Source organism: Arthrobacter sp. Soil736, from assembly GCF_001428005.1.
In the GTDB taxonomy this organism is placed as follows: Bacteria; Actinomycetota; Actinomycetes; order Actinomycetales; family Micrococcaceae; genus Arthrobacter.
Genome location: NZ_LMSB01000008.1, coordinates 139,252 through 193,568, shown reverse-complemented (window position 1 = coordinate 193,568; position 54,317 = coordinate 139,252). Strand labels below are relative to the sequence as shown.

At 67.1% G+C, this 54,317-nt stretch carries 41 protein-coding genes; 19 read left to right on the top strand and 22 right to left on the bottom strand.

Going from position 1 to position 54,317, the window contains the following annotated elements; translation table 11 throughout:
- Nucleotides 1–147: 147 nt before the first annotated feature.
- The 8 genes from ASG92_RS07165 to ASG92_RS07130 all read right to left on the bottom strand — a co-directional run bounded on the left by ASG92_RS07165 (nucleotide 148) and on the right by ASG92_RS07130 (nucleotide 10,484).
- Nucleotides 148–1,200 carry a hypothetical protein gene (locus tag ASG92_RS07165; protein WP_056626362.1) on the bottom strand — a complete coding sequence of 351 codons (1,053 nt, stop codon included), beginning with the start codon at nucleotides 1,198–1,200 and terminating at the stop codon, nucleotides 148–150.
- Nucleotides 1,197–1,433, bottom strand: a complete 237-nt coding sequence (locus tag ASG92_RS07160; protein WP_157372135.1) for a hypothetical protein — start codon at nucleotides 1,431–1,433, stop codon at nucleotides 1,197–1,199. The genes ASG92_RS07165 and ASG92_RS07160 overlap by 4 nt, the downstream gene beginning before the upstream one ends.
- A complete protein-coding gene (locus ASG92_RS07155; protein WP_056626359.1) occupies nucleotides 1,397–1,738 on the bottom strand; it encodes a hypothetical protein in 342 nt (113 codons plus the stop codon). Before ASG92_RS07155 ends, ASG92_RS07160 begins: the two co-directional genes overlap by 37 nt.
- On the bottom strand, nucleotides 1,735–3,513 hold the full coding sequence (locus ASG92_RS07150; RefSeq protein ID WP_056626356.1) for a hypothetical protein: 1,779 nt from the start codon (nucleotides 3,511–3,513) through the stop codon (nucleotides 1,735–1,737). Before ASG92_RS07150 ends, ASG92_RS07155 begins: the two co-directional genes overlap by 4 nt.
- 86 nt (nucleotides 3,514–3,599) lie before the next feature.
- Entirely contained in the window at nucleotides 3,600–4,883 is a 1,284-nt protein-coding gene (locus ASG92_RS07145) for a polysaccharide biosynthesis protein (RefSeq protein WP_056626355.1), read from the bottom strand.
- Entirely contained in the window at nucleotides 4,880–5,692 is an 813-nt protein-coding gene (locus tag ASG92_RS07140) for a glycosyltransferase (protein ID WP_056626353.1), read from the bottom strand. Before ASG92_RS07140 ends, ASG92_RS07145 begins: the two co-directional genes overlap by 4 nt.
- An 11-nt stretch (nucleotides 5,693–5,703) precedes the next feature.
- A complete protein-coding gene (locus ASG92_RS07135; RefSeq protein WP_240987033.1) occupies nucleotides 5,704–7,044 on the bottom strand; it encodes a hypothetical protein in 1,341 nt (446 codons plus the stop codon).
- Nucleotides 7,045–7,295: 251 nt separating this feature from the next.
- The gene (locus ASG92_RS07130; protein WP_200951903.1) at nucleotides 7,296–10,484 is read right to left on the bottom strand and encodes a cytochrome P450; all 3,189 of its coding nucleotides are present in this window, start codon (nucleotides 10,482–10,484) and stop codon (nucleotides 7,296–7,298) included.
- Between the two features lie 294 nt (nucleotides 10,485–10,778).
- On the opposite strand from ASG92_RS07130, the gene ASG92_RS07125 reads away from it, so the two are divergent.
- The 3 genes from ASG92_RS07125 to ASG92_RS28165 are packed head-to-tail and all read left to right on the top strand — an operon-like array spanning nucleotide 10,779 to nucleotide 12,631.
- A complete protein-coding gene (locus ASG92_RS07125) occupies nucleotides 10,779–11,168 on the top strand; it encodes a hypothetical protein (protein ID WP_056626351.1) in 390 nt (129 codons plus the stop codon).
- Nucleotides 11,165–12,451, top strand: coding sequence for a M14 family metallopeptidase (locus tag ASG92_RS07120; RefSeq protein ID WP_056626349.1), 1,287 nt, complete (start codon nucleotides 11,165–11,167; stop codon nucleotides 12,449–12,451). Before ASG92_RS07125 ends, ASG92_RS07120 begins: the two co-directional genes overlap by 4 nt.
- A gap of 27 nt (nucleotides 12,452–12,478) precedes the next feature.
- Complete coding sequence (locus tag ASG92_RS28165) at nucleotides 12,479–12,631, top strand: hypothetical protein (protein ID WP_157372134.1); 153 nt, start codon at nucleotides 12,479–12,481, stop codon at nucleotides 12,629–12,631.
- Here the strand turns inward: ASG92_RS28165 and ASG92_RS07115 are convergent.
- Nucleotides 12,628–17,349, bottom strand: coding sequence for a carboxypeptidase regulatory-like domain-containing protein (locus ASG92_RS07115; RefSeq protein WP_162256304.1), 4,722 nt, complete (start codon nucleotides 17,347–17,349; stop codon nucleotides 12,628–12,630). The two genes, ASG92_RS28165 and ASG92_RS07115, sit on opposite strands and share 4 nt — an antisense overlap.
- Nucleotides 17,350–17,583: 234 nt before the next feature.
- Between ASG92_RS07115 and ASG92_RS07110 the strand changes: the two genes are divergently transcribed.
- Complete coding sequence (locus tag ASG92_RS07110; protein ID WP_056626344.1) at nucleotides 17,584–19,482, top strand: O-antigen ligase family protein; 1,899 nt, start codon at nucleotides 17,584–17,586, stop codon at nucleotides 19,480–19,482.
- Between the two features lie 358 nt (nucleotides 19,483–19,840).
- Entirely contained in the window at nucleotides 19,841–20,224 is a 384-nt protein-coding gene (locus ASG92_RS29175; protein ID WP_200951902.1) for a hypothetical protein, read from the top strand.
- Between the two features lie 6 nt (nucleotides 20,225–20,230).
- Here the strand turns inward: ASG92_RS29175 and ASG92_RS07100 are convergent, their stop codons facing one another.
- Entirely contained in the window at nucleotides 20,231–20,923 is a 693-nt protein-coding gene (locus ASG92_RS07100; protein WP_082579359.1) for a TrkA family potassium uptake protein, read from the bottom strand.
- Complete coding sequence (locus ASG92_RS07095) at nucleotides 20,916–22,346, bottom strand: potassium transporter TrkG (RefSeq protein WP_082579358.1); 1,431 nt, start codon at nucleotides 22,344–22,346, stop codon at nucleotides 20,916–20,918. Before ASG92_RS07095 ends, ASG92_RS07100 begins: the two co-directional genes overlap by 8 nt.
- 343 nt (nucleotides 22,347–22,689) lie before the next feature.
- Between ASG92_RS07095 and ASG92_RS07090 the strand changes: the two genes are divergently transcribed.
- From ASG92_RS07090 to ASG92_RS07075, 4 genes are all read left to right on the top strand, one after another.
- Nucleotides 22,690–24,669: a hypothetical protein gene (locus ASG92_RS07090; protein WP_056626343.1), complete on the top strand. Its 1,980-nt coding sequence runs from the start codon at nucleotides 22,690–22,692 to the stop codon at nucleotides 24,667–24,669.
- Nucleotides 24,670–25,216: 547 nt separating this feature from the next.
- The gene (locus ASG92_RS07085) at nucleotides 25,217–25,492 is read left to right on the top strand and encodes a hypothetical protein (protein ID WP_056626341.1); all 276 of its coding nucleotides are present in this window, start codon (nucleotides 25,217–25,219) and stop codon (nucleotides 25,490–25,492) included.
- A 200-nt stretch (nucleotides 25,493–25,692) separates the two neighbouring features.
- Nucleotides 25,693–26,541 (top strand): phosphatidylinositol-specific phospholipase C/glycerophosphodiester phosphodiesterase family protein, encoded by an 849-nt coding sequence (locus ASG92_RS07080; RefSeq protein ID WP_056626339.1) that lies wholly within the window; start codon nucleotides 25,693–25,695, stop codon nucleotides 26,539–26,541.
- A 328-nt stretch (nucleotides 26,542–26,869) separates the two neighbouring features.
- Entirely contained in the window at nucleotides 26,870–29,344 is a 2,475-nt protein-coding gene (locus ASG92_RS07075; RefSeq protein ID WP_056626337.1) for an EAL domain-containing protein, read from the top strand.
- Between the two features lie 42 nt (nucleotides 29,345–29,386).
- Here ASG92_RS07075 and ASG92_RS07070 read toward each other — a convergent pair whose 3' ends face one another.
- The gene (locus ASG92_RS07070; protein WP_056626336.1) at nucleotides 29,387–29,764 is read right to left on the bottom strand and encodes a response regulator; all 378 of its coding nucleotides are present in this window, start codon (nucleotides 29,762–29,764) and stop codon (nucleotides 29,387–29,389) included.
- A gap of 255 nt (nucleotides 29,765–30,019) precedes the next feature.
- Here ASG92_RS07070 and ASG92_RS07065 point away from each other — a divergent pair, with 255 nt between their 5' ends.
- On the top strand, nucleotides 30,020–30,466 hold the full coding sequence (locus tag ASG92_RS07065; protein ID WP_056626335.1) for an Hpt domain-containing protein: 447 nt from the start codon (nucleotides 30,020–30,022) through the stop codon (nucleotides 30,464–30,466).
- A 151-nt stretch (nucleotides 30,467–30,617) separates the two neighbouring features.
- On the top strand, nucleotides 30,618–31,763 hold the full coding sequence (locus tag ASG92_RS07060; protein ID WP_056626333.1) for an EAL domain-containing protein: 1,146 nt from the start codon (nucleotides 30,618–30,620) through the stop codon (nucleotides 31,761–31,763).
- A gap of 48 nt (nucleotides 31,764–31,811) precedes the next feature.
- Here ASG92_RS07060 and ASG92_RS07055 read toward each other — a convergent pair whose 3' ends face one another.
- Nucleotides 31,812–32,039, bottom strand: coding sequence for a hypothetical protein (locus tag ASG92_RS07055; protein ID WP_056626331.1), 228 nt, complete (start codon nucleotides 32,037–32,039; stop codon nucleotides 31,812–31,814).
- A 228-nt stretch (nucleotides 32,040–32,267) separates the two neighbouring features.
- Entirely contained in the window at nucleotides 32,268–34,589 is a 2,322-nt protein-coding gene (gene glgX, locus ASG92_RS07050; protein ID WP_082579362.1) for a glycogen debranching protein GlgX, read from the bottom strand.
- A 203-nt stretch (nucleotides 34,590–34,792) separates the two neighbouring features.
- Between glgX and ASG92_RS07045 the strand changes: the two genes are divergently transcribed.
- Nucleotides 34,793–36,004: an MFS transporter gene (locus tag ASG92_RS07045; protein ID WP_056626329.1), complete on the top strand. Its 1,212-nt coding sequence runs from the start codon at nucleotides 34,793–34,795 to the stop codon at nucleotides 36,002–36,004.
- Between the two features lie 67 nt (nucleotides 36,005–36,071).
- On the opposite strand, the gene ASG92_RS07040 is transcribed toward ASG92_RS07045, so the two are convergent.
- The 3 genes from ASG92_RS07040 to ASG92_RS07030 form a co-directional block, all read right to left on the bottom strand.
- Complete coding sequence (locus ASG92_RS07040; protein ID WP_056626327.1) at nucleotides 36,072–37,265, bottom strand: aminotransferase class I/II-fold pyridoxal phosphate-dependent enzyme; 1,194 nt, start codon at nucleotides 37,263–37,265, stop codon at nucleotides 36,072–36,074.
- Nucleotides 37,262–38,119, bottom strand: coding sequence for a class I SAM-dependent methyltransferase (locus ASG92_RS07035; RefSeq protein WP_056626388.1), 858 nt, complete (start codon nucleotides 38,117–38,119; stop codon nucleotides 37,262–37,264). The genes ASG92_RS07040 and ASG92_RS07035 overlap by 4 nt, the downstream gene beginning before the upstream one ends.
- Before the next feature lie 210 nt (nucleotides 38,120–38,329).
- The gene (locus ASG92_RS07030; RefSeq protein ID WP_056626325.1) at nucleotides 38,330–39,253 is read right to left on the bottom strand and encodes a phosphatase PAP2 family protein; all 924 of its coding nucleotides are present in this window, start codon (nucleotides 39,251–39,253) and stop codon (nucleotides 38,330–38,332) included.
- Between the two features lie 174 nt (nucleotides 39,254–39,427).
- On the opposite strand from ASG92_RS07030, the gene ASG92_RS07025 reads away from it, so the two are divergent.
- Complete coding sequence (locus ASG92_RS07025; RefSeq protein WP_056626324.1) at nucleotides 39,428–39,823, top strand: hypothetical protein; 396 nt, start codon at nucleotides 39,428–39,430, stop codon at nucleotides 39,821–39,823.
- 25 nt (nucleotides 39,824–39,848) lie between these two features.
- On the opposite strand, the gene ASG92_RS07020 is transcribed toward ASG92_RS07025, so the two are convergent.
- The 4 genes from ASG92_RS07020 to ASG92_RS07005 all read right to left on the bottom strand — a co-directional run bounded on the left by ASG92_RS07020 (nucleotide 39,849) and on the right by ASG92_RS07005 (nucleotide 43,213).
- Nucleotides 39,849–40,169, bottom strand: a complete 321-nt coding sequence (locus ASG92_RS07020; protein WP_056626321.1) for a hypothetical protein — start codon at nucleotides 40,167–40,169, stop codon at nucleotides 39,849–39,851.
- A gap of 52 nt (nucleotides 40,170–40,221) precedes the next feature.
- Entirely contained in the window at nucleotides 40,222–40,707 is a 486-nt protein-coding gene (locus ASG92_RS07015) for a hypothetical protein (protein ID WP_056626319.1), read from the bottom strand.
- 71 nt (nucleotides 40,708–40,778) lie between these two features.
- Complete coding sequence (locus ASG92_RS07010; RefSeq protein ID WP_082579357.1) at nucleotides 40,779–41,621, bottom strand: response regulator transcription factor; 843 nt, start codon at nucleotides 41,619–41,621, stop codon at nucleotides 40,779–40,781.
- Complete coding sequence (locus tag ASG92_RS07005) at nucleotides 41,618–43,213, bottom strand: HAMP domain-containing sensor histidine kinase (protein ID WP_082579356.1); 1,596 nt, start codon at nucleotides 43,211–43,213, stop codon at nucleotides 41,618–41,620. Before ASG92_RS07005 ends, ASG92_RS07010 begins: the two co-directional genes overlap by 4 nt.
- 532 nt (nucleotides 43,214–43,745) lie before the next feature.
- Between ASG92_RS07005 and ASG92_RS07000 the strand changes: the two genes are divergently transcribed.
- The 6 genes from ASG92_RS07000 (at nucleotide 43,746) to argS (ending at nucleotide 52,868) form a co-directional block, all read left to right on the top strand.
- Nucleotides 43,746–45,323 carry a response regulator gene (locus ASG92_RS07000; protein WP_056626386.1) on the top strand — a complete coding sequence of 526 codons (1,578 nt, stop codon included), beginning with the start codon at nucleotides 43,746–43,748 and terminating at the stop codon, nucleotides 45,321–45,323.
- Nucleotides 45,316–46,692 carry a sensor histidine kinase gene (locus ASG92_RS06995; protein WP_056626318.1) on the top strand — a complete coding sequence of 459 codons (1,377 nt, stop codon included), beginning with the start codon at nucleotides 45,316–45,318 and terminating at the stop codon, nucleotides 46,690–46,692. The genes ASG92_RS07000 and ASG92_RS06995 overlap by 8 nt, the downstream gene beginning before the upstream one ends.
- A gap of 74 nt (nucleotides 46,693–46,766) precedes the next feature.
- The gene (locus tag ASG92_RS06990) at nucleotides 46,767–47,426 is read left to right on the top strand and encodes a class I SAM-dependent methyltransferase (protein WP_056626316.1); all 660 of its coding nucleotides are present in this window, start codon (nucleotides 46,767–46,769) and stop codon (nucleotides 47,424–47,426) included.
- Between the two features lie 215 nt (nucleotides 47,427–47,641).
- Nucleotides 47,642–48,619 carry an o-succinylbenzoate synthase gene (locus ASG92_RS06985; protein ID WP_056626384.1) on the top strand — a complete coding sequence of 326 codons (978 nt, stop codon included), beginning with the start codon at nucleotides 47,642–47,644 and terminating at the stop codon, nucleotides 48,617–48,619.
- Between the two features lie 161 nt (nucleotides 48,620–48,780).
- Nucleotides 48,781–50,871: a PhoX family phosphatase gene (locus tag ASG92_RS06980; RefSeq protein ID WP_056626314.1), complete on the top strand. Its 2,091-nt coding sequence runs from the start codon at nucleotides 48,781–48,783 to the stop codon at nucleotides 50,869–50,871.
- A 239-nt stretch (nucleotides 50,872–51,110) separates the two neighbouring features.
- On the top strand, nucleotides 51,111–52,868 hold the full coding sequence (gene argS / locus ASG92_RS06975) for an arginine--tRNA ligase (protein ID WP_056626313.1): 1,758 nt from the start codon (nucleotides 51,111–51,113) through the stop codon (nucleotides 52,866–52,868).
- A gap of 208 nt (nucleotides 52,869–53,076) precedes the next feature.
- Here argS and ASG92_RS06970 read toward each other — a convergent pair whose 3' ends face one another.
- Nucleotides 53,077–54,195, bottom strand: coding sequence for an IS3 family transposase (locus tag ASG92_RS06970; RefSeq protein WP_082579355.1), 1,119 nt, complete (start codon nucleotides 54,193–54,195; stop codon nucleotides 53,077–53,079).
- Between the last annotated feature and the right edge of the window lie 122 nt (nucleotides 54,196–54,317).

The window sequence follows — 54,317 nt, the reverse complement described above, 5'->3', positions numbered from 1 at the left end:
GCAGCCGTCCCCGCCGTCAAGCTACAGCCGGTAAGCCAGCCGCCCCCTATTTTCGACCCCCACGGCGCGGTAACGCCCCTGGACCGCTGAAAATGACACTGGTGCTCACGCTGAAGAAGTAGGTTGGTGCGCTGACAACGGTAAGGCTCAGCCACCGTCCGGACGCCAGTACCGCAGCCCGCCGCTGGTGGCGCCGTCGCGGGCGACGTCGACCACGGCGTACGGGAACGCCCGACGGTCCGACTGGTCAGGTCCGCGACCGCGGACGTCCGAACACCACGTGCCGGTGTTGACGTACCGGGTGGGGCACGCCTCGAGCGCCGACTCGAGGGCCCGGTGGGTGTGGCCCGAGACGTACCAGGCCACCCCGGAACCGTGCGCCTCGAGGGTACGTGCGAACCGGCCCGCTGCAGCAGGAGCCTCCTCGCCGGCGACTCTGCGCCCGGCGGCCCCGAGCACCATGCGAGTCGCGGTGGCCAGGAGCGCCGACACCGTCCGGAACCGGGACAGGCGCGCCAGGTCCCGAACGGCCACCCCGTCGAGCGCGAGCCGCAGTGACTCGGTCTGCAACAGCTCGTCGTACGCGAGCTCCCGGACGCGGCGTTCCGCCAGCTCGGACGCCAGGCAGGCCCGGGCAACGGCCCCGGCACGGCTCAGGCGCGACCTCGACGGATGGGCGTTCCAGGCGGCGAGCGGTGGTAGGTGCAGCTCGTCGGTGCCGTTGACCGCCGCGCGGAGCACCTCGGGAATCCGGTGCAGCGCGTGGTGCTGGTGCCCGTGCTCGGCCACGAGCACGTGGGGCACATGCAGGAACCACGGGTGCACCCGGACCCGCGTGGGCTCGACGGGTGACAGCAGCGCCGACAGGCGGGCGGCAACCGAGGGCCGGGCCAGCTCCACGTCGTGGTTGCCGCACACGAAGTGCAGCTGCACGCCGCGCGCCGCACACGCCTCCAGCGCCCAGAACGCGTCGAGGTGGCGGGCGAGGATGGACTCGAGCCGGGTCAGGCTCTCGTCCTCGGCGAACCCGACCAGCTCGAACGTGTCACCGACGAAGGCGACGTGCTGCTGCGGACCGGAGGCTGCGAGCACCTCGCGGCGCAGGAACTCGGGCAGCATTCTGCCGGGGCGCCGGGGGTCGTCGTCCGACACGCCCATGTGGAGGTCGCTGAGGAGCCACCACCGCGCCGCGCGGCTCACGCGAGCAGTCCCAGCAAGCGTGGAAGGAAGAGGAGCAGGTATATCGTCCAAATGACGGCGACGACCCTGCGGCTCACCGTTAGGCCGAGGAGCCTCGGGCGTGTGGGCTGCCCGGTCTCTGGTCCGGCGCGTCGGACCTCGAGCGCGACGAGGGTGACGAGCAGGGCGGCAGTCGCGAGCAGTCCCGCCAGGTCGATCAGCACGCCGCCTCCTGCCGTGCGCGTGCCATGCACGCGAGGACGGTGATGACGCCCATCGTGACGACGCACGCCTGCCACGACCACACAGCGAGGTAGAACATCGCCGTGGACACCGCCGTGAGCGCGGCGAGGCCGAGCGCCAGGACGAGCAGCGCGCCGAGCGCGAGATCGGTCACCTGCGTGAGTCGGGCCAGTGCCTGCCCCGGGAGCAGGACGAGGACGGCTGTCGCGGCGACCGTCTGCAGCGGTGTCGGCAGCCCGACGAGCGTCACCACCGACAGCGCGACGGCCGCGAGACCGAGCGCCACGGTGGGCCGGCTGACGCCGCCGCCGCTCATGGCGTCACCCGGTACGCGCGTGCGTCGACGTTGCTGAACACGAGCTCCACGCCGTCCTGCGCGCTCAGCCACGCCTCCAGCTCGGCGAAGCCGCGCGTGCTGCTGGCCCCCTTCAGTACGAGACTCGCCTGCGACGCGCGCGTGAGCAGCACGACGGCACCGGCAGGGTTGTGCCGGGCGTAGCCGTAGACGAGTGGGCCGCACGTCGCCGTCGACAAGTCGGACCGGCACAGGTCGTCGATCGTCCGGTACTTGTGTTCGAGGTAGTCTTCACTTTGCCACGGCGTCGGGTGGGCAGCCGAGATGATCGCCGAGCCGGGGGGCGCGAGACGCTGTACGGCGGCGACGGCGGCGATCTCACTGTCGGTGAAGACGTCATACCGGGCGTTCCCGTACCGGCCCGTCACGGTCAGCACGGCCAGCAGGAAGCAGGTGAGCGCAAGGCCCCCCGCGGCGCGGAAGGAGGGGCGTGTGTTGCCGTCCGTGGGAAGCAGGACCGAGCACGCCTGCATGGCGATGAAGGGCAGGGCGAACAGCGAGACGCGGATGAGCATCTCCCCGCCGTAGGACTGCGCGGGGAAGAGCAGCAGTGGGGTGACGGCGAGGAGGACCACCCGGATGTCGAGACGCCCTCTGCGCCAGTCGCGCACCGCCCCCGCCGCGGCGAGCGCCCACAGCACGAGGGTGAGAACGACCCGGACCTGCACCACGAGCACGTGCCCAGCGTTCCCGCTCAGGCGGTCGACGACGTTCGCCTCGGTCGCGGCCTCCAGTCCTGCGTCCGCCAGGGGTGGGTGCCCGACGAGGTATGCACTCGCGGGGTAGACGAGCCAGAGCGCCAGCACGACTGCGGTGATCAGGGGCAGCCGGCTGGGCCAGACACGTCCGCTCAGGGTGAGAGCGGTGATGGCGATGAGTAACATGAACGGCGTCAGCTGATGGCTCGCGCAGATGACCGTGACGAGCAAGAGGGTCACCGCGAGGGCGCTCACCCGGTGCCCCGGCCGGGGCTCGGCGGGCGACCGCCCTCGCCACCACGCCGCCAGGTCGGCGCGTCGGAAGCCGCGGAACTCGGGGGGCCGCGCGGCCAACGGGCCGACGACCAGCGCGATCACGACGAGGTGCAGGAAGAAGCCGAAGGCCTGGGGAGACAGGTAGTCCTGGTCCTGCCAGCTGCCGAGGCAGAAGATCCAGAGCACGAGCCAGCGCCGTCGCGGATCACGCGTCAGGTAGCGCGTCAGCACGCCCAGGGCAGCGAGCCACAGACCCATGTCGACCACCGGTGCCCACAGGGCAACGGCCACCGGGTCGAGACCGGTCGCCCGGAGCGCCGTCGCCAGGAGGGCGAAGAAACCCGGCCAGTTGAAGTACGCGTCGATGTCCGGGTCGATCCCCTGGGTGCGCGAGAGGGCGTCGGCGATGCCGAGATGACGGAACGCGACCTCACCCCGCGGTACGTCCGTCACGAAGGCTGCGGTCCCGAAGAGCACGAGCACGAGCACCACGACGAGCCAGATCATGACCGGGCGGCGGGCCGGGCCCGCGGCATCCCCCCGCAGCGCCACGACGAAGGCGACGTTCAGAAGCAGGACCCCCGCCCAGAACGGGTAGGGCAGCACGCCGACGAGCCCCAGGTCGCTGTTCACGGGCACGGTCACCGTGGAGGCGGCCCCCGCGGCAAGCGCCAGCGACACGACGCCCGCCAGTGCGCACCACACGTCACGGGGCTTCCAGCGTCCCTTGGTGCGGCTGGTCGCATCGAGCGTGCTGGTCATCGCGCGTCCTGCGTGACGCGCCGCAGGACGGCGACCAGCCTGAGGCTGTGTGCTGGTCATCGCGCGCCCTGCTGCGTGACGCGCGGTCATCGCGCGTCCCGCGTGACGCGCCGGAGGACGGCGACCAGCCGGAGGCCGACCGCCGCGGCCCCGATGGAGAGCACCACCAGCCACGCAAGGGCCATGGCGCTGGCGCCCCTGTCGGCGGCCGACAGCGATGAGGCGCAGAGGGCGACTCCGAGCGTCACGCCGACCACGATCGCCTCCGCGTAGTGACCGCGGGCCCGGCACACGGCGTTGTAGGCCTGCAGCACCGCGTACGGCACCAGTCCGGCTGCCAACCACCGCAGGGCGTCGGCGGACGAGTCGGCGTACCGCTCCCCCAGCAGACTGAGCAGCGGGTGAGCGAGGACGACGAGGACGGCGGCAGCCAGACCTCCTACGGCGAGCGACCAACGGAGACTCGCCCAGGTGGTCGACACCAGGCGGTCCGGGTCGCGGACACCCTCAGAGAACTGGACGATGCCCATCAGCGTCGGAGCGGTGTAGGCGGCCCAGGCCATCATCCATGCGGGATACCAGTAGGCAGCGGCCTCCGGCGACACCGTGTGCGCGAGCAGGAGCGGCAGCACCAGCCCGGGGGCGCGCTCGGTGAGCGTGAGGAGCTGGAGCGGAATGCCCATCGCCAGCAGTGGACGGCCGCGCGTCGGGCGCAAGGACGGTCGCGGCCGGTAGCCGACCAGTCTTCGCAGCTGGACCGCACCGACGACGCACGCCACGGTCGTCCCGAGGGTCCAGCAGGCCATCAGCACGTCGGCGGAGGCGCCGTGCGCCTGCCAGGCCACGAGCGCTGCAGCCCCAAGTGAGACCCCGCCGCCCAACGCGTACCTCAAGGTCGCGCTGGCACCGCGTCCCAACGCCACGAGCGCCTGGTCCAGAACGATGACCAGGGTGCCGCTGACGGCAGCCACGAGGAATGTGAGCCAGAAGAGAACCGATGCCGACGCCGTGTCCGGCGTCACGGCCGACGTCAGCACGAGGTAGCCGAGGGCCAGCACGGTGCCGGCTACCCCCACGATGGCGAACGCCGCGTCCAGCACCCGCGCGGGCGGCTCCCCTCGCCCCACCGCGACGATCACGGCAGACCCGGCGCCCAGCACCGCGAGCTGCGTGCAGATCATCACCGCCGCGACCGCGGCCGTAGTGAGCCCGACCTCACGGTCGGACGTCGCGCGCGCGGCCACGACCCAGAAGGCGAAACCCGCGCCCGTCTGGGCGGCCTTGCCCACGATGAGGCCGAGCGAGCTGCGCAGGGCGGAGTGCCGGACGGTCGAGGCGTCCGTGACAGCGGTCCCGCGCTCAGCCCTCACGACGCGAGACCCCTCGCCAGGCCCGCGTAGTTGTACCAGCAGAAGGCGGCGTAGTAGCGCAGCCACCGGGGCTGGCCCGCGGCCAGGCTCAAGGCGCTGCCCCGGACTGCCGCAGCGGCGGGCAGCAGCGCCAACCTCGCACCGCGCCAGCCGTGCTTGCGGATCATCCGTCCCAGTCCCGTTCCGTCCATGAGGAACTGGTCGAGCGCGAAGTCGAAGTCGTCTGCGGCGAAACGATGTTCGACGACGACCCGGCGTGACACCGCCGTTCGCAGCCCTGACTCCCGCATCCGCCAACGCAGCTCGATGTCCTCCCCCGACTTGAACGAGTCGTCGAAACCCACGCCCAGCATCAGGTCTCGGTCGACGAGCGTCGCCACGAGCCCGAACCAGTTGCGGCTGCGGCCGGTGCGATGGTGATGTGCCAGCGCCTGCCCCCAGTAGCCCGGTCCGCCGACACTCTCCAGACCGGCCTGGAGGGCGTCGTAGCCGCCCTCGACCAGCTCCGTGAGCAGATCGGCGACCCCCGTGGGCCCGAACACGACGTCGGAGTCGACGAGCAGGACCCAACGGGTGCTGCTGCTCCGCACACCGAGCGTTCGAGCCCACGGCAGGCCGCGGCCCTCGTCACTTACGACCCGGGCACCGGCCTCGAGGGCGAGGTCGACGGTGCGGTCGGTGGAGCACCCGTCCACCAGGATGATCTCGGCGACACCGGACTGACGCAGGGACTCCAGACAGCGCGGGAGCATGTGCTCCGCGTTGCGGGCCGGAACGACAGCGGTGACCTCGGCAAGACTGTGACCCACTGTGTCCCCCCTCAGGCCTGCTCGTCGAGGACCGACGGCAGCAGCTGCTCGAGATGCCGGACGATGTCGTCCGATGCCTCGTCAGCGGTGTACACGGAGGGCACCTGCAGCAGGTGGCAGGGCCGTCCGTCGAGCGCCTTGCTCAGCACGAGCCCCTTCGCCGCGAAGTGCTCGCGCCACGGGACGACGGACGTGGCCGCCAGGCCGGTCACGACCCGCTGCGAGAAGCCCGCCATCTCGATGTGGAAGTTGCCGAGCATTCGGTCGACCATCCACTCGGTCGTCCGCTCGACGATCCGAGACCGGGCGCCCTCGAAGCGCTCGACGTAGACGGCGGCCGCGAGCGGGGCCGAGGTGGTCACTTCTCGCCCCGGGAACGCGGTCCCCGGCTCGACCATGCGGTGCTCCGGCGACCATCGCCGGGAGAAGTCCGCGAGGCGCGGATAACGGATGACGTACGGGTGCACCACCGTGGTGAGACGGCCGACGGTCCCCGAGAGCCGTGACGGGATGAGGGGCTTCCGGACACCTTCGAACAGGTGCGGGTAGATGGTCCGGTGGTGGGGCTTCATGAACATCGGCTTCGCGTAGCCGAGCAGCGTGGCGTCCTCGGCGAGGAAGGCCCAGTCGTCGCCCATGAACGACCACCCCTCGCGCCGCATCAGCTTGGCGACGGTGCTCGTCTTACCGGTCCCTCCGGCGGCGGGAAGCGCGATCGCGTGACCCCGGTACGCCATCGTTGCCGCGTGGATCATGCCGGCTCCTCGACCGACCATGGCGGCATCGAGAACAGGGACCACGGAGGTCAACAGCTCGCCCGGCCCGTGAATGCGCCACTGCTCTGCGTCCCTCACGACCTGGACCCGATCGGCTTGGAAACGCACGCTGCTCCCCGTATACGCGAGCTCGTGCTCGAGCAGACCCGCATCCGGCATCGGCTCCGGCCGGTCATCGACGACGACGTCGGCCGGCCGTTCGGTGTCGGTGGCGAAACACGCCAACATGCTCCGGAGCTGGGCCGCTGCCGGCGCCTTTGCGTCGACGCGGATCGTGACGCGGCCGTGGATGTCGAAGTGCAGTGCCTTGGTGTGCCGGGTGCGCATGGTCGTCCCCTGTCTGGGTGGTGTCGGTCGGATGGTGTTGCTGGTGTGGACGGTGTCGGCCGGGTCGGCCGTGTCGACGGCGTCCGCGGTGTCGTCGCGGTGGCGGGTGGCGGGTGGTGACGAGTGGACCGGTGGCGACGCGACCGCCCAGGTAGCCGGCTCACCTCGCCCGGGAATCATCTGGAGGGCTTCATCCTCGTTGTTTGCACCGTCCATTAACGAAACCCCGTTCACTGCACTTCCCGCCACGGACAGACTCCGGCCAGGACCGGCTGGTTCAGGGGGCGTCCAGGAAAATGCGCAAGCTGACGTCCCCCAGCGCTCACCGGGCCTTGGTCATTCTTCGGCCCGGCGACTAGTCCAGCCAGTGCCCCTAGAGGGATTCGAAACCCCCGACCGGCTCTGCCCGGAAATTGAGCATATGGCCGGCCCGGCCAGTTAAACACCAGTAGTGAGTACTCGCTTTTATATCGCGTCCTACCTAGGGAACCGCGTCCTACCTAGGGAATTTCACGTGAAGATGTCCGCCACGTACCTGCCGTGCGTGCGTTCCACCTCATCCATCCACGCATCGGCGTCCGCGTCGGAGGCGCCGGTCGCCTCCTGGTAGATCTGTGCGCACGTGTCGCGGACCTGCGGCGCCATATGTTCTTGCCGTCGCCGCAGACGTAGACCGTGGCGCCCTGCCTGACCAGCTCGACCACGTCGGCGCGGTCCGCCCAGAGCCGGTGCTGGACGTACTTCCGGCCGTCTTCAGGAACGGTGGAAAAAACCGGCCGGAGATCGAGGTTGGCTTCGTCCGCCCAGGATGCCAGTTCCGACTGGTAGAGGAAGTCGGTGTCCGGGGCCCGGCAGCCGAAGAACAGCATGGAGGGCGCCGGCTTGGTGCCCTCGGCCTCGGCCCGCAGCGCCCGGTCCTGGACGAATCCCCGGAAGGGCGCCAGCCCGGTTCCGGCACACACCATGATGAGCGGGACCTCCAGGGACTGGGGCGGGTGGAATGCCGTATTCGAGGGACGCACGGTCACCGCGACCCTGGTCCCGGGCCGCGCCTGGGCGAGATAGGTGGATGCGGCACCTTCGAAGACGCCGCGGCCCGACCACGCCGGAGCCTGGATGACGGCGAACGTCAGGGTCACATGGTCGGGGCTCCAGAGCGGGGATGAGGAGATGGAGTACCGCCGCGGGGCCAGCTGGGTCAGCAGCTGCAGGAACGAGCTGAAGGACAGCTTGCACGACGGGTACGTTTCCAGCAGGTCCAGGAGGGAGACGCGCTTGTCCAGGATCTCGGCCGCATGGCGCTCGCGGTCGTCCGCCAGGGCCTCAAGCTCCCAGCGGTGGGCAGGATCCTCGGCGACATTGGACAGATATTCGAGCTGGGTCCGCGTGGCCGGGACCGCAAGTTCGACGTAGCTGCTCAGCAGCTCGCCGACGGCGACAGGCATGCCCGTGGGCAGGAACGTGTCACCCTGCTCCATGCTCAGCAGGACGTGCGAGTCGTAGTCGAGGTTGAAGCGGGTCAGGGCCCGCTGCACCAGTTCGCTAGGATTCAGCGGTAGCACGGCCAGATAGTCGCCCGTCCGGTAGCTCATCCCTTCGGGCAGGGCGATCTCGACATGCCGCTTGGACTTGGCGCCGGGCTTGCCCATGTCCACCAGTTCCCGGTTCGCCACGACCGTGCCGAGGGCCAGCCCGTTCTGGCGCAGCAGCGGCTCCCGGACGTTGCCCACGAACTGAATCTCCAGCTCGGGCTGTGCGGCTGGCGAGCTGGTGCTCTGCCCGAGCGCGCCGTCCACGGCGGGCCAGAATCCCGCGTACCACTCGTCGAAATCGCCGAAAAAATCGCCGCGTGCGTTGGCCTCGCCCCGCGCGTAGATCCGCTCGGCGCCGGCGGCTTCGAGCCGGGCGTCGATAGCCTTGGGCACCTCCTGGTAGGTCCGCGCCCAGTCCTTGTTGCCGTTGCCGAACACCGTGTACCGCACGCCGTCGAGGCTGCCAGGCGGCAGGCCCTCGGTCCAGGCCATGAACTTCCGGGCATTGTCCGGCGGCTGGCCTTCGTAGGAGGAGGCCACGATGGCGACGAGCCCGTCCGTAGGCAGTCCGCCGGCCGCGTCGTCGAGCGGACCGATGGTGGGGCTGTAACCGCGCCGCCCGGCGTCGTTGGCAATGCGCTGGGCGAAGTCCTGGGAGGTTCCCGCATTGGAACCGTAGAGCACACGGAGCGGGACGCCGTTGGCGGCCGCTGCGGCCGTCGCTTCGACCTGCCGGGCATGTTCGACGGCGGCCCCGCTTGCCGCTTCGATCCGGACGTTCCGCCGGCGCAGGTTGATGAACAGCCCTTCGGGCTTCATGGTCAGCGTGTGGTGGATCTTCAGTTCGTAGCCGGGGTCCGCCGGCGTGATGTCGAAGCGCTGCAGGAGCTTGGCCAGGAACAGCATGGCCTCCTGCAGGGCAAATCCCCGGCCGATGCAGGAACGCTGGCCGTTTCCGAAGGGCTTCCAGGCATTGGCGGGGATTTCCGCGGCACGTTCGGGCGAGAACCGGTCCGGATCGAAGAGCTCCGCGTCCTCGCCCCACGCCGCCTTGTCCCGGTGCAGCTGCGGGATCAGGACCAGGATGCCCTGGCCGGCCGGGACCTCATATTGGCCGCCGAGCGTCGTGTCCTCGAACGGGGCGACGTTGAACCCCGGGGCGGTGGGCCACAGCCGGAGCGTTTCCTTGAGGACCTGGTCCAGGTATCCCAGCCGGGGCAGGTGCTCGAACCGGGCGCTCTCGGTGCCGAGGACCTCGTCCACCTGGGCGCGCGCCTTGGCCAGCACATTCGGATGGCGCAGCAGTTCGTAGAGTGCAAAGGACAGCAGGCCGCTGGTGGTCTCGTGCCCGGCCACCAGGAAGGTGACCATCTGATAGCGGATGTTGTCCTCGGACAACCGCTCGCCGGTCACCGGGTCCGCCGCGCTGAGCATGGTGTCCAGGATGTCTTCGCTGCCCGGCGGGCTGGGGTTGCGCCGCCGGTCGCTGATCATCTGGTCCGCGACCTCGAACATCAGGGCGTTGTCTTCCTCGAGCTGGTGGCGCCGGCGCAGCATGATCTTGTTCTGGACCGGGAGCCTGCGCGCCCGGCTCCCGGATTCGACCAGGGCACGCACCATGGCCCCGACGAAGGGGTGCAACTCCTCCCGGTAGAGGCTGTTGAAACGGTAGCTGAACGAGCACAGGGCAATCGTGTCCAGCGTCAGCCGGGTGGCATTGTCCGGAACATCGATCCGGGCCGTGGGGCCGAGCCTCTCCCACTTGAGGAGCAGCTGCTCGGCGATGTCGTCCATGCCGCTGAACATCCGCTTCAGCGCCGCAGGCCCGAACGCCGGCATCAGGATCCGATGCGCCTTTTGCCAGTTCGGTTCTTCTGTTCTTGCGGTGAACAGGCCGTCGCCGATGAAGTCCCTCACCTCCCGCAGGGAAACGCCCAGCACCTTGCCGAAACGGGACTCGTCGCACACTTCGTTGACGAGCTGCTGGGAGGAGATGGCGATGACGCTGCGGTTGAAGAACTGGATGCGGACAATGGGGCCGTACCGCTCGGCCACCTCGGCTATTCCCAGGATTCCCTTGCTGGAGTCGATGTCGGGCAGGTTGCCGACCACCGGCTTCGTGGGAGGCTGCGGTATGGGGACGCTGGGCGAAGTCATGGCACCTCCTAGGCGATTCTCAATCGACGCTTTGTGCGCACTAATTGCTGCCTGACCGGGCGGCATTGTCCGGACTCGACACAGGATACTCCGGTCAGTTCCGGGGCACTACGGGAAATTTCCTTGCCTGTTGGCGCATTCCGGCTGGCGTCCTGTCACTGAAATGGCCTGGACAGAGTGTGGTGGCTTAGCCTCGCCGTCGGACCGGGATAGGCCTGCGGTCTGTCGCCGGCCCGAAGACTGCCGTACCCTGTGCGTGGGTGCCGAACCAACCCAGCGGATCGAGGCCAAACCATGACGGACCAGACAGCCGAGGACAGCGGACCGGAGCGCGCAGACGACCAGTTCGCCGTCAAACTCAAGGGCAACCCGGAGCAGGTCGACGAACTGCTCCGCCGGGGCGAATTCGACATCGGCGACCACCCGCACATCAGTGACAACCGCGACGGGACAGGGTGGCTGGACCTGTTCCTCACCTCCCGGCAAATAGAATCCCTGCGCGCCGAGGGCTACGAGATCCAAGTCAGCAGCAATCTGTCGGAGCTGGCGCGCGTTCGCCTCGCCGACGTCGGTGACGGCGACCGGTACGACGGCGGCATCACCGCGCCGCAGGGCCTGGGCCGCAAGGTCCACAGGGACACTGGCCGCAAACCGGGCGGACCGACCGGCAAGGCACGGCAATGACCTTCCTCAACGTCACCGAAATCGAGTCGGCGCTGATCGGCCTGAACAACGCCTACCCGCGCCTGACGCAACTGCTCCCGCTGCCGAACCCCACCCACGAGGGACGCCGCAGCCACGCGTTGCTGATCCGCGGCAACCCGAGCTTCCGCTGCCGCCCTGCGCTCGTGTTCGTCAGCGGCGTCCACGCCCGCGAGTGGGGCGGCCCGGACATCCTGGTCAACCTCGCCGCCGACCTCCTCGAGGCGTACACCGCCAACGCGGGTCTCGCCTACGGCGCGAAGACGTTCTCCGCAGCGGACGTCCGCGGGATCGTGAACCGGACCGACGTCGTCGTCTTCCCCGACATCAACCCGGACGGCCGCGCCTACAGCATGGGCGGGACCGCCGGATCCAACCAGGCCATGTGGCGGAAGAACCGCAACCCGGCCAGCGGCGGCGGCTCAACCGGACGCGCCGGCGTCGACGTCAACCGCAACTACGACTTCCTCTGGGACTTCCAGACCAAGTTCTCCCCGTCGGCGAATCCCGGGACACTGGCATCGGCCGATCCGGGATCAGACATCTTCCACGGGACCGGACCGTTCTCCGAGCCGGAAGCCCGGAACGTCCAATGGCTCGTGGACCGGTTCCCGAAGGCCCGCTACTTCGTGGACGTACACTCCTACAGCGGGGACGTCCTCTACCCCTGGGGCGACGACGAGAACCAGAGCACAGACCCGTCCAAGTCGTTCATGAACACCGCCTGGGACGGGAAGCGCGGGGTCTCCGGCGACGCCTACGGGGAATACATCCCGGCGGCCCGGCTGCCGGAAGTCACGGCCGCCGCGGCCGTGCTCCGCGACGGGATCAACGCCGTCCGCAACCAGGGGTACGTGAGCAAGCAGGGTTTCTGGCTCTGGAGCACCACCTACCCGACCTCCGGCACCAGCGAGGACTGGGCCTTCACGCGCGAGTTCCTCAACCCGCGGAAGGGCAAGCTCGGCGGCTTCTGCATCGAGTTCAACAGGAACCAGAATTTCTTCCCGAGCTGGGCCGAGATGAAGGACATGATCCTCGACGTCGACGCCGGCCTGGTGAACCTGTGCGAGTACGCGACCCCCAGCTGGGTACAGGTGATCCTGTGCTGGAAACTCGCCTGGTGGCACCGCATCGCGGATCGATTCCTGACCTTCTGGCGCCGGCTCTTCCCGCCGGAGATCTGGGGACCGTACGGGCCGTGGACGCGCATCGTCCGCCGGCTCGAACGGATCCTCGAGCGGTTCTCGACGCGGCGAGGGGGCTAGTGCCTGCCCCTGTCGGATGAGGAAAAAGTGATTTATGCCACTCAGTTCCTGGCGGCGGATGGCGCTGGCGGATCCACCGTTAAGCCACACGGCCGCCGCAACTCCCTCAACTACTGGGGGCTGCAGCGGCCGTGGACCAGCTACATCAACCTGCCTTTGGCCGGGCAGGCTGCCGACTAGCTCACGGCGACCGTGGCGACGGCGACCGCGGCCACGGCAACCGTGGCCGCGGAGGCCTGACTAGCCGTCGCATAACCTGCCTTGGCCCCGGTGACCGTGACGGTTAGCGTCTTGCCCGCGTCGGCCGCCACCGGCTGATAAGTGCTGGCGACAGCGCCCGTGATGGCCACGCCGTCCGCGCTCCACTGGTATTTCAGCGTGACCGGGGCCGGCCCCCACTCGCCCGGCGTCGCGGTCAAAATTGCTCCGACTGTGGGTGTCCCCGTGACCGTTGGGACCGGTGCGGCCAGGGTCCCGACAGCGACGATTGCCGTGAGTGCCGACGTTTTGGCCACCGTCACATAGCCGGCGTTGCTGCCGGTGACCGTGACGGTTAGTGTCTTGCCCAGGTCCGAAACTGTTGGCCTGTACGTGGCAGCAGTCGCGCCCGTGATGGCGACCCCGTTCGCCTTCCACTGGTACTTCAGCGTTACGGGAGCCGGGCCCCATGTGCCCGTTGCAGTGAGGACGGACCCCACCTTGACGGCACCGCTTATCACAGGAACGGGTGCGGCGAGGGTTCCGACGGCGACCCGTGCGGTGAGTACCGACGTCTTGGCCACCGACGTGTATCCAGCCTTGCTACCCGTGACCGTGACGGTTAGCGTCTTGCCCACGACTGCCGCCGCTGGCTTGTAGGTGCTTGCCGTGGCACCGATAATGGCGACGCCGTTTGCCTTCCACTGATACTTCAAAGTGACCGGTGCCGGTCCCCATGCGCCGGGTGTTGCGGTCAGGGTGTATCCGACCTTGGCAGTCCCCGTGATCTTCGGGACTGTCGCGGTAAGGGTTCCGACGGCGACCTTGGCGGTGATTGCCGATGTCTTGGCCGCTGTGTTGTAGCCTGCCTTGCTGCCGGTGACCGTTACGCTCAGGGTCTTGCCCACCTGCGCCGCCGTGGATTTGAATGCAGCGGCGGTGGCGCCGGCGATGGCGATGCCGTTGGCCTTCCACTGGTACTTCAGCGTGACGGGCGCCGGACCCCACGTTCCGGGAACCGAGGTCAGGGTGTAGCCCACCTTGGCCGTGCCCGTGATCCTGGGGATTGGTGCAGTCAGTGCAGGGTTGAGGGCCATGACCGTTCCGGTTGCGGCTGAGGTCTTGGTCGCCGTGGTGTAGCCCGTCTTGGTGCCCGTAACGGTAAACGTCAGAGTCTTGCCCACCTGTGCCGCTGTCGGCTTGAACATGGCGGCGGTGGCACCGGTGATCGCGACGCCGTTGGCCTTCCACTGGTATTTCAGTGTGACAGGGGTGGGTCCCCAGGTACCCGGTGTCGCCGTCAGCGCGTAGCCCACTTTGGCCGTTCCCTTGACGGTGGGGGTCGGTGCAGTGAGCGTCTGCACCACCGCTGCGTAGGACAGGTTGTGCGTTGTGGTGCTGCCCCTGACAACGATCACCCTGGTTGACGTAGCCTCGGTGGTCACGTTCCCGGAGTAGAGGTCCCCGCGTCCGGAGAGTGCTCCATGAACCCTAAGCGTGTACTTGCCGGTGGTGAGGCCAGCCAGGGTGTACTTGCCGATGCTGTTAGTAATGGCGCTGCGGGTGACAAGTGAGCCGTCCGGTGTGTATGCCTGAATGAGGGCACTGACAACCGGTTTCCCGGCCTTGTCCAGCACGGTACCGCTGATGGAACCGCCTGCCGTGAGCGTCGCGTCAATGTCCTGGACAGTCTGCCCGGAAGCAACAGGGATGGCCTGAGCCTGTGCTACTCCGGCGGATTCGGGCTGGTTCTGGTAGTACTGCGCCTCCTCTTGGGAGTATCCCGTGGAGCGGTTGAAGGCCACCTTGTACGAGCCTGCCGCGAGGCCAACCACGCTGTAGCTGCCCGCCGCGTCCGTATAGTCGTTCTTGACCAGGTTGCCCGCGGTATCCAGGACGGACAGCAGATAGCCGGAGGTGGCGGCGCCGGTGACCTTGCCGCTGATGGTGGCGCCTGTAACAACTGTCATGTCGGCACCGGTAATGGTCTGCGCTGCCGCCACGGTTACGGGCGTGGCATTCTCAACTGTCGCGCCTCCATACCAAAGGTCTTCAGCGCCGCTCCGGCCGCCGAGGAAGCGCAGCTTGTAGGTTCCGGGTTCCAACCCGATGAGGCTGTAGGTTCCGTCCACATTGACGCCGGCGGAGAAGAACTCGCTGGCGGCTCCGGTCTTCGTGGCGGAGACTCGTGCCGAAACCAGGTTGGTCCCCGCGGGTGCGGTGATCTTGCCGCTGACTACGCCACCCTTATCCAGTGTGGCGTTGATGGCAGTGAGGGCCTGGCCGTCGGTGACCGTCACCGGAGTCGCCATGGCCAAGGATGTGGCCTTGTTGTACCACTGAGTCAGGGCACCCGAACCGTAGCCCCCGAACTGCAGCTTGTAGCTGCCGGCCGCGAGTCCGCGGAGTGAATACGTGCCGTCGCTGTTGATCTGGGTTGAGTACATCGGAGAGGTGTCGGCGCCTTTGAAGAGACTGACGCTGATGCTGTAGGGGCTCACGCCACTGGGGAGCGTGACCTTGCCGCTGATCGTTGCACCCTTGGCTAGAGTGGCGTCGATGGCCGTCTTGTCCTGGCCAGCGGCCAGGACGATGGGCGTGGCTGCGGCCTGGGTCTGGACGTTGTTGTACCACTCATCCAGTGCCCCGGAATTGTAGTTGGAGAAATTAACCTTGTACGTTCCAGCAGCAAGGCCCTTGATCTTGTAGCTGCCGTCGGCGTTTAGGCTTGCATATGTGCCGAACTGGCTTCCCGCGCCGGAGGCAGACACCATGATGTTGTTCAGTGTCACCCCGGCCGGAACGGTGACCTTGCCGCTGATGCTTGCGCCCTTGACGAGCGAGGCGTTTATGCCCGTCTTATCCTGGCCAGCGGCGAGTGAGACTACGGTTGCCGTTTCCCGGGACGTGCCATTCGGGTACCACTGGTCCAAGGCTCCCGAGTTGTACCCCGAAAAGAGGACGACGTAATTTCCTTGAGTGAGTCCGGTGACCTTGTAGGTGCCGTCAGCCTGGACGTAGGCGTACGTCGGATACGCCGTGGGTTTATCCGTGTTGTACAAGGTCGCCATCACGGCGGAGAGCTGGACGCCAACTGGCGCGGTGACTTTCCCACTGATGGATGCGCCCTTGACGAGTACGGTGTCGTTTGCTGTCAGCTCTTGGGCGCTGGAGACTGCAATGGCGGTGGCGGTAGTTGATGTGGGGGCGCCGCCGTACCACTGTTCCAGGGCTCCCGAATTGCCTGTGCTGAATTGGATTTTGTATGACCCGGCGGCGAGGCCCACAAACTGGTATGCGCCATCCGGGCTGACCTGGACGGATGATGCATACGAGAGGGTGTCCGAATGGTAGAGGTACGCCCGAACTCCGGCCAAGTCGACCCCTGCGGCGGCAGTGATCTTGCCGCTAATAGACGCGCCCTTCACCAGGGTGGCGTTGATTCCACCATGGTCCTCGCCGGCCGTAACGTCCACGGGAGTGGCCGTTTCAGATGTCGAGGCACCCTCATACCACTGCTCCAGCACGACGCTGTTCATCCCGGCGAACTGCACTTTGTAGCTTCCCGTGGCAAGTCCAAGCACTTTGTACGTGCCGTCGGCATTGACAGAGGAGGAACCCACATAATTTGGATTTGGCCCACTGGCTTCATAGACGGTGGCCTGTATGGAGCCAAGATCGGTGCCGGCTGGTGCAGTCACAGTTCCGCTAATCGAGGCACCTTTCACCAGCGTGGCATCGATGCCGGTGAGGTCGTCGCCCTCGTTGAGGGTCAGCATAGTTCCGGTCTCAAATGATGCGGCGCCTGGGTACCACTGGTCCAACGAGCCGCCGCTGTTCCCGGAAAACTGTACCTTGTAGCTGCCGGCCGGAAGGCCGCTCACCTTGTACGTGCCGTCGGAACCGATTTGTACTGAATTTTGCCAGCTGCCTCCCGGTAGGACAAAGTTCACTTGCCCACGGCTGGGGTCCACTCCTGCGGGCGCGGTCACGGTGCCGCTGATAGAGGCTCCCCGGACGAGGGTTGCATTGATGTTGGCGAGATCCTGGCCCGCAGTGAGCGTCACCGGTGTGGCGGCGGAGGACGTTGCGGCCCCGCCGTACCATTGGCTGGCAGCACCAGAGTTGTTGCCGCTGAACTGGACCCTGTAGGATCCCGCCGGACGTCCGCGGAGCGTGTAGGTGCCGTCCGCATTCACTTGGCCGTAGCCGTTTTGCCAAGGGCTCTCCGTCGCGAGGGCCATGACACCAACACCTGTGACGTCGGCACCAGCGGGCACAGTGACCTTGCCGCTGATCGAGGCGCCCTTGACCAGGACCACGTCGACGCCGGTAAGGCTTTGGCCGGCCGAGAGGGTGACGGGTGTGGCTGAGTCAAAGGACGTTGAGCCCGAGTACCACTGGTCTAGGGCCCCGGAGTTGCTTCCCGTGAATTGGACCTTGTAGGAGCCTGCCGGAAGGCCGGTGACGGTGTAGCTACCGTCGCCGTTGAGCTGGCCGTAGCCGGTGTACGAATGCCCATCGGCCGCGTATGCGTAGACCTGCGTAGCAGCGAGATCGACGCCCGCGGGGGCCGTCACCTTTCCGCTGATGGAAGCATCCGACAGGTCGGCTGCGTTGGCCGGCGTTAGGCCGAGCAGCACCAGCGCTGACAGAACCGATAATAAAACGGCGATTCGAAAACGGAATCGCCTGCTCAAAGCGAGCATTTTTACCCCCCATGGGTCTTGCAGCAGCTGGGCTGCACCATTTAATTGTCAAAGAACGCCTCAGTGTAACCGTTATAAACGGCATTCAAAGCCCTGTTTCCAGAAATTATCGCTGTATGTCCAATTGAGTTAGTAACCATGCTTCTTGTCGGCTTGCCATAGTCCTTTGTCAGAACGTGGCGGTTATATTGGAGCAGTCTCCCGTGAAAGGTCACCAACCCGCGCATGAAGCAAGCGATTACCCGGCTGCCCGCGCTCTGCATCATCCTGATGGCAGGGTCAATCCTGGTGTTTCAGCCCGGAGGCCTTTTCCGGTTCGTCTGGATCAAACTCGTGGTGGTGATCATCGCCGTCCTTGCCGGCCTGCTGTCTCCGCTGCGGGCCCGACTTCCCTGGGCGGTGCAGGCGGCGACCGCCGCCTGCGTGGTGTGGAGCGCCGTCGCCATGCTCGTGTCCGATACCCCGCTGGCCAGCATGGCCGGACGCTGGCCGCGCTACGAGGGACTGTTGACCCTTGGGGTGTACGTGGCCGTATTCGCGGTGGGCGCGAAGGTCCTGGGCGGCGCTTCGGCCGGCCGGAGACGCCAGCTTCTCAGCATGCCGCTCGCCGCCGTCGCCTTGGTTCTGTTGCTCATCGCAGTGCTCGAAAGCGCGGGTTTGCGGCCGCTGGGCGGGGCCGCTGACGTGCGGCCGGGCGCCACGTTGGGGAATGCCACAGACCAGGGCCTGGTCGGCTTCGTCATCGCGGGGGTGCTGTCCGCCGGCGCTAGTTCTGAGCGCGGATGGCAGGTGTGGCTGCGGCATGCAGGCCTATTCGCCGCGGCCGGGGTGGCGATCCTTTCCGGCTCCCGGGCGGCACTGGCAGGGCTGCTGATCGTGGCGTTGTTTGCCTCCTGCATGTGGATGCGGAGCCGGTCCTGGGCACGGCCCAAAATCGCGGCGGGTGCCATGCTGGCCGCCGCGGGCGTGGCCGGCGGAGTCCTGCTGGTCCCCGCTGCGCGCGACCGCCTGCTGTCCGCGGGAACCGTGGACGGACGCTGGCTGCTATGGGACCGGAGCCTCGGCCTGATAGGCGCCGATCCGGTCTTCGGCGTTGGGCCGAGCGGCTTCGTTGACGCGCTGCCGGCGTACCTGAACGGGGAGTGGGCCCGATCCGTGGGCGACAGTTTCCCCGCCGATTCTCCGCACAGCTGGCCCCTGCAACTCTTGGCGGCAGGCGGCGTCCCGTTGCTCTCGTTCGTCCTGGTTCTCGGCGCGGTTGCCGTGTTTGCTGTGGTCCGGCGGATGAAGGAAGCCCAGTACGGTGCAGACCGCCGGTACCTTGCCGTGGTGCTGGTGACCGTGGCCGCGGACGGTTTGGCGCTGCTGACGCACTTCACGGCAATCGGCACCACGGCCGTGGTGGCTTTCCTGTGCGGCGGACTGGTGGGGTGCGAGGGCACGGGCGTCCCTGTCCTCCGGTCGCGGGCGATGGCCGGCGTGATTCCGGCGAGGCTGGCGGCAATCTTTGCGGGCATCTTCCGGCCCGCGGTTTCGACGGCGGCCGGCGCGGTTCTCGTCGCGGCCGGCCTGGCCATTGCCGTCCCGGCCACCATTGCAGAATGGCCGATGGGCGCCGGCGCCAAGGCTGCCGCGGAGGGGGATGTTGTCCTAGCCGACCAGGCGTTCCAGCAGGCCCGGCAGCTCAGGCCGTGGGACAGCGACACCGCACTGCTCGCCGCCCAGGCGTTTGCCGGCCCGGCGACGGCGGGGGACCAGCAGGCGGCCCGGTACGCCGTTGAATGGGGGAGCCTCGCGCGCGAACGCACGCCGCGCTCGCAGGAGGCGGGAACGGCCCTGGCCATCGGGTACCTGTACAGCGGGGATCCCGGCGCGGCCAAAAATCTGCTGGACGGCCTGGTCCGGGAGGCCCCGTATTCCACCGGGCTCTATGTCCACCGGGGCGTCGCGCAGTTCGGCCTGGGGCGGGCCGCCGAGGGGATAGCGGACCTGGAGCACGCGGCGGCCCTGGATCCTGGCCTGGACACGCCGTGGCGCATCCTCTCGAATATCTATCAGCGATTGGGCAATGCCGAAGCTGCCCAGGCCGCCAGCCAGCGCGCGGATGCGTTGTCCAGGCGCTAGCTGTGGGGAATTCCCCGGCGGGCTGCCCCGATCCGAGACGCATAATTGCCCTGTCCGAGTGGAAATTCGCGGCCGGCAAATTGAATTCTTTCTAAACATTCCGGAATAAGAAGTTCGTAACCTAAGAATGGCTCAGGATTGGATCAAGAAAGGCGCAGTTTTTTAGGAAAAAGTCGAAATTCCGTCGGGCGGTGGTATTGTCCGGGCGCCCGGTTGGCGGGGCCATATCCAAGTGGTGCGGTTATGCGCCCGTCTGGAAACAGGGCCGACACACAAGGGGCACTATTTCGAAACCCTCCAGAAAAGTTCATCGTGCAGGCTGGGCATGCAGAACCGGATCGGTGAAAGGAGCCCAGTGATGATGACGGATGAGGACCTTGAGGTGCGTTCGTGCGCGGAGCTCTCGGCGGGGGAGGAGATCGAGGCCTGGCACCGGGGACGCCTCGCGCACCGCGGGACAGTTGCCAGCACGCTCGAAGAGATTGACCTGTTGTGGATCATCGATGCCCGGACCGGCGCGCGCCGGCTGCTGGATCTCGAGCAGCTCAGCGTCAGGCGGATCCCCGTGGTAAAGCCAGCCCCCGCCGTCGGGAAGCTGAAGCCGGCCGCCGCCGCCAAACGGAAACCGGCCGCCGCCGTCGGCAATCTGAAGCCCGCCGCCGTCGCCAAGCATCAGCCGGCCGCCGTGAAACCGAAGCCGGCCGCCAGCCTGAGGCAGGTCACCTTCATCGAGCCGCGGTGACGTCCGTCAGGGGATGTTGCTGAATCTCTCCGCCTGGGTTTTGCTGCCCTGGACGATGATCTGGTCCTCCTCGTAAAGGACGGTCTGGGCCGTGGTGTGGCCCCAGATGCCGCCGGGGCGCTTGACGGCCACGATGGTGATTCCGTACTTGTCCCGGAGCCCCAGCACGCCGAGCGGGCGGTCCTGGGCCTCCTTCGGAGGGCTGGTGCGGATCATCACGAAGTCGTCCTCGAACTCCACGTAGTCGAGCAGGGAACCGCGGACCAGGTGGGCCACCCGCTTGCCCATGTCGTGCTCGGGCCGGATCACGTGGTCCACGCCGAGCTGGTTCAGGATCTCGGCATGCGGTTCGCTGATGGCCTTCGCCCAGATCTGGGGTTTGCGGAACGTGAGGAGGCGGGACGTTGTCAGGATGCTGGCCTCGATGTCCGAGCCGATGCCCACCACGGCCCGGTCGAACTCATGCACCGAGAGCTGGCGCAGCACCTCTTCCTTGGTGGAGTCCGCCCGGACCACGTGGGTCAGTCGGCCGTTGTAGGACTGGACGATCTCTTCGCTCGCGTCAATCCCCAGGACCTCGGTGCCCTGCGCCTCCAGCTCCAGCGCCAGCGCCCCGCCGAAGCGGCCCAGCCCGATCACGACGACGGAGTCGGCCTGCGCCGCGCGGTCGGCCGGGCGGGAGAAAATGTTCTTAGCCAATGAGGGGCCTTTCCTTCGGGTATTCGTAGAGCGGGGGGCGTTCGCGCAGTGCCAGCGCGGCGCCCAGGGTGACCGGGCCGAGGCGCCCGATGAACATCAGCAGGATCAGCACCACCTGGCCGGCCGGCGGCATGGCCGCGGTGATCCCGGTGGAGAGCCCCACCGTGGCAAACGCCGAAACGACTTCAAACAGGATCCGTTCCTGCCCGAAGTCCGTGATGAGCATCAGGAACATGGTGGAGCCCACCACCAGGGCGATGGCCAGCAGGACCACGGTGATGGCCTGCCGGTGCACTGCCCGTGAGAGGCGCTTGCCGAAGATGTTCACGGCCGTCCCGCCCTGGAGCTCCGTGGCCAGGATGAAGAACAGCACGCCGAACGTGGTGATTTTCAGGCCGCCCGCGGTGCCGGCCGGACCGCCGCCGATGAACATCAGGATGTCCATTCCCATCCAGGACACGGGGTACATCTGGCCGATGTCGATGCTGTTGAATCCGGCCGTGCGCGTGATGACCGACTGGAAGAATCCGGCAAGGACGCGCTCGCCGGGCCTGAGGGCTCCCAGCGTTGCGGGGTTGGACCATTCGACGGCGGTGAGGAAGACGGTGCCGCCGGCGAGGAGCACCGCGGTGCCCACCAGGACCAGCTTGGTGTTCATGCTCCAGTGGATGGGCTTGCGGTACTGCCGGCCGAGTTCGAACAGCACCGGGAACCCGAGCCCGCCGATGATCACCGCCGCGGCGATGGGCAGGCAGATCCAGGGGTCCCCGGCGAACCCGATGAGGTTGTCCGAGTACAGGGCAAAGCCGGCGTTATTAAACGAGGACACAGAGTGGAAGACGCCGTGCCAGAGCGCCCGGTCCGGCGGGTACCCGTACCCGGCCGCGAACCGGGCCGCGAGCATCCCGGCGAGGATAATCTCGACGGTCAGGCTGATGGCGAGTACGCCCAGCAGCACCCGGCGGACATCGCCGAAGCCGGTGCTCTTGGTTTCGGCCGCCGCCGAGAGGCGCGAACGGAGGCCCAGCCGGCGGGCCATGAGCACGCCGAGCAGGGTGCCGAACGACATCACGCCGAATCCGCCCACCTGGATCAGGGCCAGAATTACGGCCTTGCCGAAGCCGCTCCAGTACACCGGCGTATCAACGGTAATCAGGCCAGTGACGCAGACCGATGAGGTGGAGGTGAACAGGGCATCCAGGAAGGGGGCGCCCTCCGGCCCGTTCCGCGCTGCCGGCAGCATCAGCAGCAGGGTTCCCGCGGCAACCGCCGCCGCGAAGCCGAGCACGATCACCTGGGCGGGGTGCTGCGGCGCAAGAATGTTCAGGATGGCCGGAAACGCCTTCGACGCCCGGTGCCAATGGCCGTGGCGGACTCCACCGGAGGCGTCCTGCCGCCCTTTGGAACCCGCAACGTCGCGCATACGCGTCACGCTACCACCGCAGTATCCGCCGGGGACTGCCTGAACGAGGGCGTTAAGAAAGCGTTAAGATCGCGGGTCCCGGCCTGCCGCGCGAAGTGCCCGGTGCTAGGCTCCCGTGGTCATCAGCAAACTTTCCATTCGAATCGAAGGACCCCGTGGCCACCAGAAGCGCGCAAGCGGAGGCGGGCCATGCTCGCTGATTCCGCCCCCTGGCTCCTGCTGATTCTGGGCTGCGCCGTAACGGGCTACATGATCTACCGGTTCATTAGGGCAACCAAGTAGCCCCCGCCGTCGCCCCGTCCGAGCCTGAACCGATGCACCCGGAACCCCAGAAAGACCATTCATGACCGCACCCGCCCAGTATTCCGTTCCCGCCAGCGTGCCCAATCCGGAGCAGGAAACTGGCCCAGGCACCCCCCTGACGCTGTGGCTGCTGGAGCACAAGGTGCACCAGCCGGTGGGGCCGGAAGTGGCCGAGGCCGGGGCGCACCAGCAGCCCTGGTGGAAGGTCATGTGCCTGACCGGCGTGGACTACTTCTCGACGCTGTCCTACCTGCCCGGCATTGCGGCTCTCGCGGCCGGCGCGCTTTCCCCGCTGGCCACGTTGCTGATCGTGGCCCTGACGCTGTTGGGCATGCTGCCGATGTACCGGCGGGTGGCGCAGGAGAGCCCGCACGGGCAGGGATCGGTGGCCATGCTGGAAAAACTGCTGCCGTTCTGGCGGGGCAAGCTCTTTGTGCTCATCCTGCTCGGGTTCGTGGCCACATCCTGGATCATCACCATCACCCTCTCCGCCGCGGACGCCACGGTCCACATGCTGGAGAACCCCTACCTTCCGCCGTTCCTGGAGGGCCAGGCGGTCCTCATTACGGTGCTGCTCCTGCTGATCCTGGGCGGCGTCTTCCTGCTCGGCTTCTCCGAGGCGGTGGCCGTCGCCATTCCGCTGGTGGGCGTCTTCCTGCTGCTGAACGCCGTCATCATCGGCACGGGAATTTACGACGCCGTCACGCAGCCGGGTGCGCTGTCCGACTGGACCGCTGCACTCACCTCGTACGGCGGACTCGGCAGCATCGCCGGGCCCGCCATCCTGGCGTTCCCGCTGCTGGTCCTGGGGCTCTCCGGCTTCGAGACGGGGGTCAGCATGATGCCCCTGGTTTCGGCCTCGGGGGCCACGCCGGAGGAGATGCTGCAGAACCGGATCCGGAACACCCGCAAGCTCCTGACCACGGCCGCGGTGATCATGAGCGTGTACCTGATCGGCAGCAGCTTCGTGACCACCGTCCTGATCCCGGCCGAGGCATTCCAGGCGGGCGGCGAAGCCAACGGCCGGGCGCTGGCGTACCTGGCCCATGAACGGCTCGGCAACGGCTTCGGCTCCGTCTACGACGTCAGCAGCATCCTGATCCTGTGGTTCGCGGGGGCCTCGGCGATGGCCGGGCTGATCAACATTGTGCCCCGGTACCTGCCGTCCTACGGCATGGCGCCGGACTGGACCCGGGCGGTACGTCCGGTGGTCCTGGTGTACACGGCCATCAGCATCCTGATCACCATCGGCTTCAAGGCCGACGTCAACGCCCAGGCCGGCGCCTACGCCACCGGCATCCTGGCCATGATGGTCTCCGGCGCCCTGGCCGTCAGCATTTCCGCGGCGCGTCACAAGCGGCAACGTGCCGCCGTCGGTTTCTCCGTCCTGACACTCATCCTGCTGTATGCCCTGGCGGCGAACGTGATCGAAAAACCGGACGGCCTGGCCATCTCAGGGTTCTTCATCCTGGGCATCGTCGTGATTTCGCTGGTCTCCCGGATCAGCCGGACCACGGAGCTGCGCGTGCACCGGATCGAATTCGACGATAACGCCCGCCGCTTCGTCACCGACACGCTTGAGTTCGACGGGCGGATAAACCTCATCGCCAACCGGGTGCAGGACGGGGACGCCGCGGAGTACGCCGCGAAGGAAGCGGAGCAGCGCGGCATGAACCCGGTGCCGGGGACCGCGGACGTAATGTTCCTGGAAATCGTCGTCACGGACCCGTCAGAATTCAGCGACGTCCTGGAGGTCAAGGGCGTTGAGGTGGACGGCCACCGCGTCCTCCGCGCGAAGAGCCCGGCCGCGCCCAACGCGATCGCCGCGACCCTCCTTGCCCTGCGCGACGGCACGGGGGTCATTCCCCACGCGTACTTCGAATGGGCGGAGGGAAACCCGCTGGCCCACCTCATGCGGTACCTGCTCCTGGGCCGCGGGGACACGGCTCCCGTGGTCCGCGAAATCATCCGCGAAAACGAACCGGACCGCGAGCGCCGCCCGCGCATCCACGTGGGCTGACCCGCAACCCGACGCTCTCTCACTTCCCGTCGCGTCCTTCCTGACGCTCTCTCACTTCCCGTCGCCTTTTCCCCGACCCTCTCTCACTTCCCGTCGCTTCCTTCCCGACGCTCTCTCACTTCCTGTCGCTTCCTGCGGGATGCTCGCTCTGAACGGGCTCGCGCCTGACGACCACACCAACCAGAACGCCGAGGACGACGGCTACGAGCAGTGATGCTCCGAGGGGCGGCAGCATCAGCCGGGAAATAGCGGCGGCGAGGACGAGCCCAGCCGCTGCGACGATGCGTGCGCGTCGCTGACAAGGCTGATCCGGTGGCCAGGATTGTCTCGCCGAGCGCAGACGGCGTCCCGGTGTGGGGTGGGCCAGCCACGTGCCGGTCGGGTCCAGGACAGCGGCGGCACCCCAACCTTCATCGCCGGGTCCGACGTCTTGATCGACGGCGGCGTGACTTCGGACTCGTTACCTGCTTCAAAGGAATACCCAGCACCGGCAGGTCCTTGTTCTAACTGGGGCGTCGACGATCGGCTGCCTCCTGAAAGGACCGCTTTGCCCACCGTTTTTATCCCGTTCAATCTGCGCGCCACCGTCCGCGAGGACCACAAGCGCTCCTTCCGCACCGACATAGAACGTCTCACCTCCGGCCATCGTGGGTGGGCGCCGCTGGACGTGGTCAAGTCCACCGACACCCAGGCGCTGTTGCGCGGAGCGGTCCCGAAAAGCGTTCACACTGCCACCGACGCGAGCCTTGCCCGTTACCTCCAGGACCGCCTTGTCGCCGACGATGACATCCACGTGGATCTCACCGTCTGCATCGAGCGGTAACAGGTGGCCACGAGTGCCCCGGACCATTCAGGTCCGGGGCATTTTTGTGGCCGAAAGCTCGCGACATGTCCTGTTCACCGGGGCGCCAGTCTCCGGTGGGGAAGCGTTAGCTGCCGGAGGGCAGTGTGGTGGGGCACGCCGTCGGGCCTTCCCATCCGGGAGGCAGGCGGCGGACCCATCCCGCACTGAAGGAGAACCCTGTGCTGATCAAAAGCACCGTCACCGCACTCGTTGCCCTCACGGCCCTGGCCGGAATTGCCGCCCCGTCCTCGGCGGGGCCGGCGTCCGACGTCGTCCTGGGGCAGCCGCACGCCGCAGCCCACGCCCACAACGACTACGAGCATGACCGTCCGCTGCTGGACGCGCTGGAGCACGGCTTCACCAGCGTGGAGGCGGACGTCTGGCTGGTGGACGGCGAGCTCCGCGTTGCGCACGACCTCGTGGATGCCAAGGCCGGCGTCACCCTGGAGAGCCTGTACCTCGACCCGCTGGACGAGCTGGTACGGCGGGACGGCCACAGCGTCTACCCCGGCTGGGACGGCAGCCTGCAGCTGCTGATCGACATCAAGAGTGACGGCGAGCCCACGTACGCCGCGGTGGAGAAGGCACTGGCGCAGCACCCGGCCCTCATGAGCCGGTTCGCCAATGGAAAGGTGTCCACAGGACCGGTCACCGCCGTCGTCAGCGGCAACCGCCCGCTGGCCACGATGAAGGCCCAGGCCAAGCGGTACGGATTCTTCGACGGCCGCTCGGCCGACCTCGCCTCCGGCATGCCGGCCGGACTGATGCCGCTGGTCAGCGACAACTGGACCAAGCTGTTCACCTGGCAGGGCGTCGGCCCGATGCCGGAGACCGAACGGACCAAGCTGCGCGCCTACGTGGAAACCGCCCACGCCAAGGGCTACCGCGTACGCTTCTGGGCCACGCCGGACCAGTCGGGACCGGCACGCGACGCCATGTGGACCGAGCTACACAACGCCGGCGTTGACCACATCAACACGGACGACCTTCCCGCGCTGGACAAGTTCCTGGGCGCCCGCGGGCAGTAGCGTCCTGCACCCTCCCGCACGCGATGTGGCCCTCCCGCACGCAATGTGCGGGAGGGTTCGTCGTTTCGCTCCGGGAAGTGCGGGAGGGTTGGTCGTTTTGCTGCGGGAAGTGCGAGAGGGTTGGTCGTTTCGCTGCGGGAAGTGCGGGAGGGTTGGTCGTTTCGCTGCGGGAAGTGCGGGAGGGTTGAGGTCCTGTCCGAAAAAGTGCACCCCTTCTATGGCCGAGGCTGTCACGCGCGGCTAGGCTACAAGCTCAAGACGGTGCTTCAGCCTGAGGTCGCCGGCGTGGAGATGAGAGTCATTACTCTCGGACGCGGTTGGGGGACCAATGGCTGAGGAACACCATGATGATCTGGTCATGCAGTCGCTGCTGCTCGATGACATCGGACAATCGGTCATCGGGATGGACAGTGAGTGGCGGGTCACGTACTGGAACCGCGCCTCTGAGCGGTTGTACGGGTTCAGCCTGGCCCAGGCTTTGGGGATGAAGATCACGGATCTCGGAATCATGGGCGGCGCTGACGGCCCGGGGCAGGATGCCACCGATCAGGAGATAGCAGACAGACTCGCCCACGGCCGGGACTGGGCCGGCGAGCTCTGGATGCACCACCGGACCGGGAGGGAGTTCCCGGTCCATGCCACGGTCAGCCCGATCCGCGGCCGGCACACGGTGCCCGTCGCCGTCGTAGCGATCTCCAAGGACATCACCGACCGGAAACATAGCGAGGCCATTCTGCGCCGGCTCTCAGCCATGGTGGAATCCTCCGGGGACGCGATCATCGGCGCCGACCTGACCGGGAAGATTGCCAGTTGGAACGCAGCCGCTACCAGGATGTTCGGCTGGAGTGCCCGGGAAGCTGTCGGGCAGAGCTATCGCCTGCTGACCACCCGTGACGCGGCGGACCACGACCAGGAACTTACCGCGCGCATAGGAACCAGGATGTTCGCGACCGGAGTGGAAGCGCGGTGGCGCTGCAAGGACGGGTCGGTGATCGACGTTGAGCTGACCGTGTCCCCTGTCTATGGCCAAGACGGCGCACAGGTCGGAGCGTCTGCCATCGCCAGGGACATCACCGAGATCCAGCGGCTGAAAGCAGCGGCCGCCGCCGAGCGGGAGCGGCTTCTGGCGGCTCAGGAGATGGCCCATGTCGGAAGTGTCGAATACACGGTCGCGACCGGGGAGACCTGGCACTCGGAGGAGTTCGCCCGCATTCTGGGTGTGGCAGCCGGTACCCCCGCGGCCAGGGATTCGATGCTTGAGTTGACGCATGTGCAGGACCGCGATCTGGTCCGTCAGGTATGGAAGAGCCTGGAGGACGGACAGGGATTCGCGGATTTCGAATACCGGATTATCCGGCCCGACGGGGAGCAACGATGGCTGCATTCACGGGTCCGGAGCGTCGACGGCCCGGACGGGAAACCCGTTAGGTTCCTGGACACAGTCCTGGACGTCACCGAACGTAAGAACGCCGAACAGGTTCTGGAGTGGCAGGCCCGCCACGACGCCCTGACCGGCCTGCCGAACCGCTACATGATCACCGAAGTGCTCCAGGGCTGCCTTGACCGGGCCTGCCGACCCGTGGTGATGTTCGTAGACGTCGACCGGTTCAAGCTAATCAACGACGGGATCGGCCATGGAGCCGGTGACACAATTCTGGTTCTCATGGGGGAGCGGCTGAGGACCGCCGTCAGGGCCGGCGATACAGTCGCCCGGTTCGGAGGCGATGAATTCGTCGTGGTCTGCGAGAACCTGCTCAGAGGTGGAGCCAAGGCGTTGGCCGAACGGATCAGGGACGCCACCCGCCACCCCTTTGAAGTCGACGGGCGCAAGGTCTACCTGAACGTCAGCATCGGCATCGCACTGGCGGGCCCTGATGACACCGCCGAGACGATGCTCAGCGGTGCAGATGCTGCCATGTACCGCGCCAAATCCGCTGGAGGCGATTCCTCGGCCGTTCATGACGCGCGCCTGACGGGCCGGGCCGCGGGCCGGCTAGATCTGGAATCTGACCTGAGGCTGGCCCTGGACCGCGGAGAGCTTTCCCTGAATTACCAGCCAATCATTGACATCACCACCGAATGCCCCGTCGGCTTTGAGGCGCTGCTGCGGTGGCACCATCACGAACACGGCGTGATCATGCCCGACACGTTCATTCCCATCGCCGAGGAAACGGGCCTTATCCTTCCTATCGGCAGCTGGGTTCTCCATGAAGCCCTGCGCCAGGTGCAGCAGTGGCGAAGCCGGCTTCCCGGGGCGGAAAACCTTTCGGCGGCAGTGAACATCTCGGGGCGACAGTTCGTGGCGGGCGACTTCCCGGACGTCGTGGAAGCAGCAATGCTCAGCTCCGGCATCGGTCCAGCCGCTGTCCACTTGGAAATTACCGAAACTGTACTCATGGATCAGCCCGATCTGCCCAAAGAAACCCTGCGACGGCTCTCCCGTCTGGGTGTGGGACTTTCCATCGATGACTTCGGCACCGGGTACTCATCCCTGAGCTACCTCAAGTGGCTCTCGGCCCGGACCCTGAAAATCGACCGCAGCTTCGTAGAAGAGCTCGGCAGCGACCCTCACGGTGCGACGATTATCGAACTCGTCATGGGCATGGCCGGCAGCCTGAATCTCGACGTCGTTGCCGAAGGCGTGGAAACCGCGGACCAGCTCACCGAACTCCGGCGCCTGGGCGTCCGCCACGCCCAAGGCTATCTGTGGAGCAAACCGATAGCCGCGGAGAGCATCCCGGTATGGCTCGCTGCCCTTCCGGCCGGCCCTCACGGGCGGGAACCTGCCCAACAAGTGCGGTAGGTTCCCCGTCGGGCACCGTTGTTATTGCTCCTCGAGCTGTAGTCAGAGGATTTCCTCGAGGTGTGGAACCCGCATTTTTTCGACCTGCTCCCGAAGTGCCCGGACACGGAAGGGTTTGATCATGACCGCGCTGGCACCGGCAGATAGCAGCGTTTCGGCCAGTTCCTCGTGACCGGTGAGCATGAGGATCTGCACCGCGCTGAAGCTCCTGATAAGCCTGATCACTTCCAAACCCGTGATGTCGGGAAGGCCGTAGTCCAGGACCACGAGATCGGGGACGTGCCTCCGGACGGCGGCAACGCCGTCGGTCCCTGTTGCAGTCAGGCGGACCTGCATTCCGATCGCGGACAGGACTGTTTGAACGAGCCGTCCGATGTCCGCATCATCTTCAATCACCACAGCCGCGCACGTACCCGGCATCGCACATCCCCCTTAGACCCGCCCCAGCAAAGCCTTAAACGCACTCTATCAACGGGTGAACGCCACCGGCAGTCCCCAAGCGATTTGTACCGGGCCCAGCCCCGTCAGGACCGAGGGCTATCGCGCCCCCAGTGTGGCGGTCTTGCGCATATCTAGGGGCTAAGCTGCCTCGGGCTTGAGCCTGATAGGAGAAGGTGGTTACGCACCGTGCGGCAGCGCCGCGGTGCCCTTAACCCATTTCCAGGAAGGTCAGCAATGAGCACCCCATGGCGAGACATCGCCGGCACCGGAATTCCGGCTAACGTTCAGGTCCCAGGCGCTGGCCACAGGCAGGAAGGGCGGCAGGACGGGGGGTCCCTGCCGGTACTGGACAGTGCCCCGATTCGGGTCCTCGCTGAGGAGGCAGGTCCGCGTGCGGCGGAGAAATTCCTTGAGGACTACCTGGGCCTGTTGCCCGCCCGATCCGCCGCGATCATCGACGGTCTCAACTCCGAGGACCGGGAGAAAACCCTGGATGCACTGGTCAGCCTGGGGGTCAGCTCTGCCATGGCCGGCGCCTCGCGAGTGGAAGACCATGCCCGGAACCTGCAACGTCAGGTGCAATCTGGTCATTGGCCAAGTGCCACCTCAGCGAAGGCACTTCTGTCCCAGGCAATTCTCCAGATCACAGATGCAGCCGTAAGCCCCGGGTGCCCGGGCTAACCCTTGGTGCCCAGCAAATTTAGTGGTCGGAACGGCGACGATTCATTCCGTTCGATGTAGTCTTCTTGCAGGTCGGGGGCCGATACCGCGGGGAGAAGTTCCTTGGCCAGCACCGGGCTCAGCCGGTGTACCTACGTAGAAGGAACAGCCGATGTCCAGGGACGAGTCGTCGCTTCCGGCAGCCACCGGCGCAAAACCGAGTCCGGAGCCGTGGGGCCAGGTCTCACCGCCACAGGACGTGGAGGAATCGACTCTGCGATGCCAAGTGCTGCAGCTGATCAACGATGTCCTGACGGACACGGCCCCGGAGGGTGAGTGGGCCAGGATTCAGCTGCGGCGCCTGCTGGCGGCGAATCCGGACGAGCCGGAACGTGCGCTGCTGCAGCACCTGATCTCTGTGACGACCACGGACCTCACAGACTCCCCGGCTGATGACGCTCCACACCGGGGGTTGGGTCGGGGCCAGGAATCGTCGGCGCCGGCGACCCCCCGTTACCTGCCCGCATCCCCTGACCGGAAGGGCAGAAAACGCATCACAGCTGTCTTGGGGAGCAGGATGCTGCTGACCGCTTTCCAGCCCATCAGGGAACTGCCGGCTGGAAACGTGGTCGGATTCGAGGCGCTGGCGCGGTTCGTCAGCCGGGACGGGGCCAGCGCTGACACTTGGTTTCGGGAAGCAGCGGCCATCGGTTTGGGTGCGGACCTGGAAATCGCCGCCCTGCACAGCGCGCTGTCGGCGGCCCGGGAGATTCCAGCTCACCTGTTCGTTGCCTTCAATCTCAGCCCGGCAACCTGCACGGACCCGCGCGTTCAGGCGCTGCTGGAGAGCGGGCAGGTGGCTCTGGACAGAATCGTCATAGAACTGGCGGGCCGGGTTGGCCCGGAGCTGGACGGATTGATACGGGCGTTGGGGCCGCTGCGTCAGCGGGGTCTGCGCTTGGCGGTTGACGGCTCCGGTGCCGGCGCCGCGTCGCGGGACCAAATCCTGCAGCTAGTCCCCGACATCATTAAACTTGACCGCAATTTCATCAACGGACTCATTCACCCGGGCGAGGCGCAGTCGCCCGGTGTGGACGTGGTTGAGCTTGCGGAGCAAACCGGGGCAGCGTTGTCGGCCGAGGGCATCGAAAGCCAGGCGGAACTGGCCGCCGTCACGGAGGCAGGTTTGGCCGCGGGGCAGGGCTATCTGCTGGGCAGGCCCTCCGTTCATCCCCTTGACTGGTCCGCGTGGATCATTGAGGCAGCTACTGACGACGTCCCGGCCTCCGCCGGCAACGGGAATCCCGGACGATCCTGATCCGTTCCTGCGATTGTGCTGCCGGATTCGCGATGGCGACGGCGGCAATCACGCGGCGGTGCCCGCTACCGGCACCCGGACCACCTCGAAGGCCAGGGGATCCAGCAGCTTGCGGGTTCCGGTCCGTGAGTCGAGGATCCAGAACATGCCGAGAATGGGCACCGTTTCCGTGACCTTCCCCTGGTAATACATGATGCCGTTGTGGCGGGCCTCGATGACGTCGCCGGGGGAGAGGTCACCGCAGTGGGTGATCCTTCGCGTCGTTGCCTCGTTCATGGCGGGCTCCATCCTGGCGTTGCTGGCGCCCTTGACCCTGTGCGCTCTGACCCTGCACGCCCTTGAGCCTTGACGTCCACTGGCGCACTGCGCCGGGTTGGCGCCCTTTCAGGATGGGGCCCCCACGTTGCCGCGCCGTTTCGGCCAGGTGATTTCCCCATGTCCTATTTCGCCGTGTCCAATTTCCGGTATGACACACTCCGCGCGCAGAGCTGCTGCCCTTAAACACTACGCGCGCCACGGGCTCCCCGCACGCCCCGCACCGCGGGTTCCCCGGGCGCGACGCGCCCTCCGCACCGGGACCGCCGCCCGCCCAGCCGCCGCCCGCCCAGCCGCCGGCCCGGCCGCCGCCGGCGGCGTAACCGCCGGCACGTCAGCGCTGCGGTCATGCGCCCACACGGCCAGGGAGGGCGCGATGGACAGGTTCGGGTCGTGCCGTGTCAGGTCGCGTGCCCGGAGCACCGTCATGGATCTCGCGGTGACTTTGAGTATCGAGCCGGCGACGAGGGGTCCGCGCTCCACTCCGTTGCCGGCGGTGTTGATCACCATGTCCCAGGACTCGGCGAACTCGCCGGCCGGAAGCGTGAACTTGATGTCGTCGTCGTGCGCGTTGAAGTAGAGCAGGAAGTTCACGTCCGTGATTTGCCGGCCGCGGTCGTCCCGGCCTTGGATCCCGTCGCCGTTCAGGAAGGCGCCGATGGTCCGTCCGAACCCGCGGCCCCAGTCCTCCGGCAGCATCTCCGTGCCGTCCTCGGTCAGCCACACGATGTCCGGCAGCTTCTCGCCCTTGCCGAGGCGGCGCACCGGCCGTCCGTCGAAGAAGGTGCTGCGGCGGAACGTGGGGTGCGCGGCGCGCAGCCTGCTCACCGCGGCCGTGAACTCCATGAGCGGCTGGTCCACCTCATCCCACTTCACCCAGCTCAGCTCCGAGTCCTGGCAGTACACGTTGTTGTTGCCCTGCTGCGTCCGGCCCAGCTCGTCGCCGTGCTGGATCATGGGCACGCCCTGCGAGAGCAGCATGGTGGCGATGAAGTTCCGCTGCTGCCTTGCCCGCAGGTTCAGGATTTCCGGGTCCTCCGTGGGCCCCTCCGCGCCGCAGTTCCACGACCGGTTGTGCGATTCGCCGTCCCGGTTGTCCTCCCCGTTCGCAGCGTTGTGCTTCCCGTTGTAGGAGACCAGGTCCCGCAGGGTGAAACCGTCGTGCGCGGTGACGAAGTTGATGGACGCCACCGGCCGCCGGCCCGAGCGTTCATACAGGTCCGACGAGCCGGTCAGGCGGGACGCGAACTCGCCCAGCGTGGCCGGCTCGCCCCGCCAGAAATCCCGCACGGTGTCCCGGTACTTGCCGTTCCACTCGGTCCACTGCGGCGGGAAGTTGCCCACCTGGTAGCCGCCCGGGCCGACGTCCCACGGCTCGGCAATCAGCTTGACCTGCGACACGATGGGGTCCTGCTGGACCAGTTCGAAGAACGTGGAGAGCCGGTCGACGTCGTAAAATTCCCGGGCCAGCGCCGCGGCGAGGTCGAAGCGGAAGCCGTCCACGTGCATCTCCGTGACCCAGTACCGCAGCGAATCCATGAGCAGCTGCAGCGAATGCGGATGCCGCACGTTCAGCGTGTTCCCGGTGCCGGTGTAGTCCACGTATTGCTGCCTGGCGCCGTCCACCAGCCGGTAATACGCCGCGTTGTCGATGCCCCTGAAACTCAGCGTGGGCCCCAGGTGGCTCCCTTCCGCCGTGTGGTTATAGACGACGTCGAGAATCACCTCGATGCCCGCACGGTGCAGTGAGCGGACCATCGCCTTGAAATCCTGGACTTGCTGGCCCATCTCGCCGATGGCGCTGTACGTGTTCTGCGGCGCGAAGAACCCGATGGTGTTGTAGCCCCAGTAATTGCCGAGGCCCTTCTCCTGCAGCGCCCCGTCGTTGACGAACTGGTGCACGGGCATCAGCTCGATCGCGGTCGCGCCGAGCAGCTGGAGGTGCGCTATGACGGCGGGATGCGCGACGGCGGCAAAGGTGCCGCGCTGCTCTTCGGGAACCTCCGGATGCAGCTGGGTCAGCCCCTTGACGTGGGCTTCGTAAATGACGGAGCGGTGGTACGGGGTCATGGGCGGGTGGTCCCCGGCCCAGTCAAAGAACGGGTTGATCACCACGCCCAGCATGGTGTGCGCGGCGGAGTCCTGGTCATTGCGGGAGGCCGGATCGCCGGCGTTGAACGAGTACAGCGACGGATGCCAGTCCATCTTCCCGGCGATGGCCTTGGCGTACGGGTCCAGCAGCAGCTTGTTCGGGTTGCAGCGCTGGCCCTTCGACGGATCGTACGGGCCGTACACGCGGTACCCGTACATCTGTCCGGGCTGGACCTGCGGGAGGTAACAGTGCCAGACGTAACCGTCCACTTCGACGAGGTCCACGCGTGACTCTGTGCCGTCGTCGGCCATCAAGCACAGCTGGACGGCCCTAGCCGCCTCGCTGAACACAGCGAAGTTGGTTCCCGCCCCGTCGAAGGTTGCACCTAGCGGATACGCGCGGCCCGGCCAGACTTCCATGGTCACTCCCGTGGCTATTCAGATTTCCCATATCCGGCCGGGTTCCGCGCGCCACGTCCTGAAACAATGCTAAGGAGACTTGGTAGATTCGCCAAGCACTTTGCCGGTCCGGGTTCCGGGAAGCTGTGATCCTCGCCTCTCCGGCCGTCCTCACCCGAGGAGTCCGCAGGCCTCCGCCGGGCGCCCTGCCTAGGATGAAGGGGATGACTCCGCCAGACAGCCCGCCGCCCTTCAGCCTCCGCAGCATTGCTGTTCCGGCGTTCGGGCCGGCGCTCCTGTTCAACATCGGCGAAGGTGCGATCCTGCCCGTGGTGGCGCTGTCCGCCCGCGAGCTGGGGGCCTCGGTGGCCGTGGCCGCGCTGATCGTCACGCTGATCGGCCTGGGCTCGTGGTTCTTCAACCTGCCGGCGTCCCTCATCACGCTGAAGTTCGGCGAGCGGTGGTCCATCGTGGGGGCCGCGGCAGCGGGAGCGCTGGCGCTGCTGGCCGCCGGGCTCTCGTTGATGATTCCGGACGGACTGTGGCTGCTCGCCGTGGCGATGGGCGTCGTCGGGATGTCCGCAAGCGTCTTCAGCCTGGCCCGGCAGAAGTACCTGACCGAGGCTGTGCCGGTGGAGTTCCGGGCGCGGGCGCTGTCCACGCTGGGCGGCGTGAACCGGATCGGCATCTTCATCGGCCCGTTCGTGGGGGCCGCGGTGATGCACTTCGCCGGCATCAGCGGCGCCTACTGGGTGGGCGTGGCCGGGATGGCGGCGGCGGCCGCATTGGCCGTGACCATCCCCGACCTGGTGGTGGCGCCGTCGTCCTCCTCGGCCGGGCCGGAGCCCACGCTGCGGGGCGTGGCCGTGTCACACGCCGGCGTGTTCCTGACCGCCGGGGCCGGGATCTTGCTGCTCAGCGCCCTGCGTGCATCGCGCCAGGTGGTCATCCCGCTGTGGGCCGACCATGTGGGCCTCGACGCGACGCAGGCCTCCTTGCTGTACGGGCTGTCCGGGGCGATCGACATGCTGGTGTTCTACCCCGCGGGCAAGGTGATGGACCGGCGCGGGCGGCTGTGGGTGGCCATCCCGTCAACGCTCATCATGGGCACGGCCCTGATGCTGATACCCCTCACCGCGGGGTTCACCGGCCTGCTGCTCGTGGCCCTGCTGATCGGCTTCGGCAACGGAATCAGCTCCGGGCTGGTGATGACGCTGGGCGCCGACTTCTCACCCGACCGCGGCCGCGGGCAGTTCCTGGGCCTGTGGCGGTTCATTGCCGACGCCGGATCCACCGGCGGGCCCGTGCTCCTCTCCGCGGTCACGGCCGTGTCTTCCCTGGCCGCGGGCGTGACGGCCACCGGCGTCCTGGGGTTCGCGGCGGCAGGCGTGTTCGCCGTCGTCCTTCCCAAACTGAGGCACCGCCGGAACTACTGACGGCCCCTCACCCAACTAGCTCGCATTTGTGGTCGTTTTGGGCTGTCAAAACGACCACAAATGCGAGCTAGTTGGCGGTTCGTTCGATCGCTGCGGCGAACGCGGGCAGGCTGCGCTCCACCATGTCCTCGCTGGCGGTCAGAGACATCCGGAAGAAGCCGGGAGTCTCGAACAGGACCCCCGGCAGCACGAAGACGTCCTCCCGGGACAGCGCTTCGGTGAACGCCTCGTCGTCGGCGATGGGCGAGTGGATGAACAGGTAGAAGGTGCCCTCGGGCGGCCGGAGCCGGTACCCCATGCGGCCCAGCTCTTCGACGAGACGGTCACGCTTCCGCTGCAGCTGGCCGACGTCGATGGAGAATTCCTCGAGCCGGGGGAGGGCGTACTGCAGCACGGCATTGGGAAATATCCAGCCCATGGCCAGCTGCATCGCGCCGACCGCCGTCCCGAGTTCCTTCCTGTCCGGCATGGTGGGCGGCAGGGCCAGGTACCCGATCCGCTCACCCGGAGCCAGATGCGTCTTGCCGTACGAATAGGCGAGCAACGTGTAGGGGTAGAACTCCACGGGGCTGTGGAAGCGGGCGCCGTCGAACACGATCCGGTTGTACGGCTCGTCCGAGACCAGGTAGATCCGCCGGCCGATCCGCCCTGACGCCTCGTCCAGCAGCGTGGCCAGCCGCTGCAACAGTTCCGGCGGGTAGATCCTGCCGGTGGGGTTGTTCGGCGAGTTGATGATGACCACCCGGGTGCGCGGGGTGATGGCCGCCTCGATGGCCGCCAGATCGAGGTCGAAGGTTTCGGGGTTGATCCGGACCTTGACCGGAACCAGGCCGGCCTCGACGGCGAGCGGCTCGTAGAGGAACCACGGCGGCAGGCTGTACACCACCTCGTCACCCGGATCGGCCACGGCTTTGAGCGCCAGGGCGATTGCCGTGAAGCCGCCTGTGGTGAGGTACAGGTCCTCCGGCTCGAACGGAACGCCCAGCAGCCTGCGGAGCCCGTTTGCTGCTGCGGCCCGCGCCTCCGCCACGTTTGTCTTGTACGCGAACCACTGATCGTTCTGCGGAGCCAGGGCCTCCCGAAGTGCGTCCACGTAAGCGTCCTGGGGCATCTGGTGCGGATTGCCGAGCGTGAAGTCGCAGATGCCCGGAACGTGCTGGCGGCGCGAGTAGGTGGAGTTGCCGAGGAACTCGTTGATCCTTCGGAGGGACGGAATGGAGGCCACTTCCTGCGCGCGCCGGGATGCGGGCGAGGCGCTCACGACCCGGCCTTGGTGTTTTTCCGGGCCGTGAGCAGCAGGTATTCCCAGTCCATCTGCGACGGGGCATCGCCGTGCGCATCACTGAAGGTCTCGGCGAGCTCCATGAGGGCCGCGTCAAGGGCTTTCACCCGGTCTTCGTCCCCGGCGAGGGACTTGTAGACGGAGATGGTGGGGCCGTAATGCGACTTGAAGTAGCGCAGGAAATCGTCCGGCTCGTGAAAGCTGGTGACGGTGACCGTCTGCTTCCGCGCCTGGATGTCCGCGACGCGGTCACCGAACAACCCACGCACGTGGTCCACGTTTCCCCACAGCGGCGGCGGCTGCGCGCCCGGCGGGAGCGGGGGAGTGAACGGCTTCATTGTCGTGAACATCTGCCCGATAAAACCCTCGGGCGTCCAGCTCAGCAGCCCGATGGTCCCGCCCGGCTTGCACACGCGGACCAGTTCGTCGGCGCCCGCCTGGTGGTGCGGGGCGAACATGACGCCGAGGCAGGAGATCACGGCGTCGAACTCGTCGTCCGGGAACGGAAGTGCCTCGGCGTCACCTTCGACCCATTCCAGCGCAACGCCGCGATCGGCTGCCTGGCGACGGCCGGCGTCGAACATCTCCGGGGTCAGGTCGCTGGCGACCACCTCGGCCCCCATCAGGGCCGCGGGAATTGCCGCATTGCCGGCGCCGGCGGCGACGTCCAGCACCCGCTGGCGGGGCCTGAGCCCGCACGCCTCCACCAGGATGGCTCCGAGATCCGGAATGAGCTCGTTGGCGAGGGCAGGGTAGTCGCCCTGCGCCCACATGGCCCGGTGCTTCTCCTTCAGAGCCCGGTCCGCCTTGGCCGAATCCTTCTTGTCGTTCATGTCGGCGCCCCTCTGCTGGTGCAGGACCGGTGGCAGCGCGCTGGAGAGCCAGTGGAGGCTGTGGTGCGCTTTATTGTGGGCTTCGATCAAGGGGTTGTAAAGGAGAATTCGGAACCGGATTGCCCAGGTAGGTCGCAATTGATGCCGTTTTGAGGGCTGAAAACGACTTTAACTGCGACCCAGTTGGGTGGGGCGGGCCGAGAGGTGCGGCTACCGCTCCGGCGAGTCCCGCCGTCGGGCCGCGTAGGCGAACAGCGACGTCGTGGCCACGGTGGCCAGATACCCGGCGATCACGATCAGCGACATGCCCGCCCAGAAGTAGTTGGTGGTGCTGTCCTCCTGGCCCAGGCCCGGGGCGATCTTGATCAGCGAATACACGGCCACCGCGGCCGATGCCAGCCCCAGCACCACCGGCAGCGCGATCCACAGCCGCGCCGAGGCCCAGTGCCCGCCGAAGCCGTCCCAGACGCTCCATTCGTGGCCGTCGTTGCGGATGATCAGCCAGCCCGCCGGGATCATGAAACAGCCCACCAGCAGGAACGCCGCAACCACATCCGCCGGCCGGTGCCACTGGTTCACCAGCGTGGACATTCCCGACGCAATCGCGAAACTGCCGCCCACAAAACCCGCCAGCGGCCGCCACCTCGGCGACGCCATCAGGAACACGGCGGCAGCCGCCGAGGCCGCCAGGGTGGTGTGGCCGGACGGCAGCGAGTTCAGCTCCAGCGTCTCCACGCCCCGGTACGGCCGCACCGGCAGCAGGTCCTTGAGCACCTGCGTGGCGATGTTCGCCGCCACGCACGCCGCCACCGCAATGCCCGCGGCCCGCCATCGGCGGTGAATCACCGTCACCAGCAGAACCACGACGGCGGCCATCACCAGTGAGATGGTGGGCAGCCAGTCCAGGAACTGGGTGGTGACCTTGCCCGCAGGCCCGTGGATGGCGACAGCCTCCACCAGCGCGGACTCGTCGATGAACTGCCCGGTGGTGGTGCGGACAAAGTAGTAGTAGGTGGCCGCGAGCCCGGTAGCGCAGGCCAGGGTGGCCACGGCAAAGAGGAAGCCGGTGCCCCTGGCGAGGCGGGTCCGGCCCGCTGCCTGCTTGCGTCGAGGGTCCCTGAGCTGGAAAGTCATCGTAACAAGGGTGTCACAGTTTGCTGGGAGCTGCCTGTCCGCGGGGTGGGCGCACGGATCCGCCGGGTGGGCGCACGGAGGGCCAATCCGTCCCCCGGCCTAGCCCCCCGGACGGCTCACCGGGCGGCTCACCGAACGGCTCATTCGGCGCCGGCTGGCCGATAGAGTTGGAGCATGGCCGGACTGGTGGATGCGCTGGGACCCATCCTGGAATTGATGACGTGGGTGGGGTTTGTTCCCGGTGTGCCGCTGCTCGTCTGGGGCCTGATCATTGCCCGGCGGCGCTGCGTCTGGACCCGAACCACGGGCGAGGTCTACAGCGCCGGCGGGTTCACCGGTTTCCGCTGGACCGATCAGGACAACGTGCAGCGCCAGACCCTCGTGGACGCCGACGTTGCGCGGGGACTCGTGGCAGGCAACGAGGTGGAACTCCACTACGACCTCTGCCACCCCGCCCGCTGGGCCCTCGGGCGTCCCAAGCATGACAACACCGTCCTGATCCTGGGCTGGATCCTCACCTCGGTGGGCATCCTGTGCACCGTGGGGGGCTTTGTGCTGCTGCTGTTCTGACTGCGTCCGCTGACTGCTGCTTCCGCTAGGCGTGCGGATCCAGGCTGGGGCCGCGCCCGGGAGTGCGCTGGGACCGCCCGCCGCGGCGGTTCCTGTCCCGCAGGTGATCCAGGAGCGCCTGCTCCGGTTGCCCCGGATTCTCCGCCAGGTGGCGCAGGAGCCGGCGCCGGACGTCGGAGCGGGGGTCAGCGGTGGCCAGCACGCTCTGGATGATGTCCAGCACCTGTTGATGGAGTTCCGAATCGTCGACACTGGTGGTGGAGGGCTGGCCGAGCTGGCCCGCTCCGGCATGACCCCACCGCTCCGGCGGAATGGGTTCGTACAGGTCGCGAAATTCGGTGTGCATCACGGGCTCCTTCATGAGAGGTGAATCTGATTCAGGCTGCCGCCGCGGGCGCTTATTCATTGCTGCCGCCTCCGTTGCCGTTGTTTCCGGAGAGACCGCCTTTGTCGTCGAGGGTGGTGCCCGACGTCGAATCGTCGAGGCTGCTGTGTGACGTCGAGTCGTCAGTGGGGGCCACAGCGGGGGAGGTGACCTGCGCCGGTTCCACGCGCTCCACGATGACCGAATCCTCAGGGGCAGCGGTCCCGGCGTCCGGCGCCTCGGCGGCCTTTGAGGCGGGCGAGGTTGCGGGGCTGAGCGGGGCCGACTTGAGCGCGGGCGAGGTGGCCTTGGGCGTGGCAATGGGGGCCAGGCCGGGGCGCTGGGTGAAGCCGTCAATGTTGAGGACAGAGTCCTGGGGCGAGGGTTCGCGCACGACCACGCCGGAGAATTGGTCAGCCGGGGCCCCGGCGACGGCCTGCGCCCAGACCGAAATGCTGGCAAGTCCGAGCAACGGAATGCTCAGCAAGGACCACTTCTTCATCGGCTTGCCTTCCCTCATTGGTGGTTCCACTGTGAGGGGTGAAGGTGAGGCAAGGATGAGACGCGGATGAGAGTCTTCTCATCCACCGCCTACACGGCCGCGGGCTCCTGGCCGTTGGGGTCGCCGTTGCGGTCCTTGTTACCGGGCTGGTCCGCGGGCTGGTCACCGGAGCCTTCAGTGCCGCTGTTTTCGGCGCCGGCCGGGTCGTTGCCGGCCGGGTCGGCGGCTGCCGGGTCGCTGCCGGCCCGGGTGTCCGCAAGCGGGGCAGGCATGCACATGAGGCGGTAGCCCACGCCCCTGATGGTCTGGATGCGTTCCGCGCCGAGCTTGTGCCGCAGATACCGGACATATACGTCCACGACGTTGGAGGAACCCTCAAAGTGGTAGCCCCACACGCGGCTCAGGAGCTGTTCGCGGCTCAAGACCCGGCCTGCGTTCTCCATGAAGGTCCGCGCCATGACGAACTCCCGCGCTGACAGGTCGATCACGCGGCCGCCGATTTCCGCGGTGCGCAGGTTCACGTCCAGGGTCAGGTCTCCGCAGACGAGGGCCGGCGTGGGGGTAACGCCCTGTGTCCCGCGCAGCCGGAGCTTGACGCGGGAGAGGAGCTCTTCGAACCTGAAGGGCTTGGTCATGTAGTCGTCCGCCCCGCCGTCGAGCGCGGCCACCGTGTTTTCGAGGCTGTCCGCCGCGGTCAGGACGATCACCGGAACCGTGGTGCGCATGGCCCGGAGGTTCCGGAGGACGGCCAGGCCGTCCATCCGCGGCATTCCGATATCCAGGATGAGCAGGTCGAACTCGCCGGAGGTGGCGTAGTCCAGCGCCTTCACCCCGTCAGACACCTGGGTGGTGGTGTAACCGGCGGCCGTGAGGCCCTTGGCGAGGAATGCTGCAATGCGGGGCTCGTCGTCGGCGATCAGGATCCGCGTCATGGCGTTCCTCCGGCCTTGGTCAGGATCTCAATGCCCGACGACGGCCCCCTCACGTGGAGTTGGACGGCATCGCCAGCTGTGCTGTCCGCCTCACCGCTGCCTTCTTCGCCGCTGCTGTCACCGCCTCCGGACGGAATGACCAGCACGAAGCGGCTCCCCTTGCCCACCTCGGATTCCAGCCGGACCGTACCGCCGTGCGCCTCGGCAATGGCTTTCACGATCGAGAGGCCCAGGCCCGAGCCTTCCGTGCCGGCGGCATTCCGGCCCTTCCCGAATCGTTCGAAGATGCGCTGGTGATCTTCGGCGGGAATGCCGGCGCCGGTGTCCGCGACCCAGATCTCGAGGTTTTTCGCGAGGCCGGGCCGCGCGCCCTGCTGAGCGCCGCCGTCGTCGTTCTCCGCCCAAGCAGCCCCCACCGAAATCCGGTCCGCCTCCGACGTGTGCTTCACGGCGTTCGCCGCGAGCTGCTCGACGGCCTGGGTCAGCCGGCGGCGGTCCGCATGGACCAGGCCGCCGGGCTTGGCATCCAGCAGCCAGCGGCGCTCGCCGAGGACCTTGACCCGGTTCATGACGGCCACCAGGAACTCGTCGGTTTCGATCCAGTCCGGGGAAATGAAGTCGGGACGGCCGCTGCGGGCCAGGATCAGCAGGTCATCCACCAGTTCCTGCATCCGGTCCAGCTCGTCCAGGAGCAACTCCCGGGTCTGGTCGACGTCGGCCGGATCGCCGGCGCGGAGCAGTTCCAGGTAGCCGCGGATGATGGTCATGGGTGTCCGGAGTTCGTGGCTGGCATCGTGCACGAAGCGGCGCTGGTTCTCGAAGCCGGACTCCAGCCGCTCCAGCATGTGGTTGAAGTTCATGGCCAGCTGGGCGACGTCGTCCGTGCTGGTCGGAACCTCCACGCGCTTGGTGAGGTCGTCGAACGTGGTGCTCTGGGTGGCCTCCCGCAGCCGCCGGATAGGACTCATCAGCCGTCCGGTGACCAGGTACCCCACCACACCCGCCAACGCCAGCGTTGCCAGCGAGGCCAGGCCGTAGATCCACATGGACTGGATGACTTCGGCGCGCTGGGCGCCGATCTCGTTGGAGACCACCATCAGCCCTTGGTCGGGCCGGCCCTCCAGGGAGACGGAGGTGATGGCGAGCCGGACCTGGCGGCCGTCAATCACGGTGTCCCTCAGCACGGTCTGGCCGGGAACCCGCCAGTCCCAGAGGCGCTGGATTACCTGTGGCGAATTCAGTTTGGTGCGCTGGTCCCCTATGGGCAGGATGATGTTGCCGCCGCGGACCATGGTCATGACGGACTCGGAGCCTCCGGGCGACCCGCCCCGCAGGTAGGTGGTAAAAAGCTCTTCAAGCGAGGTGTAGGCCGCACCGCCGGAGTTCGGCCGGCCGCGCTGCGCCAGGGCGTCCAGGTTCTGGCTTGGCAGCTGGAGTTGCTCGTTGACGTTCTCATTGAGGATTTTCAGCTGCGCGGCGTGGGTGAACGCGCCGGAAACGAATAGCCCCACGGCCATGAACATCAGCAGTGTGGCCAGCACCCGGAACCGGACGGAGTGGACCTCCGCCCGCAGTGCGCTGGCCGGGTTCACGGTGCTGCCTGTGGTTGTCGGGGTGATGCCGGCGGGGCTGCCTCTGCCGGTACGTGCCGCCGGACTACGTGCCGGTAACTTAACGCCGTACATGAAATTGCCCGTTCGGCAAAAAATTTTTGGCCGCGGAAGTCGCCCGGTACGCCCCTCAACGCCGGGTACTCGGAATACTTGGTTGCACCCGCCACGGCCATGGCCCGTGTCATTGGATCACCCATTTCATGGTTATTAGGCGGTCCCCCGGGGACGAGGATCGCCGCATCACCGCTGGAACTGCGGTAATACGAAACTAGCCCCGTGATCTTGGGAAAAACTTGGTGTTTCAGCACCCCCACGGACGCCCTACCCCAAGTACTCAGGGGGTCCGCCGGCAGGCAGCAGACAGGTGGTCGCCAAAGGCCGCCAGAGCATCCAAGTAGTCCCCGTGCCAAAAATCGAGTACTCGCTACTCGTGCCCCTACATGGCCGAGTGACAAATATGAGGACAAGCCATTCATGGGGAATGCAGTTCATGGGGATAGTAGGTGCGCAGATGGTTCAGTCAGTTGCAGAGGACACCCGCTGGCCGGGTAGGGCCCGCGAAGACGAGTACCTTCCGCCGACTTTGAAAGGCGGGCAGTCAGCGCGGCTGTCCATCAACATCCTGGGTCCGCTCCGGGTCCGCCGCGGAAACGTGGTCATCGGATCGCACGAGCTGGGCGGACCAAAGCCCCGGCAGGTGCTGGAGATCCTGTTGCTCAAGCTGGGTACACCGGTCTCCAAGAACCACCTGATCGACGTCCTGTGGAACGGGCAGCCTCCGGCCGAGGCCCTGTCCACCCTCGAAAGCTACGTCAGCGTCCTCCGGCGACACCTGCAGCCGGGCACCGGCAAGGGCGGCGCACTCCGCACAGTCACCGGCGGCTACCTGATTGACCGTTCCATGGTGGACCTTGACCTGGACCGCTTCGATGAACTCCTGAAGCAGGCCGGACATGCCGGCCCGGAGGAATCTTTCCGGATGCTCGAGAAGGCGCTGGAGATCGCCTCGGTGCCTCTGCTCGGCGATGAGCTCCTGGCAGGCTGGGCGGAAGAGGAACGCGGACTGCACTCGGCCCGTGTGGCCAGCATCAAGGCCCGTGCCGCCGAAGCCGCCGTCACCGTGGGGCAGCCCGAACGCGCCGTGGCACTGGCCAGCGAACTGCTGCTGGATGATCCCATCAACGAGCGGGCCTGGACCGCACTGGTTCTGGGGCTGGAGGAATCCGGACAGTACATGGAAGCGCTGCGGGCCTACGGTCGCTGCCGGCGGGTCATGGACCAGGAGATCGGCTGCCTGCCGGGACGTGCCCTCCGCGATGCGCATGCCAGGCTGCTGCAGGCAACCGCTGCCAGCGACGAGGAATCCTCTGAGATGTCCGACGACGGCGACGCGCCTTTGCCGGCACTGTCCGTGCAAAGCTCCCGGGAAATCAGCATCCTGACCATCGACGACCACAGCACGTTCACCGAGCTGCTGACCGCCGCCCTTGACCGCGAGCCGGACCTCCGCAGCGTGGCTTCGGCCACCACCGCCAAGAGCGGCGTGGAGCAGAGCATGGCGCTCAAGCCCGACGTCGTCATCATGGATTACCACCTGCCCGACGGCGACGGCCTCACCGCCGCCGCCCGCATCCTGGCCGATGCACCGAACACGCGGATCGTGATGCTGACCGGCGACCCGACGCCGGATGCGCTGCGGACCGCTGCTTCGATGGGCATCTGCGCCTTCCTGCCGAAGGGCGGCTCGCTGTCCACGCTGCTGGATACGCTCCGGTATGCGCGGGCCGGGAACATGGTGGTCCACCCGTCCCTTGTGGCCCAGCTGGGCATGAGCACGCCGAAGCCGGCACCGGCCGTCCGGGCGGTGGAGGCGGGCGGTCCGGTGCTGACGCCACGTGAGCTTGATGTGCTCCGGCTGATGGCAGGCGGTCACGGCTCGAAGGAGGTGGCCAGCAAGCTGGACATCTCCCTCAACACCTGCCGCGGCTACGTGAAGGCAATCTTCGCCAAGCTAGGCACTCATTCGCAGCTGGAATCGGTAATGGAAGCGTCACGGCGCGGCATGCTTGAGCAGCCGTCCCATGGCTAGGCCGTCCCTTCGAAAGCCTGCCCTGTTCCGCCCGTTTGAATCGCCGGCGTCCGAGAATTCCGAGGTCTTCAGGGCCGTCCGGCGGTTCCTGCTCATGGGCCTGGTTGCCCTCGTCGTCGTCACCACTCCGGTAGCCTTCTGGATCTGGTCCGAGGCCGAACACCACGCCCTGCAGAACTCGAAGGAAGCGACCGAGCATCTGGCGAGCAACGTGGTGGCGCCCCTCCTGGACGAAGAAGTCCTGTCGGGGAACCCGACGGCGGTGGAGCGCCTTGACGAGCGGCTGCGCCCCTGGATGGGGGAAACCTCGGTTTTCGAGATCCGGCTGTGGGACAAGGACGGGCGCATTATCTATTCGGACGACTCGAAGCTGATTGGCAAAAAGTTCGACCTTCCGCACGAGGCCGCGGAGGTGCTGGCCGGAGGTCACGTGCCAGCCAATCTTGAGATGCAGAAGGACGAAGTGAACACACCCGATGCGACGCAGCAGGAGCTGGTGGAGGTCTACGTGCCTGTCACCGCCCCGGACGGCCAGCATCTGGTGTTCGAGGCCTACTACGACAACGACGGAGTCCGGGCGGAGCAGGCTGCGGTCCTGTTCGGCATGGCACCGCCGTTCCTCCTGGCCCTCGGCGTGCTGCAGCTGGCACAGCTTTTCCCGGCTGTCCGGCTGGCCCGCAGGATCCAGGCGTACGAGGCGGCACGGAGCCGCCTGCTGCGCCGGGCCATCGAGGCCTCGGAGCTGGAGCGCCAGCGCATTGCCAGGGATCTCCACGATGAAGTGATCCAGGACCTCTCGGGCCTGTCTTATGTGCTGGAATCCGAGGAACGCCACGGCCCTCAGGCGCAGCGTGCGCTCTTCGCCGATGCCCGCAGGATCCTGCAGGACAATGTCCGGAGCCTCCGGGCGATGACCACCGAACTCTATCCGCCGGACCTCAACAGGCTGGGGCTCAGCGGAGCCCTCGCGAGGCTGGGGGATCCGCTCGAGGAACGCGGGATCAGCCTCGAACTCGAGCTGCCGCCCAAGTGCGAGCTGGACAGGGACCGTGCCGCGCTGTTCTACCGCGTGGCACGGGAGGCCCTGGCCAATACGGCCAAGCATTCCAAGGCGGCCACAGCCCGGCTCCGGCTTACCCAGGACGGCAACCGCGCCGAAATCCGCATCCACGACGACGGCTGCGGCTTCGACCAGAGCCTTGGGTCGCCGGAAGGCCACTTCGGCCTGCGCATCATGGAGGACACCATCGGCGAGGCCGGCGGTACACTGCAGGTGATGTCCGCTCCGGGGCGCGGGACCACCGTGATCGCGCGTTTCGGCGCCGAAATGGATGTTGTCCTGCGGGAAGTCCCGCAACCGGTGCCTTAGCGCCGGCCCACAAGCCGCCGGCCCCTCCAAAGGCGTGGGGACCGGCGTAAAACCCCCGGAAAGAGTTCCCCCTGATGACCCCGAGCGCACCCGACGGGCCGGCTGGGCTGCAGCACACGCGGTTTGCGCGCGCGTACGCAAGGGCCGTCGTCGGAATGAACCGCCGCGGCGGCACCGAGCACCGGCGCCGGCTGCTGGCCGGCCTGCACGGGAGCGTCATCGAGATCGGCGCGGGGGAGGGGTCCTCGTTCGGGCTGTACCCGGGAACGGTGACTGACGTCCTGGCCATCGAGCCCAACGACTACCTGAGGAACCTGGCCCGGCGGCGGGCCGAATCGGCTCCCGTCCCTGTCGTCCTGGTGGCCGGAGTGGCGGAGCAGATCCCGGCCCCCGATGCGGGCGCCGATGCGGTGGTGGCCAGCCTGGTCCTGTGCAGCGTCGCGGACCAGGCCACGGTGCTGGCGGAAATCCGCCGGGTGCTGCGTCCGGGCGGGACGCTGGCCTACTACGAGCACGTCCGGTCCGGGAACCCTGTCCTGGCCGCGGCCGAGGACCTGCTGAGCCCGGCCTGGCAGCGGTTTGCGGGCGGCTGCCATCCCAACCGGGACACGCTGGAAGCCATCACGGCCGCCGGTTTCCGTGTCCAGGACAATGAGCGCTTCGGCTTCGGAGGCCATCCGCTGGCGCCGAGGGTGGCCCACATCCTGGGCCACGCGACGAGTCCGGCTCTTTGAGGGTGGGCCCGTTGAGTCCTGCCCGTTGAGGGCGGCCGACTGAGGGCGGCCTGAGGCGCTGGTGCTGGTTCCTGTCCGGGTTGTCCACATAGCCGCATAAGTGCTGAGGGGCTGGCCGGCCCCACCGGTACAGTGAAATCATGCCTGCCGCTTCGCCTTTCGGGGCCTCCAAGTTACCGCCGCTTCAAGCGTTCCCGCTGCCGTCGTGGGGCGGAATGCCGCCGCTTGCGGAACTGCTCGAAAGCGCCCGTGTGGTGGCGCTGCCCATGCGCGTGAAGTTCCGCGGCATCCTGGAACGCGAAACGCTGCTGCTGCGCGGACCCGCGGGCTGGGGCGAGTTCGGCGCCTTCCCCGAATACGGCGATGCCGAGGCCTCCCGCTGGCTCGCATCGGCCATCGAAGCCGGCTGGCACGGTTTCCCGGAGCCGCTGCGGGCCAGCATCCCGGTGAATGCCACGCTGCCGGCAGTTCCTGCCGAGCGTGTGCGGGAAATCCTGGCCCGGTTCGGCCGCGTGGACGCGGTCAAGGTCAAGGTTGCCGAACCCGGCCAGTCCCTCGACGACGACGCCGCCCGGGTTGCCGCCGTCCGGGCCGAACTGCCGGAGGCCGCCGTCCGGGTGGATGCCAACGGGGGATGGGACGTGCCGGCGGCGGTGGAGGCGCTGACCCGGCTCGCCGCCGTAGGACTGGAATACGCGGAGCAGCCCGTGCCGGACATCGACGGCCTGGCGGAGGTCCGGCGCCGGCTCCGCGCGGCCGGCGTGCCGGTGCTGATCGCCGCCGACGAAAGCGTGCGCAAAGAGGAAGATCCGCTGAAGGTGGCCCGCGCCGGGGCTGCCGACCTGATCGTGGTGAAGGTTGCCCCGTTGGGGGGAGTGCGGCGCGCGCTGGACCTCGTGGCTCAGGCCGGGATGCCCGCCGTCGTGAGTTCCGCGCTGGATACCTCGGTGGGGATCCGCGCAGGACTGGCGCTCGCCGCGGCGCTGCCGGAACTGCCGTACGCCTGCGGACTGGGGACGGTCTCGCTGCTCGCCGCGGACGTCACCACCGATCCGCTCGTGGCCGACGACGGCGCCATCCGGCTCCGCGATGTGGCCGCCGACGAGGGGCTGCTTGAGCAGTACGCCGCGGCTCCCGAGCGGAGGGAGTGGTGGCTCGCCCGGCTGCGCCGGACCTACGCCGAGCTTGCCTGAAGCCCCGATCTGGGCTGCGTCCTTCGGGCCAGTGATGTTCACCGGCACTTAACCAGAGTGTCCTCTCATATTTGGTTGACGCTGGCAGGGTGGGCGATGCCGCATCTCACCCCTAGGAGGGGAGGCGGGACCGCATCTCACACCTTGGAAGGTCTCTCTCCATGTCTGAAATCCCCGGACGCAAGTTTGCCCTGCTGCCCATGCTTGGCCACACCAAAGGCAAGCGCAGCCCTGTCACCTGCGCCCTCAAGTGCGACAACGCCTGCGCGGGCGACGTCTGCAACACCAGCTCCAACAGCTACTTCCGTGACATCGCCTCCACCACCCTGTCGCGCCGCGCCGCCCTGGGCTTCGGCGCCGCCGGTGCCCTCGCCGTCGTACTCGGAAGTGCCCTCAACTCCTCCGAGACCGCAGTGGCCGACGCCGGGACCGGCCTTTCGCCCGCCGCGACCACTGGCTACGGTGCAGGCGCATCGAAGCTGCAGTTCACGGCCATCCCCTCCATCGGGGCCGACGTCGACGCCGTGACCGTGCCGGCCGGCTTCACCTGGCAGCCCGTCATCCGCTGGGGCGACCCCATCTTCAACGACGCCCCGGCGTTCGATCTCGCCAACCAGACGGCCGCAGCCCAGGAGCGCCAGTTCGGCTACAACAACGACTACTCGGACATCCTCGAGATCCCGGGCAGCAAGGGACGCCGTGCGGTCCTGTTCGCAAACCACGAGTACACCAACGAGAACATCATGTTCCCGGCCACCATGCCTGCCGCCGAGATGCGTGCCATCGGTGCGGCGGCCCACGGCCTCTCGGTTGTGGAGCTGGAGCGCACGAACAAGAGCACGCCCTGGAGCTATGTCAAGGGCGCCCGCCTCAACCGCCGCTACCTGAACAGCACCCGCTATGAGCTGACCGGTCCCGTGGCCGGTTCCGCCCTGGTCAAGACCACGGCCGATCCCGCAGGCCGCTGGATCAACGGCACCCTCGGCAACTGCTCCGGCGGCACCACGCCCTGGGGCACCATCCTCTCCGGCGAAGAGAACTTCAACGGCTACTTCGTGGCGCCGGGCACGTCCGCCTCCGACAAGCGCTACGGGCTCACCAACAAGCCCACGGCCCGCCAGTGGGAACTTGATGACCGGCGCTTCAACGCCAACAACCCCGGCTACGAGAACGAAACCAACCGCTTCGGCTGGATCGTGGAAGTCGACCCGTTCGACCCCGCCTCCACCCCGAAGAAGCACTCCTCCCTGGGCCGCTTCAAGCACGAGGGCGCCAACGTGATCGTGGCCAAGTCCGGGAACGTGGTGGCCTACATGGGCGACGACGAGCGCTTCGACTACCTGTACAAGTTTGTCTCGAAGGCCAAGTACGTCGAGGGCGACCGCAAGCACAACATGACGCTCCTCTCCGAGGGCGACCTGTACGTTGCCAAGTTCAGCGGCGACGCACCTGCCGCCGAGATCGACGGCACGGGCACGGTTCCGGCCGACGGTTCCTTCGACGGCAAGGGCGAATGGCTGCCGCTCGTCGTCGGCGGCAAGTCCATGGTTGCCGGCATGACCGTCGAGGAAGTCCTCGTCTACACCCGCCTGGCCGCGGACAAGGTGGGCCCCACCAAGATGGACCGCTGCGAGGACGTGCAGCCGAGCCTGCACTCGGGCAAGGTCTATGTGGCCTGCACCAACAACTCGGACCGCGGCAAGCCGGGCAAGGAAGGCGCCACGGAAGTCAACCCGCGCAACGAGAACCGCGACGGGCACATCGTGGAAATCACCGAGACCGGCGACCAGACCTCGCGGAAGTTCACCTGGAACCTCCTGATGGTCTGCGGCGATCCGGCACAGGGAGACGTCACCTACTTCTCCGGCTTCCCGGCAGGCCAGGTCTCGCCGATCTCCTGCCCGGACAACCTGGCGTTCGACTCCGTGGGCAACCTCTGGATCTCCACCGACGGCGCCCCCTCGGGCATCGGCCGGGCGGACGGCCTGTTCAAGGTGACCGTGGACGGCGCAGAGCGCGGCCGCGTCGAACAGTTCCTGGCAATGCCGCGCGATGCTGAGACCTGCGGACCCATCGTCCACGACGACGAAGGCCACGTGTTCGTCTCCGTCCAGCACCCGGGTGAGGAAGGCACCTTCGCGGCGCCCCGCTCGTACTTCCCGGACTACGTGCCGGCCGGTGCGACGCCGAAGCCCGGCCAGGTCCGCGCCCCGCGCCCGTCCGTGATCCAGGTCTTCCGTATCGCCGCCTAGCGGTTCCTGGCCGACCCTCTCTCACTTCCTGTCGGTTTTTGGGTGGCGCTCTCTCACTTCCTGTCGGTTTTTGGGTGACCCTCTCTCACTTCCTGTGGCAATGCGGACAGGAGGTGAGAGAGCGTTGCCAATTCGACAGCAGGAAGTGAGAGAGCGTCTCGGCTTTAGCTGCGAAAAGTGAGAGAGCGTCGCAGGGAGGCCAGGACTGATAATTTGGGCTTGTGAATAATCCGGCGGAAATGGTTGTCCCCAGAGTCCAGGCAGCCATTGCCGAAGCGTTCGGCGAAGAGTACCGCGACACTGATCCGGTGGTGCGGCCGTCGCAGTTCGCCGACCTCCAGATCAACGCCGCCATGGCGCTCGCCAAGAAGGTGCGCCTGCCTCCGCGGGATGCTGCCGCCAGGATCGTCGAAGCGCTGGAGCTCGACGGCATGTGCACGGCCGTCGAAATCTCCGGCCCCGGCTTCATCAATCTGACGTTCGACGGCACCTGGATCGAGGAGCTGCTCAACACCCAGGCATCCCAGACGCAGGGCGGGCCCGAGACGCAAGCCCAGCGCGTCGCCGTCGACTATTCCTCCCCAAACGTTGCGAAGGAAATGCACGTGGGGCACCTCCGCACAACCGTGGTGGGCGACAGCTTGGTCCGCGTCCTCGAGGCGCTGGGCCACACCGTGATCCGGCAGAACCACATCGGCGACTGGGGCACCCCCTTCGGGATGCTGATTGAGCACTGGCTGGAGATCGGCGAGGATTCGCCGGAGGCTGCGCTGCTCGTGGAGGACCCCAGCGCGTTCTACCAGGCAGCGCGCGCAAAGTTCGACGGCGACCCGGACTTTGCCACGCGGGCACGCCTTCGCGTGGTGTCACTTCAGTCGGCCCATGAGGAGACCCTGCAGGTCTGGCAGCGGTTGGTCGATCATTCGAAGGTCTACTTCAATGCCATCTACGCCAAGCTGGGGGTCAGCCTCGAGGATGACCATATCGCCGGCGAAAGCTCGTACGATGCCCATCTGGCACAGCTGTGCCAGGAACTGGAGGAGCGTGGCCTGGCGCGCGTCAGCGAGGGCGCCCTGTGTACCTTCCCGGCGGGCTTCACCGGCAGGGACGGCGAGCCGCTGCCGCTGATCATCCGCAAGTCCGACGGCGGCTACGGGTACGCCACCACGGACCTGGCCACCATCCGGTACCGCGTCCAGGAACTCCACGCCGACCGCATCCTCTACGTGGTGGGCGCACCGCAGAACGTGCACCTGCGGATGGTCATTGAAACGGCGCGCGAGGCTGGCTGGCTGCCGGACACGGTCGAGGCCACCCACGTGCAAATCGGTAACGTGCTGGGCGAAGACGGCAAGATCCTGAAGTCCCGCTCCGGGACGCCGGTGAAGCTTATGGCCCTGCTGGATGAGGCCGTGGACCGCGCCCGCGCCGTGGTGGACTCGAGCCGCCCGGACCTTTCGGCGGAGGAGCGCGCCGCGACCGCGCGGCAGGTGGGCATCGGCGCTGTGAAGTACGCCGACCTCTCCGTCGGGCACGATACCGAGTATGTATTCGACTTCGACCGCATGCTCGCACTCAGCGGCAACACGGGCCCGTATGTGCAGTACGCCGCGGCGCGGATCCGCTCCATCGTGCGCAAGGCGGGCGAGTCACCCTCGGCGCTCGCGGCTGGTACGCTCACCGCTGGCGGGGCGGCGGGGGAGCCGACGGCGGCCGCGACGATCGCCGTCGTCGAACCGGTCGAACGTGCACTGGCGCTGCACTTGCTGGAGTACGGCGCCACCTTGCGGAGGGTCGGCGAGCTGCTGGAGCCGCACCGGCTGTGCGGGTACCTGTTCGAGTTGGCGCAGCTGTTCACGTCCTTCTACGACCAGTGCCCCGTGCTCAAGGCGGACGACTCTGTTCGCGAATCGCGGCTGGCCCTGTGCACACTGGTCCTCCACAGGCTCTCCGAGGGCCTGGACCTGCTGGGCATCGAGACCCCGGCCAACATGTAGCCGCGCGGCCGGCCCTGGCCCGGCCCGCCTCCCTTCCGCCTTCCGCCTTCCGCCTGCAACGCTCTCTCACTTCCTGCAGGTTTTTGGCCGACGCTCCTCCAGATCCTGCAGGTTTTTCTCAAACGCTCTCTCACCTCTCGCGGCATGACCGCAGGATGTGCGAGAGCGTTTCTCGTTCTACCGCAGGAAGTGTGAACCGTCCCGGGAATCATGCCGCCTGTTTGTTGGCGGCGTCGTCGGGTAACGGGCCGGTTTGTAGATCATAATATGTTTGCTCGTACTCCTCTGGCGTCTGGTGATCCAGGGCAGAATGCAGGCGTTCGTTGTTGTACCAGTGGACCCACTCGAAGACGATCTCCATTACGTCGGTTTCGGTCTTCAGCGCGCCGGTGCGGAACGGTGAGTCTTTCGCGACTGCCTCGTTCTTGAATAGCCCCATCACGGTCTCGGCGGCGGCATTGTCATAGGCATCACCCACGCTGCCAATGGACGGCTGCAGGCCCTCCAGGGCCAGTGTGTCGGTGTAACGGATGGAGGTGTACTGGCTGCCCGCATCGGAATGATGGATCAGTCCCGCCGGCGCCGGGCGGCCGGTGTGCTGGCGCCGCCACAGGGCCATCCTCAGGCAGTGTTCGACGAACGCGGTGTCCTTGATGGTTGAGGTTTCCCAGCCGACGATCGCGCGGGAGTACAGGTCGATGACCAGGGCGACGTAGACGAATCCGGAGTAGACCGGAACGTAGGTGAAATCGGTCACCCAGATCTGGTTCGGGGCCGGGGCGGTGAAGTTCCTGTTCAGCAGGGGAACGTAGGTGAAATCGGTCACCCAGATCTGGTTCGGGGCCGGGGCGGTGAAGTTCCTGTTCAGCAGGTCGCCGGCGCGGCGGCCGTCCTTGCCGGGGATGGTGGTGCGGGTCTTSCGGCCTCTGATGAGGCCGTTCATGCCCTCTTCGCGCATGAGCCGGTCCACGGTGTGTTTGGAGGCTTCCGGGAAKCCGTTMCGGCGCAGCCACTGCGTCATTTTCCGCCKCCCGTARATGATCTCGGGCCGGGGGCGTCCCTTCGCATCGGGGACTTTCAAGCCGCGGAGTGCRTCGGTGATGCGYGCGTCTTCRAKGGTGCGCAGGGCTGGCAGGCGTTTCTTCCACGCCCGGTAGGTTCGTGCGGCGACCTGCACGCCCTGCTCCCGCAGGACGGCACAGATCGACTCGACCGCATAACCAACAGGGCGTTTCTTCCACGCCCGGTAGGTTCGTGCGGCGACCTGCACGCCCTGCTCCCGCAGGACGGCACAGATCGACTCGACCGCATAACCAACAGCGCGCATTTCGTCGATGAATCGACAGATCAGCGGCGGCGAGGGTCGAGCTCCCTCGCGAAGAAAATCGAGGCCTGTTTGAGGATCTCGTTGGACTCCTTCAAGTCCCGCACCTCAGCCCGAAGCCGCTT

Coding starts and splice junctions, on each gene's coding strand:
- ASG92_RS07070 (WP_056626336.1), bottom strand. CDS start 29,764: ATGCCGGGTACGTGCGCGGCTGTGGTGATTGAAGATGATGCGGACATC.
- ASG92_RS07030 (WP_056626325.1), bottom strand. CDS start 39,253: ATGACTTTCCAGCTCAGGGACCCTCGACGCAAGCAGGCAGCGGGCCGG.
- ASG92_RS07120 (WP_056626349.1), top strand. CDS start 11,165: ATGACCTTCCTCAACGTCACCGAAATCGAGTCGGCGCTGATCGGCCTG.
- ASG92_RS06990 (WP_056626316.1), top strand. CDS start 46,767: ATGACCCCGAGCGCACCCGACGGGCCGGCTGGGCTGCAGCACACGCGG.
- ASG92_RS07010 (WP_082579357.1), bottom strand. CDS start 41,621: ATGACGCGGATCCTGATCGCCGACGACGAGCCCCGCATTGCAGCATTC.
- ASG92_RS07090 (WP_056626343.1), top strand. CDS start 22,690: ATGACCGCACCCGCCCAGTATTCCGTTCCCGCCAGCGTGCCCAATCCG.
- ASG92_RS07060 (WP_056626333.1), top strand. CDS start 30,618: ATGTCCAGGGACGAGTCGTCGCTTCCGGCAGCCACCGGCGCAAAACCG.
- ASG92_RS07000 (WP_056626386.1), top strand. CDS start 43,746: ATGGTTCAGTCAGTTGCAGAGGACACCCGCTGGCCGGGTAGGGCCCGC.
- ASG92_RS07025 (WP_056626324.1), top strand. CDS start 39,428: ATGGCCGGACTGGTGGATGCGCTGGGACCCATCCTGGAATTGATGACG.
- ASG92_RS07150 (WP_056626356.1), bottom strand. CDS start 3,513: ATGACCAGCACGCTCGATGCGACCAGCCGCACCAAGGGACGCTGGAAG.
- ASG92_RS29175 (WP_200951902.1), top strand. CDS start 19,841: ATGATGACGGATGAGGACCTTGAGGTGCGTTCGTGCGCGGAGCTCTCG.
- ASG92_RS07065 (WP_056626335.1), top strand. CDS start 30,020: ATGAGCACCCCATGGCGAGACATCGCCGGCACCGGAATTCCGGCTAAC.
- ASG92_RS07045 (WP_056626329.1), top strand. CDS start 34,793: ATGACTCCGCCAGACAGCCCGCCGCCCTTCAGCCTCCGCAGCATTGCT.
- ASG92_RS07110 (WP_056626344.1), top strand. CDS start 17,584: ATGAAGCAAGCGATTACCCGGCTGCCCGCGCTCTGCATCATCCTGATG.
- ASG92_RS06980 (WP_056626314.1), top strand. CDS start 48,781: ATGTCTGAAATCCCCGGACGCAAGTTTGCCCTGCTGCCCATGCTTGGC.
- ASG92_RS07155 (WP_056626359.1), bottom strand. CDS start 1,738: ATGAGCGGCGGCGGCGTCAGCCGGCCCACCGTGGCGCTCGGTCTCGCG.
- ASG92_RS07095 (WP_082579358.1), bottom strand. CDS start 22,346: ATGCGCGACGTTGCGGGTTCCAAAGGGCGGCAGGACGCCTCCGGTGGA.
- ASG92_RS07075 (WP_056626337.1), top strand. CDS start 26,870: ATGGCTGAGGAACACCATGATGATCTGGTCATGCAGTCGCTGCTGCTC.
- ASG92_RS06995 (WP_056626318.1), top strand. CDS start 45,316: ATGGCTAGGCCGTCCCTTCGAAAGCCTGCCCTGTTCCGCCCGTTTGAA.
- ASG92_RS06985 (WP_056626384.1), top strand. CDS start 47,642: ATGCCGCCGCTTGCGGAACTGCTCGAAAGCGCCCGTGTGGTGGCGCTG.
- argS (WP_056626313.1), top strand. CDS start 51,111: ATGGTTGTCCCCAGAGTCCAGGCAGCCATTGCCGAAGCGTTCGGCGAA.
- ASG92_RS07035 (WP_056626388.1), bottom strand. CDS start 38,119: ATGAACGACAAGAAGGATTCGGCCAAGGCGGACCGGGCTCTGAAGGAG.
- ASG92_RS07020 (WP_056626321.1), bottom strand. CDS start 40,169: ATGCACACCGAATTTCGCGACCTGTACGAACCCATTCCGCCGGAGCGG.
- ASG92_RS07130 (WP_200951903.1), bottom strand. CDS start 10,484: ATGACTTCGCCCAGCGTCCCCATACCGCAGCCTCCCACGAAGCCGGTG.
- ASG92_RS07055 (WP_056626331.1), bottom strand. CDS start 32,039: ATGAACGAGGCAACGACGCGAAGGATCACCCACTGCGGTGACCTCTCC.
- ASG92_RS07125 (WP_056626351.1), top strand. CDS start 10,779: ATGACGGACCAGACAGCCGAGGACAGCGGACCGGAGCGCGCAGACGAC.
- glgX (WP_082579362.1), bottom strand. CDS start 34,589: ATGGAAGTCTGGCCGGGCCGCGCGTATCCGCTAGGTGCAACCTTCGAC.
- ASG92_RS07015 (WP_056626319.1), bottom strand. CDS start 40,707: ATGAGGGAAGGCAAGCCGATGAAGAAGTGGTCCTTGCTGAGCATTCCG.